Source organism: Nostoc sp. NMS9, from assembly GCF_017114995.1.
Classification (GTDB): domain Bacteria; phylum Cyanobacteriota; class Cyanobacteriia; order Cyanobacteriales; family Nostocaceae; genus Nostoc.
The window spans coordinates 1-41,552 of record NZ_JABXKL010000098.1 but is presented as its reverse complement, the minus strand read 5'-3'; the positions used below and the strand labels follow the sequence as shown (position 1 = coordinate 41,552).

General features: G+C 41.7%; 26 protein-coding genes, 1 tRNA gene and 1 pseudogene. 10 read left to right on the top strand and 18 right to left on the bottom strand.

Annotated features, from left to right (window positions below; genetic code table 11):
* Positions 1-109 precede the first annotated feature (109 nt).
* The 7 genes from HWQ40_RS32555 to HWQ40_RS32525 all read right to left on the bottom strand — a co-directional run bounded on the left by HWQ40_RS32555 (position 110) and on the right by HWQ40_RS32525 (position 8,345).
* Positions 110-183, bottom strand: a tRNA-Met gene (locus tag HWQ40_RS32555).
* A gap of 166 nt (positions 184-349) precedes the next feature.
* Positions 350-2,647: a peptidoglycan DD-metalloendopeptidase family protein gene (locus HWQ40_RS32550; RefSeq protein WP_292786117.1), complete on the bottom strand. Its 2,298-nt coding sequence runs from the start codon at positions 2,645-2,647 to the stop codon at positions 350-352.
* 792 nt (positions 2,648-3,439) lie between these two features.
* A complete protein-coding gene (locus HWQ40_RS32545) occupies positions 3,440-3,901 on the bottom strand; it encodes a tRNA (cytidine(34)-2'-O)-methyltransferase (protein WP_292786116.1) in 462 nt (153 codons plus the stop codon).
* A gap of 373 nt (positions 3,902-4,274) precedes the next feature.
* Positions 4,275-5,414 carry a glutamate--cysteine ligase gene (gene gshA, locus HWQ40_RS32540; protein ID WP_292786115.1) on the bottom strand — a complete coding sequence of 380 codons (1,140 nt, stop codon included), beginning with the start codon at positions 5,412-5,414 and terminating at the stop codon, positions 4,275-4,277.
* Positions 5,415-5,602: 188 nt separating this feature from the next.
* Positions 5,603-7,423 (bottom strand): hypothetical protein, encoded by a 1,821-nt coding sequence (locus tag HWQ40_RS32535; RefSeq protein WP_292786113.1) that lies wholly within the window; start codon positions 7,421-7,423, stop codon positions 5,603-5,605.
* Positions 7,424-7,643: 220 nt separating this feature from the next.
* The gene (locus tag HWQ40_RS32530; protein WP_292786111.1) at positions 7,644-7,823 is read right to left on the bottom strand and encodes a hypothetical protein; all 180 of its coding nucleotides are present in this window, start codon (positions 7,821-7,823) and stop codon (positions 7,644-7,646) included.
* 288 nt (positions 7,824-8,111) lie between these two features.
* Positions 8,112-8,345, bottom strand: a complete 234-nt coding sequence (locus tag HWQ40_RS32525) for a hypothetical protein (RefSeq protein WP_292786110.1) — start codon at positions 8,343-8,345, stop codon at positions 8,112-8,114.
* A 572-nt stretch (positions 8,346-8,917) separates the two neighbouring features.
* Here HWQ40_RS32525 and HWQ40_RS32520 point away from each other — a divergent pair.
* The gene (locus HWQ40_RS32520) at positions 8,918-11,365 is read left to right on the top strand and encodes an S-layer family protein (protein ID WP_292786109.1); all 2,448 of its coding nucleotides are present in this window, start codon (positions 8,918-8,920) and stop codon (positions 11,363-11,365) included.
* A gap of 248 nt (positions 11,366-11,613) precedes the next feature.
* Here HWQ40_RS32520 and HWQ40_RS32515 read toward each other — a convergent pair whose 3' ends face one another.
* From HWQ40_RS32515 to HWQ40_RS32490, 6 genes are all read right to left on the bottom strand, one after another.
* Positions 11,614-14,160 carry a carboxypeptidase-like regulatory domain-containing protein gene (locus HWQ40_RS32515; protein WP_292786122.1) on the bottom strand — a complete coding sequence of 849 codons (2,547 nt, stop codon included), beginning with the start codon at positions 14,158-14,160 and terminating at the stop codon, positions 11,614-11,616.
* Between the two features lie 295 nt (positions 14,161-14,455).
* On the bottom strand, positions 14,456-15,283 hold the full coding sequence (locus HWQ40_RS32510) for a P pilus assembly protein, chaperone PapD (protein ID WP_292786108.1): 828 nt from the start codon (positions 15,281-15,283) through the stop codon (positions 14,456-14,458).
* A gap of 181 nt (positions 15,284-15,464) precedes the next feature.
* A complete protein-coding gene (locus tag HWQ40_RS32505) occupies positions 15,465-15,938 on the bottom strand; it encodes a hypothetical protein (protein ID WP_292786106.1) in 474 nt (157 codons plus the stop codon).
* A 60-nt stretch (positions 15,939-15,998) separates the two neighbouring features.
* Positions 15,999-16,493 (bottom strand): hypothetical protein, encoded by a 495-nt coding sequence (locus tag HWQ40_RS32500; protein ID WP_292786104.1) that lies wholly within the window; start codon positions 16,491-16,493, stop codon positions 15,999-16,001.
* Positions 16,494-16,814: 321 nt separating this feature from the next.
* Positions 16,815-21,314, bottom strand: a complete 4,500-nt coding sequence (locus HWQ40_RS32495) for a translation initiation factor IF-2 N-terminal domain-containing protein (RefSeq protein WP_292786102.1) — start codon at positions 21,312-21,314, stop codon at positions 16,815-16,817.
* A 71-nt stretch (positions 21,315-21,385) separates the two neighbouring features.
* Positions 21,386-22,303, bottom strand: a complete 918-nt coding sequence (locus HWQ40_RS32490; RefSeq protein ID WP_292786100.1) for a histone deacetylase — start codon at positions 22,301-22,303, stop codon at positions 21,386-21,388.
* A 108-nt stretch (positions 22,304-22,411) separates the two neighbouring features.
* On the opposite strand from HWQ40_RS32490, the gene HWQ40_RS32485 reads away from it, so the two are divergent.
* The gene (locus HWQ40_RS32485) at positions 22,412-23,437 is read left to right on the top strand and encodes a mechanosensitive ion channel family protein (protein WP_292786098.1); all 1,026 of its coding nucleotides are present in this window, start codon (positions 22,412-22,414) and stop codon (positions 23,435-23,437) included.
* 87 nt (positions 23,438-23,524) lie between these two features.
* On the opposite strand, the gene HWQ40_RS32480 is transcribed toward HWQ40_RS32485, so the two are convergent.
* Together HWQ40_RS32480 and HWQ40_RS32475 are read right to left on the bottom strand one after the other, a co-directional pair.
* Positions 23,525-24,304 carry an MBL fold metallo-hydrolase gene (locus tag HWQ40_RS32480; RefSeq protein WP_292786096.1) on the bottom strand — a complete coding sequence of 260 codons (780 nt, stop codon included), beginning with the start codon at positions 24,302-24,304 and terminating at the stop codon, positions 23,525-23,527.
* A gap of 122 nt (positions 24,305-24,426) precedes the next feature.
* The gene (locus HWQ40_RS32475; protein ID WP_292786094.1) at positions 24,427-25,185 is read right to left on the bottom strand and encodes a Uma2 family endonuclease; all 759 of its coding nucleotides are present in this window, start codon (positions 25,183-25,185) and stop codon (positions 24,427-24,429) included.
* A gap of 286 nt (positions 25,186-25,471) precedes the next feature.
* On the opposite strand from HWQ40_RS32475, the gene HWQ40_RS32470 reads away from it, so the two are divergent.
* From HWQ40_RS32470 to HWQ40_RS32450, 5 genes are all read left to right on the top strand, one after another.
* On the top strand, positions 25,472-26,365 hold the full coding sequence (locus tag HWQ40_RS32470; RefSeq protein WP_292786093.1) for an alpha/beta fold hydrolase: 894 nt from the start codon (positions 25,472-25,474) through the stop codon (positions 26,363-26,365).
* A gap of 125 nt (positions 26,366-26,490) precedes the next feature.
* Positions 26,491-27,534 (top strand): serine/threonine-protein kinase, encoded by a 1,044-nt coding sequence (locus HWQ40_RS32465; protein ID WP_292786120.1) that lies wholly within the window; start codon positions 26,491-26,493, stop codon positions 27,532-27,534.
* A gap of 487 nt (positions 27,535-28,021) precedes the next feature.
* A complete protein-coding gene (locus tag HWQ40_RS32460; RefSeq protein WP_292786118.1) occupies positions 28,022-29,662 on the top strand; it encodes an AAA-like domain-containing protein in 1,641 nt (546 codons plus the stop codon).
* A 239-nt stretch (positions 29,663-29,901) separates the two neighbouring features.
* On the top strand, positions 29,902-30,528 hold the full coding sequence (locus tag HWQ40_RS32455) for a type I restriction enzyme HsdR N-terminal domain-containing protein (RefSeq protein WP_292786092.1): 627 nt from the start codon (positions 29,902-29,904) through the stop codon (positions 30,526-30,528).
* Between the two features lie 164 nt (positions 30,529-30,692).
* On the top strand, positions 30,693-34,085 hold the full coding sequence (locus HWQ40_RS32450) for an AAA-like domain-containing protein (RefSeq protein ID WP_292786091.1): 3,393 nt from the start codon (positions 30,693-30,695) through the stop codon (positions 34,083-34,085).
* Positions 34,086-34,429: 344 nt separating this feature from the next.
* Here HWQ40_RS32450 and HWQ40_RS32445 read toward each other — a convergent pair whose 3' ends face one another.
* A complete protein-coding gene (locus tag HWQ40_RS32445) occupies positions 34,430-35,179 on the bottom strand; it encodes a Uma2 family endonuclease (RefSeq protein ID WP_292786090.1) in 750 nt (249 codons plus the stop codon).
* 63 nt (positions 35,180-35,242) lie between these two features.
* Positions 35,243-35,968, bottom strand: coding sequence for a Uma2 family endonuclease (locus tag HWQ40_RS32440; protein WP_292786088.1), 726 nt, complete (start codon positions 35,966-35,968; stop codon positions 35,243-35,245).
* Positions 35,969-36,150: 182 nt separating this feature from the next.
* On the opposite strand from HWQ40_RS32440, the gene uvrA reads away from it, so the two are divergent.
* From uvrA to HWQ40_RS32425, 3 genes are all read left to right on the top strand, one after another.
* Positions 36,151-39,087: an excinuclease ABC subunit UvrA gene (gene uvrA, locus HWQ40_RS32435; RefSeq protein WP_292786087.1), complete on the top strand. Its 2,937-nt coding sequence runs from the start codon at positions 36,151-36,153 to the stop codon at positions 39,085-39,087.
* Between the two features lie 343 nt (positions 39,088-39,430).
* Positions 39,431-40,314 (top strand): IS630 family transposase gene (locus HWQ40_RS32430; RefSeq protein WP_292785031.1). Its coding sequence is split into 2 segments (ribosomal slippage): positions 39,431-39,769 and positions 39,772-40,314, totalling 882 coding nucleotides; the frame shifts between segments, so codons are not numbered across the junction.
* Positions 40,315-40,625: 311 nt separating this feature from the next.
* A complete protein-coding gene (locus tag HWQ40_RS32425; protein WP_292786086.1) occupies positions 40,626-40,949 on the top strand; it encodes a hypothetical protein in 324 nt (107 codons plus the stop codon).
* Between the two features lie 147 nt (positions 40,950-41,096).
* Here HWQ40_RS32425 and HWQ40_RS32420 read toward each other — a convergent pair.
* Positions 41,097-41,186, bottom strand: a pseudogene (locus HWQ40_RS32420) (nicotinate-nucleotide diphosphorylase (carboxylating)); the annotation flags it as partial.
* Positions 41,187-41,552 lie beyond the last annotated feature (366 nt).

The window sequence follows — 41,552 nt, the reverse complement described above, 5'->3', positions numbered from 1 at the left end:
ATGGGATATCACGATTACTCCAGTTTGATTGGGATCTTATTTTCTTGCAAGTCCCTTAGTACTATTAATGACTAGAAGCTGAAACCCTTATATTATCGTACTTTTAAAGTGGCTCAGGTCGGAGTTGAACCAACGACCCCAGGCTTATGAGTCCCGTGCTCTAACCAACTGAGCTACTGAGCCATGTTTTTCAAAATCATTAACCAATATAGCATAGAAATTTGCTCAAGACTAGCCCCTTTTGCAATTTTGTTAGAACTTTCATCCCTATTGAGGTAATAGAAAGTAGAAGAGGGAGGTAGACTCCCTCAATTAACAAGGCAATAATTTAGTTACAGACAGCCAAGAATTATAGGCGTTCCGGTAACATAGCTATTGGGTTAACAGCACCCTTACCTGATGGATGGATTTCAAAGTGGGTGTGTGGCCCAGTACTGTGACCAGTGCTACCCATTAAAGCAATTGTTTCTCCCTGATGTACTGCCTGACCAGGTTGCACCAGAATCTTGCTGTTATGAGCATAGCGAGTCGTGCTGCCATCAGGATGGCGGATTTCGACGAGGTTGCCGTAGCCACCATTGTTCCAACCAGCTTTTTGTATCGTCCCCTCAGCTGAGGCGACAACTGGCGTGCCAGTGGAGTTAGCAACGTCAATTCCTTTGTGCATTCTACCCCAGCGCCAGCCATAGCCAGAAGTGAGAGTGCCCTTTGCTGGCCAGGTGTAAGCTAAGGTTGAGGAAGATGGAGGAGGTGTAAGTTCGTCAATGGGTCTAGGAAGATATTGATCCACTGCTGCCAAAGGCGGTAATACCTGTGGAGAAACTGTGGTTCCTCGCATCTTTCCTAAGGAGTCAGAGGCATTTACTCTTCCAGGAGGCGTTGCCACCCTTGTGGCAGATTGAGTGCGAGAGGGAGTCCACTGGCTAGCAGAACCTAGATTAGGCAAGAATTCTAGGTTTACTGCTTCGGTAGGGCGTACAGTAGTACGGAATTGGGGCTTAATTGGCTGAACGCTATAGTTAGCCCGAATCGGTGTCGGAACTGGAATTGGTATTGCTACATTATTTGGTCTAGATGCAGGGTTAGGTACACTGAAATTATTGGGCGTAGAAATAGGAGTGAGCATAGCAGCATTATTTGCTTCGATCGCTGCTGCTGGCACAACTAAATTACCAGACTGTTGAGCGCGATATTTCTGCTGTAACCTCTGGATTTCCGCTTGTAAGCCCCGCAAACGGTCATTATTGTTATTGTTTACCCTTGCTACCCTATTTGCTGGTGTCTTAGGCTGTTGCATTTCGGCAAAAGCTTGTGGCACTGGAATATCACCACCGACGCCATAAGACTTAGATGTAGGGGGGGCAGTTTCTAAGTCGGTCGCACTATTTGCCTGAATCTGCACAGTTACCGGTGTAGGGACGGCAACGCTACTGTTGTCGACAATAGTTGGTGATGGTGAACTAGGTAGATATGAGTTAGCACTACCAATATTCAAAGGGGAGGTAGCTACTTTTGGAGTTTTGCTAGACTCTACGAAAGTGGGCTGACTCGCTACAGTTGCCTCAACTTGAACAGCAGGAATTTGAACAGCAGGAATAACTAGTTTTTGACTAATTCGCAGCTCATTGGGATTATTGAGGTTATTTGCTTTAACTAGTTCTGATACTGAAGTGTTATATCTGCTGGCGATCGCTGCTAGTGTATCTCCAGGCTTAACTTCATAGGCTGTATGTGTCGAGGAGGCAATCACTATTGGCGCCGCTGGTACAGATGCACTTGTCTGTGTCTTCTGTTTTAACCTCGATATCAGGTTCGCTTGGCTTGCATCGCTAGAAGTGTCTGACTGGGCTGCTAATGCAGTCTTCTCAACCACAGTTGTCGGCTGCGCCAATTCTATATCAGTTTGTGATAAATTTTTGGTCTCTCCAGACTGTAACTGCGCCAAACTCTTTCTTAAACGATTCGATTTTTCTTGTAAGCGATTTAGTGCGAACTCTTGTTGCGCCTTAAGTTGTGCATTTATTTCACTGTTGACTGCACCAGATGTTGCCACTGTTTGTGGCTGAGCAGTTAGTGATGCATTTGTACTATCAGCACTATAGTCAGACAGATTATTGACTGTTGGAAAACTAGTTTCGGCTAAGGTATTGTTCAATCCCTGTGCCACTTTGGGCTTCAGGTAAGTGGAATTTTTATAACCTGGGTTTGTTTGAGAAAACGTGTTTGATGCAGGAACTTGCAAAGATATTCCACTTGCGGCGACTTGCCATTTAGCTTCAAGCCCAGGCACTTGTGAGACTGCCGTTGGTTCCACGATTACAGGATTTTCCGGCACGCTCACTGATGAGACTGCTTGGGACTCCAGCTTAGTGGAGACGAATTTCACTTTGGTGTCCAAAACAGCAGGAATTGTTGAGGTCGCCTTTTGGCTGCCTACTGGCACCGCTGCTTGGGCTTGATCGCTTTGTCGAGTCACCAAAAGGCTGGTTGCTCCCATAGAGATTGCCAAGCCAATCATTGCCGCTTTTGTCCGCACCCGGCTGTTAACTTTTGGATTCATCACATTTAGCAGTTCTACCGGGGCATCATCGCTGCTGGGGGTATTGTTCAACACAGCTTTTACTCTCTTTTTCAATGCTCGTTTCAAAGACGACCTCCTATGATCACTAGCGCTTAACTGACCTCGATTTTTCAGTTGGATACTAGTCAATGATTTAGATCACAACTAACGATAGATCGAGATCACATTCACCAGAGATGCTTACGCAAGATTAACCTGCTTCTCTGATTTAGACAAGTTCACATTTGTTAGCAAAACTTAAATTTTGCTGTGTTTACTTGTCCGAACCACTCCTAACACCACTTAGGACGATTTTACTCTTTACCATTATCCGCGCTTGTCTTGCGTCAATCGCGGGGACTGGAACAAACTATTTGCCAAGTCCAAGTCGCTGCTGAAAATTAAATTGCGGCGACTTCTGGAAAAGTTATGCCCCCTGCTGTAGATATCTTCAAGATATTTCTACCCCATCCGTCTTCTCAACACGAGACTTTACGTTGATTATTCCCTAAAAAACAACCGTATTAACTATCGGCTACTTTTGGGCTGATTTCTGTCCTTTATTGAGCCAAGATAGCTCAAATGTAAGACATGACTGGATTTTAGCAATTTTGTTCCTAGTTTAAAATGTTTGAAATTCATCAAAATCTATCATTCAAATTTGGCAATATCCCAAGTTTCATATACAAATTTCTTATAATAACCTTACTATCCTTGTAAGTATCTTCCACTACATTTTGCGAATAAACCCAATTTTTGGTATATTGTTTTACATATTCCTGCTGTCACTAAGAAAATTTTTGCAGTCACAAATAAATCTTCTAATAGGTTTCTGGACAGGTTATAAGTAAATACACTTATAATCATTAATGTAAACAACTATTGTAAATAGCCTAACTGACGACGGGTTTCAAATAAGCCAATTGCTACACTCACTGACAGATTCAAGCTGCGAACCCCCGATTGGCTCATGGGAATATAGAGGGTAGCATCGCAATCTGACAGAATTGCTGGTGGTAAGCCTGTAGTTTCACTACCAAACAGTAGCCAATCATCAGGTTGAAACTGAAAGCTTACATAATTACAATTTCCACCAACCGTATAACCCAACCATCTGCCGCCACGCTCCTGATGTATGGTTTTAAAGGCTTCGAGCGATTCGTGATAGTGTAGTTTGACATAAGGCCAGTAATCCAAGCCAGCTCTTTTGAGGTAGCGATCGCTAATTTCAAACCCCAAAGGCCCCACCAAATGCAACTCTGTACCCGTAGCTGCGCAAGTACGGGCAATATTACCTGTATTAGGAGGTATTTGCGGGTTCACTAAAACTACCTGAGGCATTATCCGTACAATTTACGTATTGTATAAAACAATTTATTGTCAATGTTAAATCTACCAAAAGGTAGAGGCTATTCATAGGTTTTGTTAATAATAATCAAGCATCTTCTATCGATTAGATTTTTTAAACGAAGTACAAATCATCCCAGAGCAATGCCTGAGGGGATATTTGGCTAGAATCGGTAAATATTAAGTTTTGTGTAGAAAAAGTAAGTATTTGTGTCTTTTAGGGCTGGTAGTGCCTGCAATAAAATCTACCATTTGTATGAAGACAGGAGATGGGGGCATCGGGCATTGAGTATAGGGCATTGGGAAGAGACAAGGAAAAAACTTGTTCAATAATTCTCCCTTGCCCAATCCCCAATGCCTTTTGAAGTTAACCCAGCAGAGACGAACATAATTTGTCTTCGAGTTCAATTTCGCGCTCTTGGGTGGCAATAATAGCCTGAGTTATGACGCACTGGCTGTCAAAACCGACTGCGTGTAATTGCAACCACTGTTGAGCTTCATTGCCTTCGCGGAGGATTTTGTGCAAAGGGGAAAGGAAACAGCTAAAACCTTGTTGCTTGGCGATCGCCCAAACATCTTGGTACATTTGAGCAATCCAATCTCTGGCTACGATGCTTCTATCATCTTGCCAATGCCTCAACTGAGCATCGAGACTACCAGCAGCAGCAGCAGCTTCGTTGTCAGCAGTGAGGGTGACGAGTTCTTCAGGAGAAAAGGTACTTTGGGTTAACGGATCGATGCTAGGATTTTCGATTATTTGCAATAGACGTGCTTCTAACAAGGCAGTAATCGCCAGCAAGGCAATGGGATCTGTGACTAAATCACAAATTCGCAATTCTAGGCGATTTAGGTCATAAGGACGGCGATCGCCATTTGGTCGCACTGATGCCCACAAATGCCGCACGTTTTGCATGGTTCCGGCAACAAGTTGATCCTCCACCCACTGGATATGATCGGCGTGGCTGGCAAATAAGGGGACATGGCTAGGCGTTTGTGGGAAGACGCCCCAACGGGTGGAGTGATAGCCAGTAGTTTTGCCATCCAGGAAGGGAGATGAAGCGCTGAGGGCGAGAAATAGAGGTGCTTCCATGCGGATCACCCGACAGGCCCGCATTAATACTTCTGGGTCGCTTATACCTACATTGATGTGTACGCTGGCGGTGACTACTTTTGTCCCGTAGCTGTTCTCAATGTAGTCATGATAGGGGTTTGCTGGATCGGAACGGAGAAAGCGATCGCCTCCACCCAAAGATAAAGTACTCCCTGGTATTAAGGTGTAATCGCCCAAACGATTGAGGTAGTTTCGCAACTCCCGCCGGGGACGCAGCAAAGCACACAATAAATTTTCGTAATTTTGGGATGGTTGAGTGATGTATTCAACGTTGCGGCTATCTGGTTCGCGCATAAATCCATCTAAAGCCGCAACAATTTTGTCGGAGAGACCGACGATTTCACCTTGAGGCGTGCCAGTGTACATCTCAATCTCAAAGCCTTTTAATAACACCACCTTGTTCTCCTCGGCTCTCTCTACCTATAAATTGTATCGAACAAGACGAATCTCTGGATCTATCTTTAAGTCAATCAAAGGTTAAGAATCATTTAATTGCCAATCCCTGCGAAATCAAGACGGCATATTTCTGGGCTGTCTTCCGATAAATTATTACTATTGGAGTATGAAAAATATCCTAGTGTGGGTTAAGTACGGTACAAAATAAAATCATTGCGTGAATCACTCTCTTGAACAATCTTGAGACGTATAAACTGTACCCATACTTCATCACTAAGTAAGTTTAAAGCAGTTTCGGGATTGTTAATTGCGATCGCACCTAGAACTTTACGCCATCCCTGTTGCAATAACTCAATAAAAGCCTCTTCAATAGAAACTTGACTCAGCAACGAAAGTGCAGTTTTAAAACTTGCTGAATCACCTGATAAATTTTTCGACTTTAATCCCTGTAGTGCTACATTCAACCATACAGGCAAAAGTTCAAACCAATTATTTTTCTGTATCTCTTTGAGTGCAATATCTTCCATACCTAGCGCACCCCATACACATAAAGACTTTATTGCAAGTTTATAATCGCGGTTTTCTAGAGAATTTTTCCATAATTTTTCAGCGTTATTTTGGAAGCGATTAGCGAGAAATTCATAAGCTTCTTGGACGTGAAGGGGAATTGTCACTTTATAAACTGACTCGCCTAGTGGTAGGTAATTGCCGCGATAAGATAGCCAGTTATGAGATCCGCAAAGATAGATTTCTTGATCAACTATTACTTCTTTGACATGGGAATCTCCCAACCACAAAACCTGTACACATGGTAAACCATCAAGTGTTTTTATCGCTCGAAGTTTTTTTTCCATTTCTGGTGGAATTGGTTTATCTTCATCTTCTTGTCGGCGCGCAATTCCATATCCAATTAAAATCCAAACTCCGCGATTAGCTAATTTCTGTAATAGAGTAAGAAGTTTTTCATTAACAACTGCTTGATTCACCCAAGGATAATAAATCAGAATTTGGCTTTTAGCCGAATTTAAAACTTCTAAAAAAGCTTGGCTAATTTGTCCATTCCGTAACTGAATTGCTTCACATACTACTGATTTTTTATCAGATTTCGTAGCGGTTTCTAGCGATTTTGTGCGAATATTTTCGAGTCTAGCTTCTATTTCAGTATTTTTCTGCTTGAGAATGGTTTCAGGTTCACAATTGATGGTTTCCTTTGACAATTTACATAATGTTTGCAAAGAGATTTTACCTTCAGCATGTAGTACTTCTAACCAATTTGATGCTGACTCTAAAATTTGTTGTCCATTTCTTATTTGAATACTCAATTTATCTTCAAAGGCATCAAAGATAATGAAAATCGATATCTTTCTCCAAATTTTTTGAGTCGAAGCTACTACCTTACAGGAAGTGACGATTTTTCCCTCTTCTGGTACATGAAGTGCTAAACCTGAAGCTTGAATGCTTGTTTGAATTTCCTCAAGTGGTAAGGAAGTAATATCAGCAATTGTATTATCAATAGTTATAAAGTCTGCCAAATCAGGCAAATTTATTACTATCTCATTTAAGGATTCAGATTGAAAGGTTATCTTGTCGCTTAAAGGGTCTGTAATAGCATTAATTTGTATAGGATATGGCGGCTGTGGTACGGACCCTTTTTCATAAAATGAGCGGCCTTCAGGAGTGACTGTTAGTGGCGATGTTGGTGATAGAGTTTGTAAGGAACGAAGAGTTGCAGTAGTAGTTTTAATAAATACAGAATCAAGCCCAAGTACAGAGGCTAATTCATCCTCTGTTGGCGGAGGTTGAAATTCAATAGCAGCACGAATGATAAATTCTTCGAGTACGTTAAATTGGCGGGGTTCTTTGATACTCACTTCTACCGGAGTTTGACGCAAGCTATAACGGAATTGACGCGCTGCTAAAACTGATAAACTAGAACTTTGCGCTTCAATTTCGCCTACAAAATTTCTGAGATTGTCATCAATAGGTTTAGCAAAAGAGGTGAAAAACATCAACGCAATGAGATTGGATAATTTGATTTGTACAAATACTTATAACCCATGAGGCAAACTAATTTTATGCTTTCAACAAGCCTTGGCGACGACTAGACCACCAAGCAAATCCAGTACCAGTCACAAACATTAGCAGACCATAAATTGTCCCAGCAATGGCCATTGTCGGAGTATTCAGCAGCGTAGGTGTAGAAGCGATCGCGATCGCCAGTGTCCCATTTTAAATTCCTACTTCTACTGTAATTGCCGTAACACGTTTTTCTCCTAATCGGGTTAAAGTAGCGATCGCAAAACCTAAAGCCATTGCTACCACATTCAAAATCGGAGTTGCCCAGCCCACAATCGGCAACACGATCAACTGCGCCACTAAGCCAATCACCCCGCTTTGGGATAGATTCAACTCGCTTGAAGTCCTCTAGGGTCAAGGTTAACCCTATACCTAACATGATAATAAATAGAGCCAAGGGCAGAAAAACAGCCGTCAGAAAATTTGCTTCCATTCTTAACCCGCGTTGGTAACAATAAAAGTTCCTCTGGATTTTACCGTATTCCCGTTAAAATTCTAGTTATTGCTTGTGACAATCGATATAATTAACCACAGATAAACATAGATTCTCATAGAGGCGCACAGATGTACGCCCCTAAGCCTATATCTCATTCAAATGAGAATCGCTATAGCAGGCAGGCTTCATGGAATAGGAGTGGTTTGTACCTCTTCTAAGGATGGTGAAGATTCAGAAGAACTAGCGCTACTTTCTGGTGTTGAAAGCTGATCATTTACAACTCCATCCCATGAATAATTGCAGATTTTAGTACGAAGTAATGTACCAAATGTCAGGTTAATTACTACAGCGAAGAAATCGATAAAAATTAGATTTACAAAGCGATCAATCATTAGACCCCCTTGAGCTAAATTGAGCATCAAGTGATATTTGCTTTATTACTACACATGCCACAATGTCTTTTCCAGAAATGTATGGTGTCTCATATCGTGTCCGGCTAAAGACTTATCATTTAGACCACAGTTCTTGCAGCTGGCAGGGAGCAGGGGGAAAGAGGCTTTTCCGACTTTTGCACAGATAATGTACAAATAATTTGGGAGAATTTATTTTTTGCAAGTATCTAGGACCAGCCCTCTCAAGGTGAGCATCTGTACTATCCAAGTTTTTACGGTATTTCAGGCATCGGCTGGAATTGAGCAAAGAATCTATGCATTAAACTCCAAATTTTTCGACTGTAAATTAAGCGATCGCAATCGCCAAAATCCCAAAATTGGGTTAAAAAGATCATTTATTTTATAGTACAAACGTTCACTTTGAAAGGGCTAGTCCTAGTTTAGTCACCCAAGGAAAAATCGATTTTATTACAGATAAATCTCCGATTCAGGTGCAACAAACATTAATCGGTGCTGCGATTACAAAAAGTTAATCATGCGAGTCATAACACCCGTAACGGGAACACTAACTTGAAATCAGGTAAAAGAAATTTTTAGTCATGAGAGTCTTAACCTTTCTACTTCTGTTTACAAGTGGGTTCTTAACTCCAGGAATGATGCGATCGGCTATGGCTCAAGTAATATCCGATCGTACTACCAACACCATTGTCAACCAAAGTGGTAATAACTTCACCATCACTAACGGTAGCCGTGTCGGAAACAACCTGTTCCACAGTTTTAGCCAATTCTCACTTCCTACCAACGGCTCTGCATTCTTCAACAATGCCTCAGATATCCAAAATATTTTTAGTCGCGTTAGTGGCGGTAATATTTCCAATATTGATGGTTTAATTAAAGCCAACGGTAACGCCAATCTGTTTTTACTCAATCCTGCGGGAATTATTTTTGGGGCTAATGCCAAGTTAGATATAGGTGGTTCGTTTTTAGGAACCACAGCAAATAGTATTAAGTTTGCCGATGGAATCGAATTTAGCGCTATTAATCCCCAAGTCAACCCTTTATTAAGCATTAACGTTCCCATTGGATTGCAAATGGGGCAAAATCCGGGAGATATTACCGTCCAAAACACCGGACACCGTTTAATTAATATTGGTAATGCTATAGGTTCTCCTCTGGATCGAAGTAACAATCCTGTAGGATTAAGCGTTACCTCTGGTAATAACTTGGCATTGATAGGGGGAGAAGTAGCCTTAGATGGTGGAGTGTTAAATGCACCTTCTGGACATATTGAACTCGGTAGCGCCAGTAATGGCACAGTTAATCTCAACACCTCTTCTCCTCATTGGAATTTTGATTATGGCAATATAAAGCAATTTGGGAATATTCATCTGTCCCATCAATCCCTTGCCGATGCCAGTGGCACCCCTGCGGGTTCTATTCATTTCCAGGGTCGAAATATTAGCTTGCAAGATGGGTCTGCTGCCCTATTAGTTAATCAAGGAAGCAATAATTCAGGCGACATTAGCGTTAATGCTAGTGAGTCATTTCAACTGGGGGGAGTTGGCACTGATAGATTTCCACAAAGTCGATTGCGTGCTGATAATTTTGGCGATGGTGCTGGGGGTAATATTTTGGTTTCTGCCTCCCAAGCATTCCTCTACGATGGTGGTACTGTTGATGGATTCAATTTTGGTAAAGGTTCAGGAAGTAATATTTCTATGGAAATTGGAGATTTGCTTCAAATTGTGGGATTATCACCTATTGGTGGGACCAGTTCACTGATTACTAACACCGCCAATTCAGGGAAAAGTGGTGATATTCGAGTAGTTACCAAAAAATTGCAGATTTTAGATGGTGCTGAGATCGACAATGTTAGCTTGGCAAATGGTATGGGAGGTAATACCACGATTAATGCTGCTGATTTCATCGAAGTGATGGGGCAAAATTTGCATGATAGCCTCATAGTGGTTACCACATTCAGCCAAGCAAATGCAGGCCAATTAACTATTAATACTGCCAAACTGAGAGTACAGGATGGAGGAGGTATCGTTGCCTCTACGGTAAATAGCGGCAATGGAGGGGATTTGCTAATCAATGCTTCTGACACCGTTGAAGTCAGTGGAGTGAGTAATATTTCTCGTCTCCCAAGTCGAATTGGTGCTAGGGCCGAATTACTTGCACCACCTATTCGGCGAGTACTTGGATTACCAGATGTGATCACAGGTAACACAGGGAAACTGATCCTCAATACCTCCCACTTGCAGATTACAGATGGGGCAATTGTTGGTGTCGATCATCAAGGCATTGGTGATGCTGGAAAACTTGAAATTAATGCAGGTTCAATCCGTCTTCACAATGGTGGTAGCCTTACCGCCGCTACTTTTCAGGGTGAAGGTGGTAATATTTTTGTCCAGGCAAATGACTTGATCATGCGTCGTGGTAGTTCAATAGTTACTAATGCAGGTGGTATCGGCAATGGTGGCAACATCACCATTAACTCTCCCATCATCGTCGGCTGGGAAAATAGCGATATCATCGCCAATGCTATTGCCGGTAAGGGCGGTAACATTAACATTACCACCGAAGGCATATTCGGTCTAGAATCTCGCCTCCAACTTACCTCAGAAAACGACATCACTGCCAGTTCGCAATTTGGGGTTAACGGTACGGTAGATATTAATAATTTTGGAGTTGACCCGAGTTCTGGTTTAGTAGAACTACCCGTAAACTTAGTCGATTCATCTAAGCAAATTGCTACAGGTTGTTTTAATAATACTGGCAGCAGTTTTGTGGCAACGGGACGGGGTGGTGTGCCGCAAAATCCTCTTCAACAGGTGACGAGCGATCGCCCTTGGTCTGATATCCGCGATATTTCTGCATTCCAGAAAACGGGCAATGTGACCGCTCAAACGCCTACATTACCAGAGGTTCTGATTCAAGCTACTTCTTGGCATCGTAACGCACAGGGAAAAATCGAGTTAGTAGCAGCACAATCTCCCACTAATATGCGATCGCCTTTAACCTGTACTGCAACTGTAAGTAATTAGTTATTCCAGGAACTTTGCAATCAAGTAAATCGCTAGAACCAGCCCTTTCAAGGTGAGCATCTGTACTATCCAAGTTTTTACGGCATTTCAGGCATCGGTTGGAATTGAGCAAAGAATCTATGCATTAAACTCCAAATTTTTCGACTGTAAATTAAGCGATCGCAATCGCCAAAATCCCAAAATTGGGTTAAAAACATCATTTATTTTATAGTACAAACGTTCACCTTAAAAGGGCTAGTTCTAGTATCTTAGGGGATTGATGGCTGTTGTAAATTAAGCTCTTGGAATGCTTCAGAAGACTCTTCCAATTTCAAGCTACCAGCAGATTTACCGTTGATTTGTAGAGTGTATTGACCCTGTGGCAAGCCTTCTAAATAATAGACTCCAGCACCGTTGGTAACAGAAAAACGCCGAGTCCCCTGATCTGGTTGTATAGCTTCTACCCGTGCGCCTGCGATCGCTTGGCCTTGAGTATCTGTGACTACCCCCGATCGCGTGTAAGAACGAATTAACGGAATCATCACAGGGGTGTAACTGCCAGCAATCACATCAACAGCTAAGGATTCAACCGCAGCCTGCCAATCAGGCGGTAGACCTGCTGGATCGAGGTCGAGGCGATAAACGCCAGGAGGCATCCGTACTAAAGTGCGATCGCTCTGGATTTGTGGTAAAAACGACTTCAGAGGTTTATTATTCAAAGTCAAAAATAAATCAGCGTTATCTGTATGAGCTTCTTCCCCTCCATCCTGTTTGCCGTTATTGTTCCGGTCAAAAAATGGTTTAATCGACAGTCCGCCTTGTGTACGGAAGTAATTAGAACGGCGATCGCCTGGACTAATACCCCCTTGTAAATTCAGGCTAGAAGCTAAATCTATGCTGAAAGTTGCTTCATCGGAACTCGGCGATACACCTTGATAACGCGCTCGTAATAGCAAACCTGGTAAAACTGTTGTTGATAATGTCGCTAGTAGTCCATTACCCTGAGAACCAGTGCCATAACCCAACTGTATTTCCCACCTATAACTACCATCAATCGCCTGTTGTTGTGAACGATAGCGCCAACTCACACTTAGCAAGTTGTCGCTGCGATTTTGATTCTGTGTTTCATAATTTAACAGCAGTGCACTGCCACTATTAGAAAAGCTGTTTTTAGAAAAGTTGTAAGTCAGTTCTGACAAACTGCCAATTTCGTTACCGCGTTGCGTTAATTCTAGTCTCCCAAGACGTTGCAACAAATTCCAGCGCAGCCGGTTTTTAGTATCTAAACTGATACGGGCAAAGGTAAAGGCATTTTTGCCACTCAAGTTAATTTGCATTCCGCCAGATGTTGCATCAGCTGTGTCAGTACTCGTGAATAAGGTGAATTGAGGTAAAACTCGCCAATCTAGGTTAAAACGGCTAGACAAGCGATCGCTGATAAATGCAGCACTCAAGCTGGAAGATGGATTATAGCGAATATCTGTATTCACATCCCACTTATTACCCGTCAGTGCTGAAACTGCTACCTGCAAAGGTAAGTTTCCCGGACGCCAAAATAATTCTGCTAAGGCTCTAGCCGATTCGTCATACACTCCACCTAAGCCTACTGTCAGATTTTCCGATAAACCCCAACGCCCAGCAATTCCGCCCCGAAAGTCAGAAAAGTTTCCCAACAGACTTTGATTTCCCACAAAATCCCGTCGTAAGCCACCAGAAACAATTAATCCTGAAGCACCTGCTGGTAATTGTCCTGGGACTGTAGAAAATGTAGCTTCTTGAATTTCTGGTTGTGCGGTGAGTCGCCCTTGGGGATAAAGCAAGACGCGATAATTGTTGCCTAAAAATTGATTTTGGCTTTTAATATTTTCAAAACGGTAAATGCCAGAAGAATCAACTAAAATTTCGGCAATCACGCGATCGCCAAAACCTTGCACTAATCGCACTAATGTAGCTGGTTCAGCCTTACCAGAAATTGTGCGTCCAATAGAATCTGCTTGTAAACGTTGGCGAGGATCGGAAGAACCACCACCGAAGGGTTGAGGTGGTACAAACCCCTGTCGTTGAATGGATGTAAAACCCCAATAGTCTCCTGTTCCTTGAGTTTGCCAAAAAGTTGGCTGGGAACCGATAAAATAATCAGCTGAATTAGTTTGTCGCAGAAACTGCGCTTCGGCAATATTCCAAGTTTGCGGATTTTCTAGATTTGGTTGATCGGTGCGGATGAACCACGAACCACCAAAAGCACTACCAACAGCAAGGAAATCACCTCTATAATTTGTTGATCTGGTAGCACTACCGCTAGCATTTACTTTTTGTTCAATTGCGGCGACACTAAAATTTTGAGGTGAAATGTGTGGTAATCCTTCTAGTTGAATTGGAGTTTCCGTTTCTGCCAATTTGCCACTAGATTGATCTAATCCTGGAACATCTAAAACTATGGCGTATTCATTGATATCAAATTTCGCAGTTACGCCAAAGAGAGTTTGTAAATCTTGGATTGTAAAGACTAATCCTAATTCTGAATCGGTACGAAGTTTTGTTGGGTCGATGCGAGTTACAACACCAGGCGATCGCACTTCTAATTGACCATCAGGTAAGGTAGTAACATTTAATTTCAACCCTTGAATTACAGCATCATAGGGTAACAGCCAATTTACAAAATCAATTGCTTCAGAACCATCTTCTTGACCACGGACTAAAATGCTAGGATTGACATTGCGGTTCCCTACATTCAATCCTACAGGAAAAACTTTAAATTCGGAATCTTTAGCTAATTGGGTACTTGTAGGCGTTGGCTGATTTGAAATCGCAGGCATATCTGCCTTAGCTGGGTTGATAATAATTTGACAGATAAGAGCGATCGCAGCTAGCAGATATTTGCCTTGATTTACTAACCGAAGTTGCACAATTTTTTCAGTTCTCAGTAAAATCTCTTATAAAAATAGAGACGTTGCAATACAACGTCTCTACAAACATATAATTCCCCTGCACCAGGCAAAATTATCGATATTAATGCTGTATTTTACAGCAAGATTAATTCTCCCAAATCAGGCTACAGATACCAGATTTAATTTGAATTTATTAATTACTAATTACTAATTGTTACACAAGCTATTTCTTCTGTGATGCCGCCGTTTGTGTAGGAATAGTAATATTTAGATTGAAGGGCAACTTACTTTTTTTACTGTCTTCACCCCAAAACAACTCACCACTTAGCTGATATTGACCAGGATTCAGGGCTGGCTGGTCTTTGTTGGGGTAATTTAATAAGAAATTCCGATCGCTATTTGCCACCACAGCATTAGTATCTACCTGACCAGTTTTGATAACAGTTTGCCCTTGGCGCAAAGTCCAATTTAAACTGGGGAGAACAGTTGCTTGACCGTTATTGCGAACTAAAAGTTGAATTTGTTTTTGCTCTGGGTTAAAGCTGGCACTATCAATTGCTAATTGTGGAGAAAGATTGCCTTTTCTGACATAGAATGTCACGCCAATTCTTGCCACTAAAGTAACGTTATTACCAGTAGCATCTTTTGATTCACTGAGAGTTTCATTAAACACTACCGCACGATATTCTCCGTCAGGTAAATTAGGAGCCAAGCGGCTAATGAGGCGCACCCGCCGAACTTCTCCTGGTTTGACAGTCAACTCACGCGGTGAGAATTGGAGATATTTTGTCAGGTCATTGGGACTAGAGGATAAGGTTTGAAACCCTGCATCACGGCTATATGTGAAAGGTTGAGCATAGATCCGAATACGAGAAGGAGTCTTACTAGTATTGGAAATTGTGATCATTCCTTGGGCTTGTCCGCGTTCAGCCTTGGCTTCAATCACCAGAGGAGAAACGCTCATTTGGGCTTTAGCAGCAACAGGAAACAATATTAGGGGGAATAAGCCAGCACTAACAGCAGCTAGAGAGCACCAATTATGATTGAGCATATTTATAACTATGGCAGGATTGTCAATTTAATTCCTGATTTATAGTTCCCAAAAGCAGACTTATTTTATCTCTGGGTAAGCAGAAAAATATCTTGCCGCTTGAAGATTTAGTCTCTAGCGACAAGATATTTAGCAATTATTTTTCTCAATCAATCTGAAGGTAAACTGGAAAAATTTTAGACTATGGCACGATAGTCAATGTTGTTACATAGCTGTAGTTTCCAGGAACAAGGGGACTGCCCTTATCTACGATCATGTCTATATCCAAAGGCAAACCGCTACCAGAGGGCAGTGACACAGGGACACCACTCTGAGAATCTGTACTGCCAAAAGGTGAGTTGATATGCCCGGCAGAGAAAATGGGCGTAAAGCTAGGACCACCGGTCTGCTGTGGCTTAGATATACTTACTCTGGCACCTTGGTTACAGCTAACAAAAACCTTACCAAATTGCCCTCCAGAAAATCCTGCTGCTAGTGCAGTTGCGTTAGTCATCTGGTTGAGTACCAATTTACCAGGGGTAATTTGATCGAAGTTGCAGGCACTACCGACATTTGCTGTAAAGGGAACATCAACAGTTTGTGCCATTGTTTTGGGTGCAACAGCAACAGAACCAACAATTATCAAAGCAGCGGTTAATAAAGAACGACGAATCATTTTTAAATTCTTCTCAAATGAATTAGGTTAAATCAAACGAAGTATCAACAAGAAAAGCGGTTATGGTGCGATGGTTAAGGTAACAACGTAGGTATAAATTCCTGGTGTAAACCCTACTGGTCGTTCTACTAACAAATTCACCTCTAGATTGGTGTTACCTGCCGGCAAAGTTGCGCTTCCACCACCAACATCACTGCGAACATTGGTCGAACCAAATTTTAAAAAGCCAATCTGCGTTGTCCCAGAGGGATCGGCACTAGGGCCAGATACAAGCCTGGGGGGAGAAACAGTAACGGTTGCAGATGTGCTGCTTTGTACACCGATAGTGGCAGGAGTTTGTGATTCAAGATTTGTCGCAATTCCACCAGAATTGCTAGAAATAGTTGGTTCAGCAGTGCCGGGAGCAGGAGAAATAAACGTGGCCTCAGCTGGAACTGTTCCACTGAACGGAACATCTGCACTTTGAGCTAGCACAGCTCGATCTAGAGCGAATGCTTGCACGCTTAATGCACTTGCCAGCACCAGGCTAGAGGTTAACGCTAGACGGTAAAGCATAAAGAAGTTAACTAATTACTTAGCGTTGTCTTGTCTCAGTGCTTTTCTTAAGATAGCTATTAAATGCTACATTATCGACCGCGAAAATACGATATTTCTATCTCTAAGAGCAAATTCCGTTAAGATACTTAGCCCAAGTTACGGTTTATGAAATTTAGGTTTTCTGCATCTGTCGATTAATGCTATCTACGCGCAGCACTTTACAGGGTGGTTTAGAACCGAGATTTAGTAGCGAAAAATAGTAGTTTTGGTGAGGTTAGTTTTGATTAGGCGATCGCATCAACTTTATCTATCAAATTCTTGAGATTGTCATCAATAGGTTTAGCTGAAAAGGCGAGAAACATCAACGAAACCTTCATGAAGACTTACAATATTTGAAACCTCAGAATACATACTTCCGATTTTACCTGCTTGATGGGTAAATAAATTATGACAACCCACAATTATTAGTAGTTCTTGAGCGCGGGAAAAAGCAACATTTACCCGTTCTGGCTTCTTAGCAAATCCGACATCTCCTTTGCTATTGTTGCGAACCATACTGACAATTACAACAGGTCTTTCCATACCTTGAAATCTGTCTACTGTACCAGTACGAATTTCTAGCGAAGGAAAAAGTTCAGATTGCAGACGTTCATCGATTTTTCTTAATTGAGCGCCATAAAATGTAATTACGGCAATTTCTTTTTTTGGCTCACCATTAGCAACTTTAGAAGCCCAAGTATTCTCAAACTGATGACACAAACGTTCAATCGCATCAATTTCTGGAGTATTAAAGTAAGAAGTTCCGTTTCGTTGCTCTAAAAACTGATTCTCTATAGGCGTTTTTACCCAGATAAGATGCTGAGATTCTTGGATAATTTCGTCTGCTAAATGATGTGCGCGTTTTGTATCAGGCTCCAAAATCCCAGATTCTAGTTTACCGTCATAAAATTGATTGATTGCTCCCATGATAAATGGGTGCATTCGATACTGTGTAGTTAGCATTTGTTTGATGCTTTCATCAGCAGATTCAAACTGACTTTTAAATAGTGATTCTTCTAAAAATTGTAGTTCGTCTCTTGTATTGCCTATTGTTTGAGCAACTTCTTCTAAAGTGCTAGTATCAAGCATGGGTGGTAATTGCCGATGATCGCCTACCATGACTAATTTTTTGCCTTTCAAAGCTGGGATTAGTAACTCTGGTGGAGTACACTTACTAACTTCATCAATAATGACGACATCAAAAGATTTGAATTCTTCAGAAAAACCTCTATTTGCAGCCTGAACACAGGTAATACCAACGACATTAGCATTATCTAAATAAATGCGCCTTAAATCGTCGCGTAGGCGTAGCCCGCCGCAGGCATTGCCTTCAGTTGGCTCTCTTAATTTTCCTATCCAATCTTGTACAAAATTATGATATTTTTTGAGATAAACTTCGTCTTTTTGGAGTTGTTCTTGCCAAAATTCAAACTGAGTATTTATTTTGCGTAAAAACTCTATACTAAACAAGTCGGCTTGAGAATTTTCTGGTTTAAATTTCTCAGGTATTGTTTGCCATTCTGTCAACCACCAGCTTCGTTCTTCTATTAAGTTTTCTGATGGCTGCGGTTGTGATTTTTGTTCTAGTTCAGGTAGATTAATTTGTAGTTTTTGAAGTTGCTGTAGAGAAGTTTCAGTTTCTTCTTTTAGCTTTAATAAATGTTCATTTAGAGAATGTTTAATTGTATCTAGCACAGTAAAAGGTTCTACTGATGAGATTAAGGTTCCAAGCTGACTGATGGAAGTTTCCCAGTAATTTACTTGATTTGCAAATTCTTGGGGTTGCTCCCAAATATTTGATTGTGTTGCAAGATATTTTTCAACTAGAATACGTAATTGAGAAGGTAGATTTTTTTGATTAAGTTCTTGCAAGATATTAATTACCCGTCCAAGTTGGAAATTAGCATCCTGCTGTGCTTTTTCTATCTCAGCTTGAGTAATGGATATTTGCTGTTGGCTAACTTCATTTTTTTGAAGTTCATTTAATTGTCGTTGCAGAGACTGAAGTTGTTGATCTGTTTCAGTTTTGACTTTTAAAACACATTGACGCGCATTTGCAAGGATAGTATCTAGCAATTCTTGTGTAATGCAGGTGAGAGTAGAGTCAATCTTATTCCATTCCCATGATGCACCATAAGTCCGTTGCATTCTAATTAAGAAAACCTGGGTATTTTCAACCAGTAATTTTCGCTGTTTTGGGTTGAGTAGCTGATAGTTATTGAACTGTTGATAGGTTTCTTGCCATTGGGTGCGATCGCTCTTTGATAGCACCATTGGAATCTGACTAAAATTTTCTTGTAAAAAATAGCTAAAATTATGCTGTTTACCTCGTCTGTCAGTAAAACCTCCGTCTATTTCATAAGCGATCGCCTTTGTTAATACTTCCCATTCTGGTAGGTTAATTTTATAACTTTTTGGTACTATTGGTAGTTTTAATGTATTAGCAAACATCAACAAACCTAGCGGCAAATCAACTAAATTTTCTGTTAGTGGTAAACCTGATTGATGACATTCTTTCAAAGTTTGATAGAGATGAGAAGGTGCTGTAGATTTCCATTCTTTAACTGCTGAGATAATATAATCTATTTCCCGTTGGCGGTTTTGCCATATCTGGATTGTTTGTTGTATATTTTGCAATTTAGTAAGATATTGCTGATAATCTGGTTGTAACTGATTTAACGAGGCGAAATTTTGTTTGACAACCTCCACTGATGCTGCAACTTCTAAGATGGCTTTACTTGCCTCTTGAGCATAAGTCAAAGAAGTTTTAAATCCAGAAATTTCTCTTGCTACAGTTTCACGCAACCAAGCCGCTAAACCAAAAGCACCAAGCACCGGACGCACAAAGCCAAGTTCATCAGTATATTTGATGGTTTGACGAACATTTGCTAAAAATTCTTCTACTAAACTGTTACCTTCTGTGTAGGGCTTAAGAAGTGGCAAAAAATCTGTAACTTCTGAAGCTTCCCAGTTGATATTTGGTGCAGTATTTAATATATTTTTTAATTTTGCAATTAGTGATTCAACCTCGTTATGTTTTTCTACAGTTTCGTTGTAAGATTTTTCTTGATTTTGAAAGTTTACCTCTAGCTTTACCTTATTTTTATTGAATTTAGTTTGTTGCTGATTAAATTCTTCCTCTGCTTGGAAGTAGGCTGTGAATCTTTGTAATGATGCCAGTAATTGACTGAAAATTTTGATATTCTCCAGCCGTTGAGTCAGATTATTTTCACAGTCAGTGGCAGTATTTTCTAGCCATCTGCCAATCACTTGGTCTTCTAAAAATGGCTGTCCTTCTTCCCCAACTTTTTCGGCTCTTCCCTTGCGTACAGCCCGAATCACTGGGTTATGAACTAATCGACTCAGGGCGTTATCTACTGCTAAATTGGCTTGAGATGCAATTAGAGTGCGTCCACCGCGAAGCGCAATTTGATAGCAAATCTCGGCAATTACGGTGGTTTTACCAGTACCTGGCGGCCCTTGGATGAGAACAAGATCCTTCGCGGCAAGTACCTTTTCTACTGCTGCTTTCTGACCAGGATTAGCAGAAGATAATAACAAATCTTGTGGTTGAAGTTCGATAGTTGTTTTGATTTGTCTAGCCTGAGAAGCATCGAATAAAAAGTTGCCCAAGTATGGATTTTGGGTGTAACCATTATTCAAATCATCCAAAGCTTTTTTCTTGCGCTGAATCTGCTGAATATCACCAACTGCCTCAAAACACAAAAATCCTGTATCTGGCAACTTATAACGCTCGGTTGCCATGAATTCAGCTAAGTCGCGTTCTAATCTGAGGCTGATAATACAACGGTTGGGGTCAACTTCTTCAACAGTCCCTAACTGACGACCGCTAATCCAATTTTTGCCGACAGGAGCAGTTTCAAAAAGCTTTAAATCTTCGTTTTTTGTGCGTCTTGCTCGTTCCCAGAAGTTTTCTACATCGAGGGAATTTTGATAAAAACCGTCAAGGGTGGCTGAGGCTACATCAATTTCAAAACTAATCCGCCTTTTAAAGTTATAGTTATGACTTACGTAACGCACGCAAAATTGACGCGCTTTAGCGATTTTTTCTTCAATTTGCAAAAACGCTTTCCAAGCTTTCAGCTGATCTTCTGTAGGCACATGGTCGCCACAAACTAGCGCGGTTGCGATGCGTTTCAATGTCGTCGGCGGAATGTCCAGATGATGCTGATGATTAGGCAGCAAGCGCAAGCGACAAGATATAGCATAGCTATCGGCGTGTCCCCGCGAGGGTTGTAATAACTGAGCCGAAAGTATTTTTAAACCGCCGCGTCCATCTTTTGATACAGCTGCTCTAAATCCTAATGTTTTTTTGAGCTTCTCAAGTTTTGTAGGTAATGGAGAATCATCGCTGTCCGTTGCTATTGTCAAATCCCAAATTTCTTCTCTTGCCTCTTTCCCTGCACCTTTGCGACGCACATAAAATAGAGAAGGCTTTTTACTGACACATTCATACATTAACTCATTGGCGCGATCGCGCCGCTCCCTAAAATCGGCATATGATTTCAAGGCAGCCTCACCTTCAAGATGGCGGATAAAGCTATCAATTGCTGAAGCTATAAAGATATAGCCCCAATCTTCAGAGTTTGTTTTAGTTTTCGAGGATTTTGCTGTTAGTTTATTTATCGCTACACGAATGCGTTCTGCATCAGATTCTGAGATTGCACTAGTATGGCTTTTAACTGCAATTTTTAGTTTTTCACAAATTACTAATAGCTTCTTGCTATCCAAATTAAATTCTTTTGCTAGTTCGTATATTCTGAGTTTGCCGTTGTTCATCCAGTACTTCCTTTGCCGACAAAATAGTGTTTAAAACTCTACAATTTGGGATAGTATTGCCCACTAAATGACTATAGTTTGTACTGATGGTAAACTTCACTGGCGGCGCGATGCAGCAAGGAGTGTCGCCAGACTAAAGATTTCATATCATCAGCATAACCACCGCCAATGACGCAGGCGACTGGATAACCGCTACTCATACAGGTACTTAAAACCTGCATTTCCCGGCGAAAAATGCCAGCATCGGTAAGGGCTAATTTGCCCAAGCGATCGCCTATATGAGGGTCAACACCAGCATCATAAAATACTAAGTCTGGCTTGACTTTAGATAATAAATCTGCTAAATAACTGGCTAAGGTTTGCAAATAGGCGTCATCCTCCATTCCCACTGGCAAAGGAACATCCAAATCACTGTTTTGTTTAGTACCGGGGAAATTGACTTCGCAGTGCATGGAGAAAGTAAAAACGCTGTCGTCGTCTTGGAAAATAAAAGCGGTGCCGTCTCCTTGATGAACATCCAAATCCACAATTAGGATTTTTTGGACGAGTCCCAGTTTTTGTAAAACGCGACAAGCGATCGCTAAATCGTTGAAAATACAAAAACCAGATCCATAACTAGGAAAAGCATGATGAGTTCCACCAGCAGTATTACAGGCTAAACCCTGACTTAGCGCCAGTTTCGCAGTGAGTATCGTACCGCCTACTGCGACACAAGTACGATTTGCTAATGCTGGACTCCAAGGCAAACCAATGCGACGCTGTGCTTTGGGATCTAGGGTTCCTTCACAGTAAGCTTGAACATAGCTTGCGGTATGGACTAACTCTATCAATTCTAGTAGCGGACGTTCAGGAGTGTGAAATTGTTCTTGATTGGCTACACCATCAGCTAACAGCAATTCATAGAGTTGTCGGAACTTAGACATCGGGAAACGATGTCCTTCAGGTAGGGGAGCAATGTAATCTGGGTGGTAAATAATTGGCAAGTCCATAAGGGAAGAAAATCTCAAGCAGCTAATCCGACAACGAGGTAAAATTTAGCCATAATCGCAGCAAAAATGCTGTTATCCTAAATCTAAAATTCCAAATTTAAAATTGATATGATGGAATGGATTACACCGATAGTGTTTATTTTAGCTGGCTTACTGGCTGGAATAATTGGTGAAAAAGTTATCTTCAAAAAACTGGAAACATTCGTTAATAATAAACGTATTGCCGGGGGTAATATTATATTTTACTCTCTGCACCGCATGACTTTTATTTGGTTTGTCATTGGCGGTTTTTTTTGGGCAGTTCTGAGCGCACCCCTCAAGCCAGATATTGCGATCGTACTGCAAAAAATTCTGACGATGGCATTGCTGTATTCAATAACTTTAGTCTTAGCCAAATTGACTGCTGGATTTCTTAATTTATATATTCGCAGAGCAGAAGGAGTTCCCACATCACTAATCTCTAACCTTGCTAAGACTACTGTTTTAGTTTTAGGAACATTAATCATCTTGCAAACGGTAGGTGTTCAAATTACACCGATAGTCACGACTTTAGGTATTGGTGGTCTAGCAGTTGGTTTGGCACTTCAAGACACACTTGCAAATCTGTTTTCTGGTTTTTACTTAATTATTTCTAAACAAGTTAGAACCGGAGACTATGTGAAATTAGATGCTGGACATGAGGGATATGTAATAGATATTTCTTGGCGGAATACAACAATTAAAGAAATTTCCAATAATGTTGTCATTGTTCCTAATTCTAAGTTGTCTTCTGCAATTTTCACAAATTATCATTTACCTGCAAAAGAAATTACTTTAACAATGGATGTTGGTGTAAGTTATGATAGCGATTTGGAACAAGTTGAAAAAGTTACTGTAGAAGTTGCCAAGGAAGTTATGCAAGAAATTGCACCGGAATTAAAAGAAAATGAACCATATATCAGATTTCATACTTTTAATGATTTTAGTATAGATTTTACGCTTTATATGCGGGTAAGTGAATATTTTGATCAGCGTATGGGTAAACATCTATTTGTTAAGAAATTACACAAACGCTATCAGAAAGCAGGAATTCAAATTCCTTTTCCGATTAGAGAAGTGTATATACAAGATAATTCAGCTATGGAACAAAATTAGCCCTGGCGATTAGAAGTCGCAGCTATATAGGCAAAACCCGCCTGCGCGGGTTGAAGACCTCGATTAATCGCTAGGGCTAGGTACAACTTAGATTGCTAATGCTCGTTTTTCTAATGGTAGTTCAAAGCGATCGCCTGGTTTCGGCTGAAATACCCGTGTCGAAAGATTGTTTTTTTCTAATAACGAGCGAAATTCCTCAGCAGTTCCTTTAGTCTGAATCAATTTCATTAGCAATCCTTCAAATGCCACATCTCCACCAGCCGCAGTAGGTATTATTACTTTAGGCTGTAATGATTTTACTACTTCTAAAGCACTATTTTGTCCTTTAATAATCGGCCCAAGCAAAGGTAGCGTCATATCAATAAACGGCGTAATCACTACATCGATAGGTGCAGCTTGCTGAAGTTCTGGGGAATGATACCCGTGAGGCTCGTAGTATACAGTTAAACCACTTTCCACTTCTTTGAGGAGATAACTATTTTCTACCAGAGTCGGACCAATTGGAGAGCCGGGGAAAGCCTTGATCTCAATTTGATTATTTAAAGTGAAAGTTTCACCATGAGCCAATACTGTAACTTGGGTGTAGCCTAACTGCTGTACTACCTTAGCTGCATTGGGAGAAGCTACAACCTTGATGCTGCGATCTAACAGCTTGAGCGTTGGTGGGTGTGCATGGTCTTCTAAACCCTGAGACAGCAGAATCAAATCAATATTATCTGGGATTGGGCGATTTTGCGATCGCGACCCTTTAAATAACCAATCCAAATTACTGAAAATTAACGAACCAACCAGCCAAGGGTCAATTAATATTCGTTTTCCGCCGATTTCCAGCAGCCAAGAGTTGCTGTCTAACCAAGTTAAAAACATAAACTTATGTGAAGATAACGTCTACCTTCATTATCAATGATGTCAGCTTTCTTGCAGGCATTGAGGTTACTACTGCGTTCTCACCACACAGTAATCATAATTTCAATTATAGTAATTTTTACCTATCCCTCTAAAAACCGTCTCCCCAGATCCAACGATAAAATAAGTACCACCTCTTCCACCGATAAACTAAGAGTACTGGCAATCTGTTCTATCAAGCCTAATTCCAATAATCTAGGTATTGCATCCTGTCGCGCTTGTTCTGCTTCTTGTCGCGCTTGTTCTGTTTCTTTATGACTTAACAGTTTTCTCCCAGTTTGGGGGTTAAAAAACCGCAATTCTCCGTCAATCAATCTGAGGTCTAAACCCAATACTTCACTGTGAAAAGACGAGACACCATCGGGTAAAAAGTTGGATGTAATCGGTTGATATTTGCCCTCAAATAAATAGGAACCCTTTAGTCGTGGGTTGAGGTAATCTCCGGTTGGGTCATACTGAAAATACTCTTGCACACCTAAAAGTGAATATTTCGTGGGTTTATCCTCTTCATCGTTTTCTTGGGTGCTTGCAGAAGTGATTTCCAATATAAAATTAGGGACTTTACCCCCTTCTTCCCAAACCTTGTAGCTGAGGCGCTTTTTCTTGTCTACCTCAAATACCACAAAGACATCAGGAGCAATCACAGCACTAGGAATGCCCTTTTTGTAGTAAACAAATAGATTCCCCGATACGTAAACATCATTTCGGTCTTGGAAATAAATGTCTAAGGCTTCTACAGCATAAATTAGATAATCCCGTGCTGGATCGCTCTCAGCCATTGGTTTACCATCAGAGCTGGGGTAGATAATTTCGGTCTTGAGTTGGTTAGCAGAAAGGGTCACGTCGCTTCGCTCCGAATTCAAAATTCAAAATTCAAAATTCCAAATTAATGATCCCCATAAATAAATTTAGGGGCTTGTATCATGAGTCGTTTTCGGTCATGGTCGCAACTCTTAGAGACGCTGCGCGTAGCTTGCTTCCCCAAAGGGGTACGCTCCAATTCAAAATAGGTTATAGGGCAAGGACTTTAACTCAGCTGGGACTGATTTCAAAATAGCATTTTGTTCAGACTTCATTTTAAGTCAGAGAACATTACTATATTTAAGAAAGACTTTATTAATCTTAATAATGACTGTAACTACACAACAGCTTGCAACCCAAGACGCCTTTGATAAATTCTTTTGGACTTGGCAGGGTTACAAAATTCAGTACACTGTCATGGGTACAGGACGCCCTTTGGTTCTGGTTCACGGCTTTGGCGCTTCCATTGGACACTGGCGCAAAAATATCCCAGTTTTAGCTGATGCTGGCTACCAGGTATTTGCTATAGACCTTTTGGGTTTTGGTGGTTCCGATAAAGCGCCCATTGATTACAGTGTAGAAGTTTGGGTGGAACTGCTGAAAGATTTTTGCATAGCACATATCCAAGAACCTGCTGTATTTATTGGCAACTCTATTGGCGCACTTTTGAGCTTAATAGTACTGGTAGAACATCCAGAAATTGCTGCTGGTGGTATTTTAATTAACTCTGCGGGTGGGTTGAGTCATCGTCCTCACGAATTGAACCCACCGCTACGGATTGTGATGGCAGCTTTTAATCGGTTTGTGCGATCGCCAATTACAGGTAAATTTGTCTATAACCGCATCCGCCAAAAAGCCCAAATTCGCCGCACCCTCTATCAAGTTTACCGCGATCGCCAAGCTGTCACCGATGAATTAGTTGATTTACTTTATACTCCCTCTTGCGATCCAGGAGCGCAACAAGTCTTCGCATCTATTCTCACAGCGCCTCCTGGGCCAAGCCCAGAGGAACTTTTGCCCAAAGTAGAACGTCCTTTATTAGTAATTTGGGGTGCTGACGATCCCTGGACACCAATTACCGGGACCAAGATTTACGAAAAGGCGCGGGAGAATGGCAAAGAAATTAAAATTGTTCCCATTCCCAATGCCGGTCATTGTCCTCACGATGAGGTTCCAGATGTTGTCAATGCCCAGATTGTCGATTGGCTAGCGCAAAGGTGATAATTTCGCCTTTCTGCCGATATGTATTAGCCCAAGCAAAGTAAAAATGGGGCTAACAATCTGGGTGAGTGGATCTTAATCTTTGAATTGCGCCTTGACAAAATCAAACTCGTATGGTGTGTGAAATGGAGCTTGATGTGCGTAATGGAGATAAAAGGGTAATTCCCTTAAATCACCATCCAGATTTTTCAGAACTTGGCTATCAAGTCATCAGCGAACTAGGACGCAACCGAGAAGGGGGACGGATTACTTATCTAGCTAATATCCTCAATTTTAATCAACAAGTGGTAATTAAAGAGTTTTGTTTTGCTCGTGCAGGTGCTGATTTATCAGGTGTGAAAGCATATCAGCGCGAAATTGAAATCTTGCAACAACTCAATCATTCCCGCATTCCTCGCTATATAGATTCCTTTGAAATGCCAGGGGCTTTTTATCTGGTACAGGAATATAAAAATGCTCCATCCTTGGGATTAAAACGCAGCTTTCATCCTGAAGAAATTAAGCAAATTGCTCTGTCAATCTTAGAAATTTTGGTTTATCTGCAAAAGCAAGTTTCCCCAATTATTCATCGGGATATTAAGCCAGAGAATATTTTGGTTGATGAAGAACTAAATGCTTACTTGGTGGATTTTGGGTTGGCGAGAATACAGGGTGCGAAAGTAGCTCTGAGCAGCTTTGTAGTGGGGACTCCAGGTTTTATGCCACCAGAAGAACAGTTTGGTCATTCCCTGACAGAAGCATCAGATTTATATAGTTTAGGAGCAACACTAATTTGCTTACTTACTAATACCCGTTCTGTTGAGATTGGCAAATTAATTGATGATAACTATTGCTTTAATTTCCAGCAATTAGTTCCTCAAATCAGTCCGCGTTTCCGGTGGTGGTTGATGAAAATGGTGGAACGCAACCGAAAACGTCGCTATGCTAATGCGGCTATTGCTTTAAAAGCACTTGGGACAATTGAGGTTGTTGGTAGTGCTACTAGGATAGAGAATTTCATCAGTACAATCAAACCTAAAAAACGAACTACTTTGTTGGGACTAGCTACTGTTGTTACACTAGCTGCGGTTGCAGGAACTTTGATAAGTTATCAGCCTGGTAATACGGTTAGGCAATTGTCTGAAGCTAGAGAGTGTCAAAGTTTTGATTTAAGCTCAGATTGCCAATAAAAAATCGGAAATTAAGATTAATTAGGTTGCATCTGGCTAAGGATTACAGCAGTTTTCAATTGAATAGACTACACGCGTAGGGGCACAATATATTGTGCCCCTACAATTATGTATATTCCACGCTTGTAAAATTTGCTGGAATTTGCATGAGTATCAAAGACTGATTAATGGAGCTAAAAGGCTCATTAATGGAGTTCAAAGGCTCATTAATGGAGCTAAAAGGCTCATTAATGAAGCTAAAAGACTGATTAATGGAATTCAAAGGCTCATTAATGGAATTCAAAGGCTCATTAATGGAATTCAAAGGCTCATTAATGGAGCTAAAAGGCTCATTAATGGAGTTTAAAGACTGATTAATGGAGTTCAAAGGCTCATTAATGAAGCTAAAAGACTGATTAACGGTAACGTGCTATCAGTAATTGTCTAGTTATCTGCTGTAGTAAACTACATCTAAGTCAAAAGCTTGCATTCAATAGTTGATAGCGCTGTGAAAAAAATCCTGATTGTGTCAGCTAATCCCACAACGACAGACAAACTCCGCTTGGACGAGGAAGTAAGGGAAATTCAGGAAGGGTTGCAACGCTCTCGTAGCCGAGATAAGTTTGAACTGATTACTAAATGGGCGGTGCGACCTGACGATTTGCGGCGTGCGCTTTTAGATCATAATCCTCATATCATCCATTTTTCTGGACATGGTGGAGGAAATCAAGGTTTAGCCTTGGAAAATAATACAGGGCAAATGCAGCTAGTGAGTACAGAGTCACTGGCAAGGTTATTTAAGTTATTTAAAGACAAAGTTGAGTGTATCTTATTAAATGCCTGTTATAGCGAGGTGCAAGCTGAGGCAATTTACCAACACATTAATTGCGTAGTTGGGATGAATCGGGCAATTGGGGACAGGGCGGCAATTGAATTTGCGGTAGGCTTTTATGATGCACTGGGCGCTGATAGGTCTTATGAAGATGCTTATGAATTTGGCTGTAGCGCTATTGACTTAGAAAGTATTCCAGAGTCTTCCACCCCAGTGCTGAAAAGTCGGAACAATTCCCAAGGTGCTATCTCTGCTAACGAAACGATTCCAGATACCGAGATAAAAACAGCAATCTCCTTGGAAAATCCAGAAGGGCAGGTATCTCTAAACTCTGCTTTCTATGTCGAGCGATCGCCTATTGAGGTAGACTGTTATGAAGCGATTCTTCAACCAGGGGCCTTAATTCGCATCAAAGCTCCCCGGCAGATGGGCAAAACTTCGCTCATGTCAAGGGTTCTACATCATGCTAGTCAACATGGCTATCAGACTGCACCTGTGAATTTCCAGTCAGCCGATGCAGAATTTCTCGGCAATTTAGATCAGTTTTTGCAGTGGTTCTGCGCTAGCATTACTTACGAACTGAATCTACCCGATAAGTTAGACGAGTATTGGAAAGGTGTTTTAGGTAGCAAGAATAAATGTACAAATTATTTTCAACGGTATTTATTACCCGCGATTAATAACCCCGTAGCTTTGGGTTTGGATGAAGTCGATGAAGTCTTCAAGCATCCGATAATTGCGGCTGATTTTTTTGGATTACTACGAGCTTGGCATGAGCGGTCAAAGAATGAGACAGTTTGGAAAAATCTCCGGTTGGTGATTGTACATTCTAAGGAAGTTTATATCCCACTCAATATAAATCAGTCGCCTTTTAATGTCGGTTTACCCATTGAGTTGCCAGACTTAAATCAAATACAAGTACAAAACTTGGTACAGCGTCACAAACTCAATTGGTCTAACTTACAAATTGAAGAATTAATGACACTGGTGGGTGGTCATCCTTATTTAGTGCGAGTAGCGCTTTATGAAATTGCCCGTGGTCGGATGACGCTGGAAAATCTGCAAAAAATCGCGGCAACTGAGGAAGGGCCTTACAGTGACCATTTACGCCGCCATTGGCTGAATTTGCAAGAGGATGCAGAATTGCTAGCTGCGGTTAAACAAGTGATGATGGCAAATCGCCCCGTGGATGTAGGCACAACTGAAGCGTTTAAACTCCGCAGTATGGGGTTAGTTAAGTTTCAAGGCAATGAAGTGATACCTCTGTGTGAATTGTATCGTCAATATTTTTGGCATCGCTTGGGGTTGAAAAATTAAAAAAGTACATTAGGAGTGCAATAAGACTTTTATCTGCAATTACCATTTAATATGAATTTGAAAAAAGAATGCGACACATAGACAAAACCCTCCGCTTATCCAGGTATCACCCCCCTTAATCCCCCTTTGTTAAGGAGGGAGATCAGAAATCTGGTTCCCTCCCCTTTCTAAGGGGAGGGTTAGGGTGGGGTAATCTATCGCAAACATTTTTTGAATCGCTATAACTAAAAGGATTAACAATGGTTCAGGTTATTCAAGGAAAAGATATCACCCTAGCCCAACTTATTGATGAATTTGGTCTACAACTTGCAGACGACGAACATTTTTTTTCAGAGTGGCAGCAAGATTTAGCTGAGTTGAGTGACTTAGAAAAGCAATCTCTCAACGAAGTCAAGGCAGAATATTTGCATCTATCGAAATATCCTATTTTAGAACCTGTAGTCAAAATGGTGGTGCTATCTCCACTATTGCGTCTAGCAGGTTTTTATCAACCGCCTTTCTACATCGCCTCGGAACAAGAGGTCAGAATTTCTTCTGAAGACGAAGGCACAATTGTTAGAGGACGTATTGATATCTTGGTGTTCCATCCTCCACTTTGGGTTCTCGTAATTGAGGCAAAACGAGCAGATTACTCGTTAGTGCCAGCAATTCCACAAGCATTGGCTTATATGTTGGCAGATGCAACTTCGGCAAAACCTGTTTTTGGGTTTGTCACCAATGGTAGTGAATTTAGATTTATTAAGTTGACGAAACAGGTTACACCGAGATATGCCTTATCTTACACACTGTCGCTTAATCGCGGGGATGACTTATATACTGTCGTAAAAGTGTTAAAACATCTAGCTGGTTTAATTCGTAATTCGTAATTTGTAATTATGACCTCTCCCCAGTTTTACTACGCAAAACCGTCCCTCTCCGATTCGGAGAGGGACAGACTTGAACTTTAGTTCAAGGCAGGGAAAGGTTTTTCGAACTCACGTTGTATTTCATAATTTTTTAATTTTTAATTTTTAATTCGGAGCGAAGCGACGTGACTCAGTACCAGTATCAAGTCGGCGGTAGTCTTCCTCAAAATGCACCAACTTATGTTCGACGGCAAGCTGACGATGACCTCTATGAAGGCTTGAAGGCTGGGGATTTTTGTTATGTACTCAATTCTCGGCAGATGGGGAAATCTAGCTTGCGGGTGCGGGTAATGCAGCAGTTGCAAACAGAAGGATTTGCTTGTGCTGTTGTTGATATTACAGCTATTGGGACGGCAGATATTACCCCAGAACAGTGGTATGCCGGGGTGATTGATACTCTGGTGGGAAGTTTTAATATTTATACAACTTTTGATTTAGATACTTGGTGGAATAATAACGGTTTGCTGTCACCAGTGCAGCGCTTGAGCAAGTTTATTGAAACGGTTTTACTTCAAACAATTACTGAAAAGATTGTTATTTTTATTGATGAAATTGACAGCATTCTAAGTCTTTCATTTAACTTGGATGACTTTTTTGCAGTTATCCGCGATTGCTACAACCGACGAGCAGACCATCCTGAATATAATCGCCTCACTTTTGCTTTGATTGGAGTATCTACGCCTTCAGATTTGATTCAAGACAAACGCCGCACACCTTTTAATATTGGACAGGCAATTGATTTAACTGGCTTTCAACTCCCAGAAGCGCAACCCTTGGCGCGGGGTTTGGCTGAAGTGGGTGATTCTCAAGAATTAATGCAGGTGGTGCTGGACTGGACGGGAGGACAGCCGTTTTTGACCCAAAAAGTTTGTAAGTTGCTGGTGCAGGGGGGACTAGAGACTAGGAATTGGGGAATAGAGATTGGGGACTGGGTGGAAGAGTTGGTACGCGAGGGGATTATTGAGAATTGGGAAACGCAAGACGAGCCGGAGCATTTGAAGACGATTCGAGACAGAATCATGCAGAGTGGGGAACAGAGAACTGGGCGATTGTTGGGGTTGTGTCAGCAAATTTCGCAACAGGGAGAGATAGAAACTGATGACAGTCCTGAACAAACAGAATTGCAGCTGACGGGGTTAGTGGTGAAGCGAGACGGTAAGCTACGAATTTATAACCGGATTTATGCAGAGGTGTTTAAACAGGAGTGGGCTGAAAAAATCTTGGCAAAGTTGCGTCCTTACTCGGCTGCATTGAATGCCTGGGTTGAGTCGGAACGTCAAGATGAGTCGCGCTTGTTCCGGGGAAAGACTTTGCAAGATGCTCAAGAATGGGCAGTCGATAAAAGTTTGAGTGACTTAGACTATCAGTTTTTAGCTGCTAGCCAAGAGTTGGAAAAACGTGATGTGCAGAAAAGACTGGAGGCAGAGGAACAGGCAAAGCAAGTTTTAGCAGAGGCGAACCACAAAGCTAATCAACGAATTCGTATTGGTTCTTTGGTGTTAGGTTTTGCTCTAATAGGGGCAGTAGCATCATCTATAGCTACTCAAAAAAGTCTTGAGGAATTAAAAAAGGCAGAAGCAGCCAGAGAAGTTGCTTTAACGGTTACGCGATTGGAACAAGACGGAACAAATGCGTTGCAGTTGTTTGAGTCTTCCAGGAAATTTGATGCTCTGCTATTAGCAATGGAGACGGCAGGAACATTAAAAAGTCTGGTCAAGGATAAACAATCTTTAGCAGACTATCCAGCATACAGCCCTTTGTCTAATTTACAGAGAATTCTATCTAGTACTAATATTCGCGAACAAAATCGTCTCGAAGGGCATAGCGATTCGGTCAACAGCGTAGTGTTCAGCCCGGATGGCAAAACTTTAGCTTCTGCCAGTTATGACAAGACAATCAAATTGTGGAATCGGGACACAGGCAAAGAAATTACCACTCTCAGGGGGCATAGCGATTCGGTCAACAGCGTAGTGTTCAGCCCGGATGGCAAAACTTTAGCTTCTGCCAGTTATGACAAGACAATCAAATTGTGGAATCGGGACACAGGCAAAGAAATTACCACTCTCAGGGGGCATAGCGATAAGGTCAACAGCGTAGTGTTCAGCCCGGATGGCAAAACTTTAGCTTCCGCCAGTAGTGACAAGACAATCAAATTGTGGAATCGGGACACAGGCAAAGAAATTACCACTCTCAGGGGGCATAGCGATAAGGTCTACAGCGTAATGTTCAGCCCGGATGGCAAAACTTTAGCTTCTGCCAGCGATGACAAGACAATCAAATTGTGGAATCTCGACACGCACAAAGAAATTACCACTCTCAGGGGGCATAGCAATTGGGTCAACAGCGTAGTGTTCAGCCCGGATGGCAAAACTTTAGCTTCTGCCAGTTATGACAAGACAATCAAATTGTGGAATCTCGACACGCACAAAGAAATTACCACTCTCAGGGGGCATAGCAATTGGGTCAACAGCGTAGTGTTCAGCCCGGATGGCAAAACTTTAGCTTCTGCCAGTTATGACAAGACAATCAAATTGTGGAATCTCGACACGCACAAAGAAATTACCACTCTCAGGGGGCATAGCAATTGGGTCAACAGCGTAGTGTTCAGCCCGGATGGCAAAACTTTAGCTTCTGCCAGTTATGACAAGACAATCAAATTGTGGAATCGGGACACAGGCAAAGAAATTACCACTCTCAGGGGGCATAGCGATTGGGTCATCACGGCCGTCTTCAGCCCAGATGGCAAAACTTTAGCTTCCGCCAGTAGTGACAAGACAATCAAATTGTGGAATCTCGACACAGGCAAAGAAATTACCACTCTCAGGGGGCATAGCGATAGGGTCAGCAGCGCCGTCTTCAGCCCGGATGGCAAAACTTTAGCTTCCTCTAGTTATGACAAGACAATCAAATTGTGGAATCTCGACACAGGCAAAGAAATTACCACTCTCAGGGGGCATAGCGATAGGGTCAGCAGCGCCGTCTTCAGCCCGGATGGCAAAACTTTAGCTTCCTCTAGTTATGACAAGACAATCAAATTGTGGAATCTCGACACAGGCAAAGAAATTACCACTCTCAGGGGGCATAGCGATAGGGTTAGCAGCGTCGTCTTTAGCCCGGATGGCAAAACTTTAGCTTCTGCTAGTTATGACAAGACCATCAAATTGTGGAATCTCGACACAGGCAAAGCAATTACCACTCTCAGGGGGCATAGCCAAAAAGTCAACAGCGTCGTCTTCAGCCCGGATGGCAAAACTTTAGCTTCTGCCAGCGATGACAACACCATCAAATTGTGGAATCTCGACACAGGCAAAGAAATTACCACCCTGATTGGGCATAGCGATTCGGTTTACAGCGTCGAGTTTAGCCCGGATGGCAAAACTTTAGCTTCCGCTAGTGGTGACAACACCATCAAATTGTGGAACCTAAATCTTGATGATTTATTAGCACAGGGTTGCAGTCGGCTTAAGAGTTATTTAATTAGCCATCCTGATGCGGTTAAGGTGTGTCCAAGGCAGTAGAGAGATGAGGGGGATGTGGTTCGACTTCGCTCACCAACCGGGGGATGAGGAAGTTATGGCGAGTTAATATTCATAATAGGCGATTGCTCACTAAAAAAGAAATGCGATCGCAGTTCTGAACTCGGTGTTTCAAGTTCCGAACACCAATGGCCGAGCAAAAAGGTCGAAGTTCCGAGTTCCGAACACCAATGACCGAGTAAAAAGGTCGAACTTCCGAGTTCCGAACACTAATGACCGAGTAAAAAGGTCGAACTTCCGAGTTCTGAACACCAATGACCTAGCAAAAAGGTCGAACTTCCGAGTCCCGAACACTAATGACCGAGCAAAAAGGTCGAAGTTCCAAGTTAAACCTCCGGTTCCACTCCCAGCGCTTTTAATTGAGCAGCTAATCTCTCTGCACGCTGACTTTCTTGTTCTGCAAGCTGTTGAGCGACATTTTTCTCTTGCCGTTTTTTTGCTGCTAACTCCAAACCCCACAGTAATAGTTCGCCGTTGTCATCCCACCAACGTAACCAATAACCTGTGCGGTTTTCTTGGCTTCCTTGCCATACGCCTAAAAACAAATTCATTTCGGCAATCCAGTGACGATTGTTTGCATCTGGTGTTTGCAGTTGATAATATCCTAAATCATCTCGCCGATAAACTTCTAAAACTCCGCTATCTAATTCAAAAATGGCATAGTTTGGCACTTGTAAAATCTGCTCATAATAAAACCATTTACCAGGGGGATAGGTCGGTTTACTGGAATACTCTCCACCTTCGGTATCTGAGAGAAATTCCATCACAATTACGGGAATATCGCCTTGGAGTCGTGGCGTATAACTGCGCTTCACTTCTTCCCGTGAGACTCGAATAGATGATACATAACCCCAATCTGGCGCTTTGACGACAAATCGATTATTCAAAGTGGCGCAAATACCGTAATTAGTGATGGTTAAAGCATCAGTGGGTAATCTGCCAGCAATTTCTAAGCTTTCAGTTAAAGCAGCAGCCAAGAGTGGCTGATTAATGTTATCCACTGGCTCGTTGTCTAAAACAAAATCATCAGGTAACTTTTCCCAGGTGACATTATGGGTGGCTGCATTGGCTAGCATGATCAGAATATCTCAAGTACAAATTCAATTTCTAATGACCCAATTAAAAAATTGCACACGGCGTTACTCCTGAGCAAGGGTTTGCACTTCTTCCACTGACAATGCCAAAGCTTGGGCAATCTGTTCAATGGTCAAATTCATTTGCAATAATCGCGGTATGGCATCTCTTCTGGCTTGTTCTGCAAGTTCCGCCCGTTGCCGTTCTTGTTCGGCGTTGCGAGAAATTTCTGTATAAGTTAAAAACCTTTCTCCATCAGGGCGATATAACTGTAAACCCTCTGATGATGGAACAAAGCGAATTTTTAACAGAGGACTAACCCAATCTTCCATTTGGGGGATGACATCTAACCCATCTTCACTACGCAACCATCCACGCAAATTATTTTTCTCAGGATCGTAAATGTAATACTCTTCCACGCCATAGCGGTCATAGAAAAGTAATTTCTTGTCCATTTCAGTTTGGGTGTTGCTGGGAGAAAGAATTTCAAACACAACTTGTGGTGCAATTCCCTCCTCTTTCCATTGTTGGTAGCACAAGCGATCGCCTTTTGGTCTACCTAATACCACCAGCACATCTGGGGCGTTAACAATTTTGTTGCGTCCCTCTACCGGATACCAAAATAAATCCCCGGCGACAAATACATTTGGATCGTCAGCAAATAGCCAATCTAAATTCTGCTTGATTTCTACAATCCAGCCAAACTGTATAGTATTATTTGCCACTGGTTGTCCGTCACTATCTGGGTAGATGACCTCTGGCTGGGTCGGCGGTTGGATTTGCGATACCATAGCTTCGCCCTCAGAAGGATATTTAATCGGGATGCTTCCAAATTAGCAGACTCTAAAGTATGTCTGCGGCATGAATCTGGAATGATAACTCCCTATAACAGTACTATTGTTCTACAATAAACCGATTAAAGATAGTATTATTAAGGACTGTTTCATCAGAAACTCCTTCTTCGCCGCCCAATATGTCAGACCAACAGCTAGCAGCATCCTTGAATGGACATCTTCCGTACCCCAGCCACAACAGCCAGAATACCATTCGGATTCGGGGTGCTAGGCAGCATAATCTGAAAAATATTGACTTGGAATTGCCACGTGATCGCCTAATCGTATTCACTGGCGTTTCTGGTTCTGGTAAGTCTTCCCTAGCCTTTGATACCATTTTCGCTGAAGGGCAACGTCGTTACGTAGAATCCCTCAGCGCCTACGCACGGCAATTTCTAGGACAGTTGGATAAGCCGGATGTGGAAGCGATTGAAGGCTTAAGTCCAGCAATTTCCATTGACCAAAAGTCAACCTCTCATAATCCTCGTTCCACAGTGGGTACGGTGACAGAGATTTACGACTATTTGCGGCTGTTGTTTGGCCGGGCTGGTGAACCCCATTGTCCGATATGCGATCGCTGTATTGCACCCCAGACAATCGATGAGATGTGCGATCGCATCATGGAATTACCAGACCGCACCCGCTTCCAAATTCTTGCACCCGTTGTCCGGGGGAAAAAAGGCACACATCGTAAGCTTTTGTCAAGTCTGGTATCCCAAGGTTTTGTCCGCGTGCGAATCAATGGCGAGATCCGCGAACTGTCAGATTCCATTGAATTGGATAAAAACTTTACCCACACCATCGAAGTAGTAATCGACCGCTTGGTGAAAAAAACTGATATTCAGGAGCGTTTGGTTGATTCCCTGTCTACGTGTCTCAAGCAATCGGGTGGGATTGCCAGTATTGTCATTAGTCATGAGTCATCTCAGGAACCCCCCCCTAACCCACCCTTGGCAAGGGGGGGTGCCGAAGGCGGGGGGTCTAGCTCCGAAGAAGAATTAGTATTTTCGGAAAACTTTGCCTGTCCAGAACATGGCGCGGTAATGGAGGAATTATCGCCGCGATTGTTCTCCTTTAACTCACCTTATGGTGCTTGTCCGCACTGTCATGGAATTGGGACTTTAAGAAGATTTGCGCCAGACTTGATTGTACCCGACTGGGAAGCGCCAGTTTATGCTGCGATCGCGCCTTGGTCAGAAAAAGACAATTCTTATTACTTAGAATTACTCTATAGCGTCGGACAGATTTATGGATTTGAGTTGCAGACAAATTGGAGCAAGCTGACAGAAGAACAACAGCAAATTATTTTGTTTGGAGAGAAAGATGAACGAGCCGCAGAGGCACAGAGGAAGCAGAATTTCAAAGGTGCTATTCCAATTTTGCAACGACAATATGAAGGTGGTTCTGAATTAGTTAAGCAAAAATTAGAGCAGTATTTAATCGATCAACCGTGTGAAGTTTGTGGAGGAAAACGATTAAAACCGGAAGCGTTGGCGGTGAAGTTGGGACAATATGGAATTTTAGATTTGACTATCGTATCAATTCGAGATTGTCAGGAGAGAATTGAGCAATTTAAGTTGAGCGATCGCCAGTTACAAATTGCTGATTTAGTCCTGAGAGAAATCAAAGCTAGATTGCAATTTTTGTTAGATGTAGGTTTAGATTACCTCACCCTTGATCGTCCCGCCATGACCCTTTCTGGTGGCGAAGCCCAACGAATTCGTCTAGCAACGCAAATTGGTTCTGGATTAACAGGAGTTCTCTACGTTTTAGATGAACCGAGTATTGGTTTGCATCAACGAGATAATGGCAGGTTGCTCAAAACCTTAACGAAATTACGCGATTTGGGTAATACATTAATTGTCGTTGAGCATGATGAAGAAACAATTCGTGCAGCCAACCACATAGTTGATATTGGTCCCGGTGCAGGAATTCACGGCGGAAATATTATCGCCCAAGGAGATTTTCAGGCCTTATTAGCAGCAGAAGATTCTTTGACGGGTGCATATTTATCAGGAAGGCGAGTAATTACCACACCAGCAGAACGCCGAGAAGGAAATGGGCGGAGTTTAGGAATTAAAAATGCCCATCGCAACAATTTACAAAATATAGATGTAGACATTCCGCTAGGTAAACTCGTCTCCATTACTGGTGTGTCTGGTTCTGGCAAATCTACCCTGATTAACGAATTACTGTACCCGTCTCTGCAACACCATTTAACTAAGAAAGTTCCCTTACCCAGACATTTGGATAAAATTCAGGGATTAAATGCGATTGATAAAGCGATCGTTATCGATCAATCCCCAATTGGACGCACACCACGTTCTAACCCTGCAACATACACAGGAATTTTTGATGCCATTCGGGATGTATTTTCCCAAACAGTAGAAGCCAAAGCTAGGGGCTATAAACCTGGACAATTTTCCTTCAACGTTAAAGGTGGACGTTGTGAAGCTTGTAGCGGACAGGGTGTGAATGTTATTGAAATGAACTTTCTCCCGGATGTTTACGTGCAATGCGAAATTTGTAAAGGTGCAAGATACAACCGCGAAACTTTGCAGGTGAAGTACAAAGATAAGTCTATTTCTGATGTTCTGAGAATGACAGTTGAGGAAAGTTTAGACTTTTTCCAGAATATTCCCAAAGCGATCGCGCGTTTGCAAACTTTATTTGATGTCGGGTTGGGTTATGTCCAATTAGGACAACCTGCGACTACCTTATCTGGTGGCGAAGCGCAACGGGTAAAATTAGCAACAGAACTATCTCGACGCGCCACAGGTAAGACACTTTATTTAATAGATGAACCGACAACAGGGTTATCTTTTTACGATGTCCATAAATTGTTAGATGTGTTGCAAAGATTGGTAGATAAAGGGAATTCAATTTTAGTAATTGAACACAACTTAGATGTAATTCGTTGTTCTGATTGGGTAATAGATTTGGGGCCAGAAGGTGGCGACAAAGGCGGAGAATTAATTGCTGTGGGTACACCAGAAGAAGTAGCAAAAAATCCCAAATCTTATACTGGGCAATATTTACAGCAGGTATTAAAACAATATCCGGCGATGAGAAAGTAGAGTTTTGGTCTTAGATATAGATGCAAAGAGGCTTACCGCAGAGTAAGTGCAAATAAAAGCGATCGCTTATTATAAAATGGTTCTATTTGAGAACCTAAAGGATAAAGTTCAATGGCTATACCGTATTCATCAAAAGGTAGAATCCATATAACTTATTGGGTTAGGAGGAAAGGGAACAGCTTGCGCTTTTAAGATTTCCGCCAGAACTTGAGCAACATGGTGTATAGGATTTTTGTAGAAATAGATTTATAGCAACCGCCAAGGCGATTAGGACAAACAGTATACTTGATGAGTAAAGTAACAAATATTGATACTGCTCAAGCGGACAGTAGAGGAATAGATAATGCCAAAACCCTACAGTTACGACCTACGTCAGAAAGTAATTCAAGCAATTGAGTTAGACGGGATGAGCAAGAGTGAAGCATCTCAAGTTTTTCAAATCAGTCGAAATACAATCAACCTATGGCTTCAACGTAAAGCCACCACTGGAGATTACCAAGCTTTACCAAATCAACCATTAGGGAATGGTGATAAAATTACTGACTGGGAAAAATTTGGGAAATTTGTCGAGGTTAATGGGGATAAAACCCAAGTAGAGATGGCCAAACTATGGTCAGTAGAAATTAAAGAAATTAGCGCTCGCACAATATCAAGAGCCTTACGGAAAATTGGGTTCACTCGTAAAAAAAAACTTATGGTTATCAAGAACGAGATGAAGTTAAACGACAAGCATTCAGTGAAGAGATAGCGATGTATAAACCAGAGTCAATAGTCTATATAGACAAAGCTGGACTGGATAATAGAGAAGATTATAGGTATGGTTGGAATCAAAGAGGCAATCGCTTTCATGCTCTTAAAAGTGGCAGGAGGCAAGGGCGAGTTAATATGATCGCCGCTTGTTGTAATGGGAAGTTATTTGCTCCGTTTACTGTTGAGGGAGCAAGGAAGCGAAACGTATTTGAAACTTGGCTTGAAACTTGTTTAATTCCAGCGCTTAAACCCGGACAAATAGTGATTGCAGATAATGCTACATTTCACCGAGGCGGATGTATTCAAGAATTAATTGAAGCGGCAGACTGTCACTTAAAATACTTACCGCCTTATTCGCCTGATCTTAATAAAATTGAGCGATGTTGGTCATGGTTGAAGAGTCGAATTCGTAAACAACTCATTCAATTTGACTGTCTTCGAGATGCCATAGAAGATGTTCTTCGCACAGCGTCCTAACTGCCTTGGCGATTGCTATATTTATCAACGAAAGCGATTTCCAACACGAACTCTGCGTGTCTCTATATTGCCTTTCCGAATAGGGGTACACAAATATGCACCCAAATCCATCCAAACGAAAACTTTATGCAATAAACTACAATCCATACCATATTTGTTCAAAACAGGCTGCACTTTTTCCATATTTAGCGATAGATTATCTGCTACTTGGCCGATTTATTCATAAAAGTTTTTCGCACCCTTCGGTGAAATTAAAACCAGGAATTTTGCAGTGGCAGAACGAATCTTAAAGTACACCTTTAACTTCCACAATGGGAGCATTAGATTTATTGAGTTCAGGACAAATAGGAACTCTGACTGAACAGAGGCAAAAAGTCCTGAGCATTGCCACCACTAATACTGAACACCTGATTTGTTTGGTGAACGATATTCTCGATTTAGAGCGGATGAAATCGGGCAAAATCTTCATGCAAAAGGCCAAGTGCAACACCGCAGACTTGCTAATTATGGCAACGGAAGCGATGCAAGCAATGGCAGATAAATTACAAGTCAGACTGATTATAAATCCTGTGACAGTTCAACTTTGGTTTGGGCAAATCCCAATCGCCTTCTGCAAACCCTCACCAATTTACTGAGCAACGCGATTAAGTTTTCTGAACCAGGTGACACAGTGTGGATAAGTGCCACTCTCTCAGAATCCAAAGGCGTTGAGGGCATTGGATAGCATCTGTCAGACTGAAGCGCAAAGGAATTAGTCTATAAATAATTTACGCGCTAGGAAAGCGATCGCCCCTACCAATATCCTCCAACAACCAGGCACGCAACAGAGGATCTAAAACCAACCAGGGCGGCAAAACACCAGATAAGCTCACAACTTTCATTGCTTCCTTAGAGACTTCAGCAATACTATAGCCTAAAACCCTTACTATCCAAGGCTTTGATAGTGATGCTAAAACCGTCCAAAATTATTTTGGAGAAAATAGTTGACACAAGGAGTTGGGTTCGCTATATTGAATAAGTGCTGGAAGCGGAGCGCGAAAAAGCGACGCTAAAAGGACACCGAACCTTGAAAATATTATAGTTTGAAAGCGATTATACAGCAAGTGGATTGCGTCAAGCAAATAAAAATAACTAAGCTGAAGTTAAAAAAGAGCAGCTAAGTTGAGCTATAGAGCTTTCCAATACAAAACGGAGAGTTTGATCCTGGCTCAGGATGAACGCTGGCGGTATGCTTAACA

Excerpts from the sequence above, each read along its gene's own strand:
- HWQ40_RS32545 (WP_292786116.1), bottom strand. The coding sequence starts at position 3,901 with ATGCCTCAGGTAGTTTTAGTGAACCCGCAAATACCTCCTAATACAGGT.
- HWQ40_RS32535 (WP_292786113.1), bottom strand. The coding sequence starts at position 7,423 with ATGTTTTTCACCTCTTTTGCTAAACCTATTGATGACAATCTCAGAAAT.
- HWQ40_RS32525 (WP_292786110.1), bottom strand. The coding sequence starts at position 8,345 with ATGCTCAATTTAGCTCAAGGGGGTCTAATGATTGATCGCTTTGTAAAT.
- HWQ40_RS32520 (WP_292786109.1), top strand. The coding sequence starts at position 8,918 with ATGAGAGTCTTAACCTTTCTACTTCTGTTTACAAGTGGGTTCTTAACT.
- HWQ40_RS32515 (WP_292786122.1), bottom strand. The coding sequence starts at position 14,160 with ATGCCTGCGATTTCAAATCAGCCAACGCCTACAAGTACCCAATTAGCT.
- HWQ40_RS32510 (WP_292786108.1), bottom strand. The coding sequence starts at position 15,283 with ATGCTCAATCATAATTGGTGCTCTCTAGCTGCTGTTAGTGCTGGCTTA.
- HWQ40_RS32505 (WP_292786106.1), bottom strand. The coding sequence starts at position 15,938 with ATGATTCGTCGTTCTTTATTAACCGCTGCTTTGATAATTGTTGGTTCT.
- HWQ40_RS32500 (WP_292786104.1), bottom strand. The coding sequence starts at position 16,493 with ATGCTTTACCGTCTAGCGTTAACCTCTAGCCTGGTGCTGGCAAGTGCA.
- HWQ40_RS32495 (WP_292786102.1), bottom strand. The coding sequence starts at position 21,314 with ATGAACAACGGCAAACTCAGAATATACGAACTAGCAAAAGAATTTAAT.
- HWQ40_RS32490 (WP_292786100.1), bottom strand. The coding sequence starts at position 22,303 with ATGGACTTGCCAATTATTTACCACCCAGATTACATTGCTCCCCTACCT.
- HWQ40_RS32485 (WP_292786098.1), top strand. The coding sequence starts at position 22,412 with ATGATGGAATGGATTACACCGATAGTGTTTATTTTAGCTGGCTTACTG.
- HWQ40_RS32480 (WP_292786096.1), bottom strand. The coding sequence starts at position 24,304 with ATGTTTTTAACTTGGTTAGACAGCAACTCTTGGCTGCTGGAAATCGGC.
- HWQ40_RS32470 (WP_292786093.1), top strand. The coding sequence starts at position 25,472 with ATGACTGTAACTACACAACAGCTTGCAACCCAAGACGCCTTTGATAAA.
- HWQ40_RS32465 (WP_292786120.1), top strand. The coding sequence starts at position 26,491 with ATGGAGCTTGATGTGCGTAATGGAGATAAAAGGGTAATTCCCTTAAAT.
- HWQ40_RS32455 (WP_292786092.1), top strand. The coding sequence starts at position 29,902 with ATGGTTCAGGTTATTCAAGGAAAAGATATCACCCTAGCCCAACTTATT.
- HWQ40_RS32445 (WP_292786090.1), bottom strand. The coding sequence starts at position 35,179 with ATGCTAGCCAATGCAGCCACCCATAATGTCACCTGGGAAAAGTTACCT.
- HWQ40_RS32440 (WP_292786088.1), bottom strand. The coding sequence starts at position 35,968 with ATGGTATCGCAAATCCAACCGCCGACCCAGCCAGAGGTCATCTACCCA.
- uvrA (WP_292786087.1), top strand. The coding sequence starts at position 36,151 with ATGTCAGACCAACAGCTAGCAGCATCCTTGAATGGACATCTTCCGTAC.
- HWQ40_RS32425 (WP_292786086.1), top strand. The coding sequence starts at position 40,626 with ATGGGAGCATTAGATTTATTGAGTTCAGGACAAATAGGAACTCTGACT.